Source organism: Polyangium sp. 15x6 (genome assembly GCF_029960785.1).
Taxonomy (GTDB): domain Bacteria; phylum Myxococcota_A; class Polyangia; order Polyangiales; family Polyangiaceae; genus Polyangium.
In genome coordinates this window covers 1-57,671 of sequence record NZ_JASBQE010000028.1, presented here as the reverse complement: position 1 = coordinate 57,671, position 57,671 = coordinate 1, and the positions used below count along the sequence as shown (strand labels likewise).

The following is a 57,671-nucleotide window of genomic DNA, read 5'->3' as shown; positions in this document are numbered from 1 at the left end:
TCGAACGAGGTCGGCGCCTGCGTGCGCCCTTCGAGGGCGTGGAGCATCCGGCCGAGCGCGGCGAGCGTGTGCGTGGCGATCGGATCCCGCACGTCCGGCAAGATCCCCGTCGCTTTGCTCCACGCCTCGCGCACGGAGGTGAGCGGATCGGCCGACCAGTATCGCAGGGCGACGCCGAGGTGGAGCGAATACGAGACGTACGGGACGTCGCCCACTTCGAGGCTATGGACGAGCCCGCGGTCGACGAACGGGAGCGCGCCTCGGACAGGCAAAAACGGCGTGGCGCATGCGCCGATGGTCCAGGACGTCCTGCCGCGGAGCCCCGGGTTTTCGATGCGATCTTCGAGCAGCACCGCGAGGTCGAAGAATGCCCGCGAGGCCTTCGCGTCGCCGAGGATCATCGCCAGCATGAGGGCATAACTCGCGTACGCATACGCTGCGACGTCGGCGTGGCCGTGCTCGACGCACGCGGCGACGAGTCGCACGACGACCACGAGATAAAGGGCCTGATCGGCGATGTACGTGGGCGGGACGAGCGCCGTGAGCAGATCGAGCTGCGCGACGGCGTGCGGATCTTCGATACGCGGGGCGCGGGCGAGGTCCTCCGGCGAACGCCCGCCGACGAGGCGCGCGATATCGGCGAGCGCCGCCGGGAGGGACGCAGCCTCGGCCCCGCGCTCGGGCAAAACGACGGAGAGCTCGGACAAACCTTCGCGTCCAGCGGCGATCGCGTCCATGTATCGGCCGCGCGAGACCCGGAGGGAGAGGCGTTGCCCGTGCACGCGCGCTCGTTCGAGGGGCGTCTGCGCGTGCGAGAGCGCCTCGGAGAAGAGCACCTCCGCGCGCTCGGCATGGCCTTCGATGTACGCGCATTCGGCCCGCGAGGAGAAAAGCGCGACGGCGAACGCGGGATCGGACGCGAGCGCGGGCGCCGAGAGGAGGGCGGCCGAGGCGTCGTAGAAATCGACGGCGACGCGAAATGCAGCCTGCGATTGCGCCTTGCGGGCCGCCTCGAAGAGCAGGCGCGCGACGGAGCGGCGCTCGTTCTCGTCGTCGAGCAGCGAGGCGCCCTCGCGGAAATGGTGGGCGAGTTCGAAGAGCCGATCGTCTGCGGCGCCGGGCTCGGCGCGCATGGCGCGACCGATGGCGAGATGCACGCGCGCCCGCTCGTCTTCTTCGAGGAGCGATCGAGCCGCCTCGCGCACTTTTTCGTGAACGAAATGGTAGGTGCCGGTCCCCGGGACGATCATCCCGAGATCGATCGCCTCGGCGAGCGCCGCGGAGAGGCCCGCCTCGGGCGCGCCGAGCACGGCGTCGAGTTTGTCCTCCTCGAATCCGTGGCCCAGCACGGCCGCGGCGCCGAGGACGCGGCGCGCCTCGGGGGAGAGCTTGCTCAGCCGGTCGGCCACGAAACGGGCGGCGTCGTCCGGAATGGGCACTTCGAGGATGCGCCGTTCGTCCCAGCGAACGGCGTTCGTCGCAGGATCCCGATCGACGAGGCCCTCGGAGAAGAGGGCGTCGAGCACGTGCAGGACGAGGAATGGATTGCCGCGCGATTTGCGGTGCAAGAGGCGCGCGAGCGCCGCGACCTCGGGCTCGGGCACGGAGAGGACGTCCGCGACGATGCGCCCGACGTCCTCGGGCTCGAGCGGGCCGAGGAGGACCTTTTGAAGGGCGACGCCGCGCGGGACGATGGATTCGAGGAACGCGCCGAGCGGCCGCGCGGGCGCGGTATCTTCCTCGTGCGCCGCGCCGAGGACGAGCAGATGCGAGAGGCCTTCCTCGGCGAGGACGTCGCCGAGAATGGAGAGCGTGTCGGAATCGGCGCGATCGAGGTCGTCGAAAAAGACGGCGACGAGCGGCCAATGCGCGCAGAAGACGCGGAGGAAGGCGGAAACGGCGCGTCCCAGGCGCCTTCGTGATTCTGCGGCGCCGAGATCCGGGAGCGGGGGTGATTTTCCGAGGACGAGGGAGACGTCCGGCGCGAGGTCTTCGAGCACGGCGCCATGGCCGTCGAGGGCCTCGAGGAGGCGGGCGCGAATCGCATCGAGGCGCTCTTGCGGCTCGGTGAGGGCGCGGCGCGCGAGGGCCGTCATGACCTCGGCGAGGGGCGCGCGGGGCGCCGCGCCTTCGCTCGGTTTGGTCGCGACGAACAGGCCGCCCTGGTGGATGATTCGCTCGCGCGCCTCGGCGACGAGCGTGGATTTACCGGAGCCGGCCGGGCCCACGACGAGCACGAGTTCGGGCGCGCCGGACATGGCCCGCCGCGCGGATTCGGCAATCGCGCGGGCCTCGGCCTCGCGACCGAAGGTTTTGTCCCAGATACGCCGATCGTCGGGGCCGTCGCCGGCGCCGAGCGGAAAGGGCGTGGCCTCGGGGCCTTCACGCAAGAATCGTTCGAGGTCGAGCGCGAGCGCGCGGCCCGTTTGATAACGATCCGCGGGCGCCTTCGCGAGGAGCTTCTGCGCGACGTCGGAGAGCACGCGCGGGACGGATGCCATGCGCTCGTGCACGGGCACGGGCGCGCGCGCGAGGTGCGCGTGGGCGAGCGCGAGGGGGTCGGCGGAGACGAACGGCGGCGCGCCCGCGAGCATTTCATAGAGGACGGCGCCGAGCGAATAGAGATCCGCGCGCCCGTCGAATCCGCGGCTCGCGCGCCTCGTACGCTCCGGGGCCGCATACGCGAGCGAGGCTTCGCGGCAAGGCCCGCGGCCATCGGCCCCGCTGCGGGGGCCGGAATCCGTGAAGAATGCGTCCTCCGACGCGGGCTCGACGAGGATCGTCGCGGGAGACAGATCGCCGTGGACGCGGCCCGCGCGGTGCAGCTCGTCGAGCGCGAGCGCGAGCGCGAGCGAAAGGCGCGCAGCCGCCTCCGGGGTTTGCATGGAAGACGCGAGGAGGGCGGCGAGGGTCGTTTGCCCGCGCTCGTCTCCTTTGCCCAGGCGGCTCATGCCGAATCGTGCCTCCGATGCCGTTCGAGTCGCAGCACGAGATCCCCGACGAGGCCCGTCCAGCCGGTCTGGTGCGAGGCCCCGAGCCCCTCGCCGGTGTCCCCATGGAAGTATTCGTAAAAGAGAAGGTTGTCCCGGAAATGGGGGTCGAGCTGGAAGAGGTCGGTGTCGCCGTAGACGGGCCTTTTCCCGTCGGGGCCACGCTCGAAGAGGGCGACGATGCGGGCCGCGATCTCGTCGGCGGCCTGGCCGAGCGTGCGCGGCCCGTGCGTGCGCGTGGCGGGGACGCGCAGGATGTCGCCGAAGCCGTGCTCGAGGCGGAGCAGCGAGCGATAGATCATGTACGCCGTCGGCATCCAGACGGGCCCGCGCCAGTTCGAGTTTCCGCCTTTCATGCGGCTCTTCGATTCCCCCGGCTCGTAACCGACCTCGAGCCGTCGTTCGCCCTGCCAAACGACGACGGGCCGCTTCTTGTGCTCCTTCGAGAGGGAGCGCGGGCCGAAGGGCGAGAGGAACTCGTCCTCGTTGAAGAGGTGGCCGAGCACGCGTTCGAGCTTGCCGGGCGGGACGGCCGTGAGGACGTAGCGGCCGTCGGGGCGCTTGACGAGGGCCTCGGCGAGGTGAGGGTTTTTCCCGAGGAACCACTCCATGCGGCGGCGGAAGTTGTCGAGCTTGCGATAGACCTCGGGGCCGATGACGTGCACGGCGAAGAGCGGAATGAGGCCGACCATGGAGCGCACGGGCAGGTGGTGGGGCTGTCCGTGGATCGTGAGGATGTCGAAGTAAAACCCCTCGGCGTCGTCCCAGAGCGGGATCTCGGGCGGCTCGGCGTGGTGGAAGGTGTAGGCGATGCGGAGGAAATGCTCGAAGAACTTGCTCGCGGCGTCCTCGTACGCGGAGTTCTCCATCGCGAGCTCGAGCGCGATGCGCATGAGGTCGATGCAATACATCGCCATCCAGGCGGTGGCGTCGGCCTGTTCGAGCTTCATGCCGGGCGGGGGCGGCTCGCTGCGATCGAAGACGGAGATGTTGTCGAGGCCGAGGAAGCCGCCCTCGAAGACGTTGTTCCCCTCGGCGTCGCGCTTGTTCACCCACCAGGCGAAGTTGATGAGCAGCTTGTGGAACATGCGCTCGAGGAAGAGGCGGTCGCCCTTGCCGCGCTGCTTGCGCTCGATCTTGTAGAGCTGGTAGGCGGCCCAGGCGAGGATCGGCGGATTGAGGTCGCCGAACTCCCATTCATAGGCGGGGATCTGGCCGTTCGGGTGCTGGTACCACTCCTTGACCATCAGCTTGAGCTGGTTTTTCGCGCGGTCCATGTCGATCGGCGCGAGCGCGAGCGCATGGAACGCGAGGTCCCAGGCCGCGAACCAGGGGTATTCCCACTTGTCGGGCATGGAGATGACGTCCGCGACCGAGAGGTGGCGGAAATCCTTGTTCCGGCCGCGGAGCCGCGCGGCCGGCGGCGCGATCGCGTCGCCGCGGAGCCAGACGTCGACGTCGTAATGGTAAAACTGCATCGACCAGAGCAAGCCCGCGGAGGCCTGGCGCTGGATCGATCGGCGCTCGTCCGACATGTGCGGGCCTTGAATGGCCAGGTAAAACTCGTCGGCCTCGGCCTTGCGTTTCGCGAGGAGCTCGTCCGAGCCCTCGAACGGGGCCCGCTCGGGCCCGGGGCAGAGCCGCGCGCGGAGGACGACGCGGCCGCCGGCGGGGACGTTGAAGACGCGCCACGCCGCTGCCTTCGAGCCGCGGCCCTCGGGGTTTGTCCTGGATTCGTCGCCGTGGACGACCCGCGCGTGGAAGGCGTCCTTGACGTAGGGCGTGCGCGACGGCGAGCCGTAGAGGCGCTCGGTATTGGTCTCGTTGTTCGTGAAAAGGAGGGTCGTGTCGTCACCCTCGATGTAGAGGTAATGGGAGCCGAGATCGTGGTGGCTGGAGCGAAGAGAGAAAAACCCTTCGCCGCGCTCGCCTTCGTGGATCTCGGGGGGCGCGACGACGACCTCGTCCCACGACCAGGTGTTGCGGAACCAGAGGTGCGGCAGGAGATGAAGGGGGGCGTCCTCGGGGCCGCGGTTCTCGACGGTGACGACCATCAAGATGTCATTCGGCGTGCGTTTCGCGTATTCGACACGGACGTCGAAGTAGCGGCCCTCGTCGTAGAGGCCGAGGTCCCAGGTTTCGAGCTCGGGCTCGTCGCCGCCGCGCATGCGGTTTCCCGCGACGAGCTCCTCGTAGGGATAGCGGCGATGGGGGTATTTGTAGAGGAAACGGAGGTAACTCGACGTCGGGGTCGCGTCTTCGTAATGGTAGACTTCCTTGACGTCCTCGCCGTGATTGCCCTCGGCGTTGGTGACGCCGAAGAGGCGCTCTTTCAGAATGGCATCCCGGCCGTTCCACAGGGCGAGCGCGAGGCAGAGGATCTGCGTGCGATCGCAGATCCCCGCGAGGCCGTCCTCGTTCCAGCGATAGGCGCGGCTACGCGCGTGGTCGTGCGGGAAATACCCCCAGGCATCGCCGCTCGCGCTGTAGTCCTCGCGCACCGTGCCCCAGGCGCGCTCCGCGACGTAGGGGCCCCAGTCCTTCCAGCGAAGGACGCGCTCGCGCTCCTGGGCCAGTCGATGGTGCTCCTCCGTCCTCCACGCCTGCATGCCTCGAACATAACAGGATTCGAGGCCCCGAGCGCCCGAGGGGAACGATCACTCGGTGCGCTGGATGATGTGAAAGCCGTAAGCGGTCTCGACAACTTCGCTGATCTCGTTGATCTGGAGCCCGAAGGCCGCGTCCGAGAAGGACTTGACCATGGCGCCGCGCTCGAACTGGCCGAGATCCCCGCCGCGCTCGGCCGCCCCCGGCTCGTCGGAGCACTCGGTGACGAGCGACTCCCATGCGGCGCCCGAGCGCAGTGCGCGCAAGCACTCCTGCGCCTTTTGCTTCGCTTCTTCGCGGGTGCGCGTCACGTCCTCGGGGCGCTGTTGCGAGCGCTGGTGCATGACGAGGATGTGGCGCGCGCCGATGCGTGTCGGCTGGCGCGCGAGCCGCTGTCGCTCACGCTCCTCGACAGCCTCGCGCTCGGCCGCCCGCGCAGGCCCGATCGTTTCGAGCCCGCCCCCCGTCCAATCCGGCCCCGTGGCGAGCGTGGTGCACGCGGGACAGACGAACGCGAGCGCGAGGAGAACGGAAACTCGGCCAGCGAGGGCTGCCATGGGGCGGGAACGTGGACCAGGGGCCGCGGGCGCGCAAGGGGGTTTGGAGGGCGCGTCTGACTCGTCTGATACGATGGCAGGCGTGCCGCTGCTCGACGTGGTCCTCGGCTACGACTGCAACCTCGCGTGTACCTACTGCACGATCACCGAGGCGATGCGGCGTCGCGCGCTGACGACGGAGCAGGTGGCGCGGGAGATCGATCGGGCCGCCACACGAGGTTTTCGGGACGTCGCGTTCACCGGCGGCGAGCCGACGATCCGGAGCGATCTGCCAGCGCTCGTGCGGTACGCGAAAAAGCGCGGGTTCGAGCACGTGAAAGTCGCGTCGAACGGCCTCCGGTACGCGCACGCGCCGTACCTGGATCTGCTCGTCGACGCAGGGGTCGATCAGTTCCACGTGTCGATGCACGCGCCGAGCGACGCGGCATACGAGGAGACGGTGCAACGCGAAGGCACGGCCGAGCTGCGGCGGAAGGCGATCGAGAACCTGGTCGCGCGCAAGCTCGATCCGATCGCGGATCTGATCCTGAAGGAGGATACGTACCGGGACGTGCGCGGCTGGGTCGATGGGCTTTTCGCGCAGGGGATCCGGCAGTTTCGGCTCTGGCTCGTGTCGCTGACGGACAACAATCGCGCGAACGTGCATCAGCTCCCGCGGCTCACGGACGTGGCCGCGAAGGCGCGCGAGGCGTTCGAGGCGGCGCGAGAAGGAGGCTACGAGGTGCACGCGCTGCACATCCCGCGCTGCTTTTTGCCGGGGTACGAGGAGAACGTGCGGCACCCGGGCGCGGACCTCGTGCGGGTCGTGACGCCGGACGAGGTGTTCGATCTGAAAAACTCGCGCCTCACGGGAGGCGTGAAGCCCGCGGGTTGCGAGGGCTGCCGGTTCTTCGATGCGTGCCCGGGGCTGCGTCCCGACTACGTGGAGCGGTTCGGCGGGGACGAGGTCACCAGCGTGCCGGCGTGAGACGGAGACTCGGCCTTCGGGGCCGCGCCCTCGCCCTCGCCGTGGTGCGTGCCGCCGCCGGGCAGGTCGAGCTCGTCGAGGCCCGCGAGGACGGAGAGCGAGACGGGGTGGTACGGGGGCCGCGGCGTGATGGGCTTGTCGACGTCGCCGCCGTGCTCGTGCACGAGGCGCGCGCAGAGCGCGAGGCACCACTTGCCCTGGCACCAGCCAGTCCCGAAGCCGGTGTAACGCTTGACCGACTCGATGTCGCGGTAGCCGCGCTCGAGGGCCGCTTCGAGCTCGTGGAGCGTCACGTCCTCACAGCGGCAAACCAGGGTTTTCATGCACGAACCTCTCGCGGGATGGTAGCGCCCCCCCGGGGGGATCGGCTATATGGGGCGCATGCCTCAGAAACCGCAGGTTCGTGCCAAAGAGAAGGTCCGCCAGACGCGCAGGCTCGCCCGCTGGCGTGCGAAGAAGGCTGCCGAAGCCCAGGCGCAGGCGCAGCAGAGCCCCGCGCCGAAGTCGGCGTCCTGAAGCCGACGTCCGTGCCGTGCGTCCCCGCGCGCACGGCACCGGACGGACGTTCTCGACGCACGACGAAGCCGAGCGCGCGTGAGCACGCCGCGCGTGGTAGCTTCATTCCATCTCGCCGCTGTCCGCCTCGGCCTCGGTCGTTTCGGACGCGTCCGACGGCGCTTTGCCCTTCTTCCGCTCGGCGCGGATCGAGGCCATCTCCGCGCGTGACGGGTTGATCACGAGGAAGCCGTGATCCGCGTCGAGCAGCGCCACGTCGCCGGGGGACGCCCACTGGAAGAGGCCCTCGACCTGGGTGATCGACGGGACGCCGAGGAGCCGCAAGAGCACGGGCGTGCGCGGATCCGAGGCGCGCTCGCTGAGCACGACGCCCACGGGACGCGTGCGCGCCGAGACGACGAGGTCGAAGACGGTGAGCCGATCGCCGATGAGCACGGCCTTCGTCGGGAGCTCGGCGCGCGCATCCGGCGTCGCGAGCATGACGAGCGCGTCGCAGAGGTCTTCCATGTCGCGCGCGCGCTCTTGCAGGAAGGGATCGCCGACGATGCCGTTCGCCGCGCGCACGCCCTCGCGCGCGACGAGGCCGAGCGCCTGCGCGACGCCGTGGCCCTCGGCGACGAGCTCGAACGCGCGTTGACGCAGCCGCAGGTCGCCGATCATGAGCTCGTACGTGGAGAGGAACGCCGACTCGCGCGAGAGCCCGAGCTTCTGCGCGCGGGCGACGAGCGACGAGAGAGCCTTCTCGGCCGCGCTCCAGGCACCTCGCAAGAGCTTCGCGTCCTCGGCCGTGGCCTTGCGCTGCGGTGAAGTGGCCGGGCGGCGCAGGGCCGCGACGGCGCCGAGCGAGCGTCCAGGGACCGAAGGGACGCCGGGGAGCGTGACCTTGCGCGTGCCGCCGCCCGTGCGGCGAAGCTTCTTGTCGCGCAGCTCCCGAAGCACCTCGGCATGCCGGATCGCCGAGGCGATCGGCGCGGTGAGCGCGACGAGCAGGCGAACGTCGCTCGGGCGGTACGCCTTGTCGCCCGAGCGCTGGACGACGATCGCGCCGAGCGCGCGGCCGAAGCCGAGGATCGGGACGGCGAGGAAGACGGGGTAGTGGTCCTCGTCGATGCCGGGGAACGCGCGCCAGCGCTGATCCCCGGGCGCCTTCACGACGGCGACGGGCCGCATGGTCGCGACGGCCGTGCCCGTGAGGCCCTCGCCGACGGACATGCGCACGGTGCCGCGCGCGCCCACGGGAAAACCGACGTTGCCACGAAGGACGAGCGCGTCGCCGTCGCCCTCGAGCAGGTAGAGCGAGACGATCTCGGCCTGGACGATGGCGGCGATGCGCTTCGGAGCCTCGTCGAGGAAGACCGAGAGCGGCATCGGTTTGGCCACAAACGAAACGAAGTCGAGCACGCGGTCGAGGCGAGCCTCGCGTCGCGCGGGGTTCAGCGACTCGGGCGGCGGGGGCAAGGTCGAGACGACCGGCGTCACGGCGGGGTCGCTCTCGAAGACTTCGTCGGGGGGATGCGACGGCATTCGGGCCGTACCATACCAGGAGGGTCGGTCTTGGAAAGCGGTCGCAGACGGTCCCGATCAAGCGCGGGATGGGCGCAAGTCCACGGGGCCATCGAGGGGCGGGCGCTGCATCCCACCGAGCGGTGAGCGGCGCGCAAACGGTGCGCGTTCGAGGATGGCGCGCGCAAGGGCACCGTCATCACAAAGGCCCACGGACGTGACGTACGGAGCCCACGGGGCGAGGAGGTTTGGCGCATCGGTGGGCGCGAGCGCGACGACGTGCACGACGCGCGCAGCCGGAGGCAAGACGAGCGCTCGTGGGGAAGGATCGAAGCCGACGGCATGCGAGGGGCGTGAGAGGAAGAGGCCGACGGCGTCCATGGATGCGCCATACAGCGCGATTTCCGCGGCGAGCGCAGGGTCGAGGGAGCCGCGGGGGACACGCTCGGCGGCGCGCGAGAGGGCCGCGTCGAGCGCTTGGACAAACCGCTCCGCGTGGTGTTCGCCGCCCTCGACGAGGACGAAGCGCGGGGACAAACAGCCGCGTTGATCGAAGGGGACGACGTCCCACGCGAGGGCCTCGGCTGCGTCCTCGAGCGCGGCGTCCCTACCGATGACCGCGAGCCCGATGCCGGTGCCATGTCCCCGCACGAATACGCCTGCCGGAAGGCCTCGTGTGACGGCTTCGATCGAGGCGTCCGAGCCGTAGACGTGCAGCTCGTCGCCGGGCGCGGGCGCGATGGAGGCGGCGCGCGTGAGGGAGGCGCGGTGCGTCTGGACGAACGCTTCGTCGGCGGAGAGCGCGCGGACGAGGAGGTCGGTCACGACGGGATCACGGCGCGAGGGACGGACGACGATCACGGGCGAGGTCGCGGCGGCGAGCGCGAGCGCACGGAGCGGCGCGGTGCAGACGTTGGCCGCGAGGATGACGTGACAGCGGGGCGCGCGGCCCGTGCGCGCGAGCAGCGCGTCGATCTCGGCGTCCGTTGGATGCGTCTCCAGGTGCGCGGAGAGCGCGAGCTCGACGCCCCTCGGATCGAGCCCGGTGACCTCGGGCAAACGCGCCCGCGCCTCGGCGCCGAGCGGATCGTTCGGATCCTGGATCCGCCGGCCCGCGGCGATCACGCGCAGAACGCGCGCCTCGGCCTCGGCCTCGGCGCTCATGACGAACCGCGCGAGAGGACCTCGTCGATCGCGAGCGAGCATCCTCGCGGCGTGGCGCCGGGCGCGCGGCCGAAGAGCTCGACGCCCTCGTCGGTGACACGCCCGAGGTCCGACGTCTGGATCGCCACGGACGAGTCGACGTTCGCGAGATCGACGAACCGCAGGATGCCCGTCTCGCCCGGCGAGAGCGGCGCGAGCGTCGTGGGATCGCAGGCCGTCACGCGCATCCACGGCGGCGCGACGTAGACGCCGTGTCGCGTCGGGGTCCGAGCGCCGAGCGCGGCCGCGAGCGTGCCTTCGTAGAGCTGGCTCGAGAGCTCGGTCATGCCGTACTCGCCCACGACGTGGGCCTCAGGGACGCCGAACACGGAGGCGATCGCGCGCCGCAGTTCGGTCGGCTCGACCTCGCGCGAGCGACCTTTGAAGCCGCCGGTCTGCATGACGCGGCTGCCCGGCGGGAGGGCGAGATCCTTCGAACCGGCGCCGTCGAGCAGGTGCACGAACGCGAAGGACGCGCCGAGGACGAGCACGGGTTTCCCCGAGGTGCGCGCTTCGGCCGCGGCGCGCGCCACGCCCTCGATGTCGAGCACGCCTTCACGCACGTGGAAGCTCGCGGGGCCGCGGAGCTTGCGGGCGAAGAGGTCGAGCATGAAGCCGAGCGACGAGTCGGCGACCTCATCGACCGACGGCGCGAGTACGAGGACGCCAAGGTTTTGACGATCCGGCCAGAGCATCCGCTCGCCCCAGCGTAGAGCGACGAGCTCGTACGTGGCGGTGGTGCGGAACGGGTGCTCCCCGCGCGCTTCCTTGCCCTGCGAGGTGCCGCTCGTCCGGAACACGCGCATGTCCTCGTCGGGCGCGTGCGCGGCGATACGCGCGAGGCGGAAGACGTCGCAAGGCAGCGCGGGGATCACGGAGGTGTCACGCGCGCTCGCGAGGTCGATGCCGCGCGCGCGGACGAGGCGCCCGAGGGCGGGCACGTGCGCGGCCTGGAAACGCGCGAGCGCGAGCGCGAGGTCGTCGAAGGGCTCGGGCGGCGCGCCACGCAAGATTCCCTCGACGAACGCCCGCACACGCTCATGCAGCGCTTCGCTCGTGGGCCGTACCGTCACGCGGCGATTCCTAGCAGGAGCGAGGCAAGGCCGCCAAGCGAGCGGCCCTCACCCATCCCGTCAGCCGAGCGACGCTTTCATCGCGTTCGCCGCCGCCGTGAGTTGCTCCTCGGCGATCGTGAGCGGCGGCGTCCAGGTGATCACCTCGCCCTTCTGTCCGCCCGTGATCACCACGTAACCGGCCTCGAGCATACGCCGCATCGTCTGCAAGGCGAGCGCGCCGCTCTCGAACGCGACGCCGAGCATCAAGCCCTCGCCGCGCACCTCGACGACGCCCGGCGCGCCCGCGAGCACCGCCGCGAGGTACTCCTTCGTTCGCGCGCCCATCTCACGCGTCTTGGTGACGAGCTGCCGGAAGCGCAGCGAGTCGAGCGTGGCGATCGCCGTCGCGCACGCGAGCGGCGCGCCCGCGTGCGTGGACGTGTGCACGACCTCGCCCTCGCGCGCCCACGCCTGCATGACCTCGTCGGCCGCGATGCACGCCGCGATCGGCAAGCCTCCGCCGAGGCCCTTGCCGAGCACGAGAATGTCGACCGGCGCGCCCACGGCCGTCGATCGAACCAGCGAGCCCGAACGACCGAGCCCGGTCCAGATCTCGTCGGCGACCACGAGCGCGCCATGCCGATGCGCAAGCTCGCAGAGGTCCCGCAAGAACCGCTCGGGCGGCACGATGATGCCGCCGCGGCCGAGGATCGGCTCGACCAGCACCGCGCCCACGTTGCCCACCGCGAGCGCCTTCTCCACGGCGCCGAGCGAGCGATCGAGGTCGGCCTCCGCCGCGGGATACGGCGCGAACGAGACGTGCGGGTTGAGCTGGAGGTTGAACGGCTCGCGGTAACTCTCGCGTAGCCCGAGCGCCGCGAGCGGCCCGTACCCGAGGCCGTGATACGCGCCTTCGAACGCGACGACGCCGGGTTTGCCCGTGGCGAGCGTCACCGTCTTCAACGCGGCCGTGATGGCGTCGCTGCCGCTCTGGCAGAGCAGCACGCGCGGCGAGGTGCCCGGATGGAGCGACGCGAGCCGTTCGAGCAGCGCGACCTTGATGTCGGCGGCGTACACGTCGCCGAGCGCCTGGATGAGCCGATCGGTCTGCGCCTCGATCGCGCGCGTGACGCTCGTCGCGCCGTGACCGAGCAGGAGCGATCCGAAGCCGGCCACGAGGTCGACGTAGCGGTTGCCGTCGACGTCGAACAGGTTCGCGCCCTTGCCCGAGGCGAGGACGATCGGCGTCATCTCGGCGCCGCTCGACTCCTCGCGTGTTTTCCTCCGCGTGCCGAACGCCGGGCACTCGACGCGTTCGAGCCTGCCGAGGAGGCTGCGCGACGCGGGGCCCGGAGGCGGGACACGGATCTCGGGGAGCTGATCACCCGTCTGTTCCTCTGCGGGGGCGGGAAACTCGCTGAGGGGCATGTCGTTTCAACTAGCACGCACGAGCGTGGCGGGCAGGCGTGGACACAAGCGTCCCCCGGAAGGACGGAACCGAGGGACCCCGGAGGCTACGAGCACAGCCTGTTTCGGCCGGTCCTCTTCGCCATGTAGAGCTTCTCGTCGGCGCGCTTGATGAGGTCCTGCGCCGAGCGATCGCTCTCCTGCAGGATCGCGGCTCCGAGGCTGATCGTCACCTTGATGCTGTCGGCTTGAAAAACGAACGCGTTGTCCGCGACCTTCTGCCGGAGCGTCTCGCCGAGCGCGATCGCGCCCTGGAGCGAGGTCTCGGGCAGGACGATCGAGAACTCCTCGCCGCCGTAGCGCGCGAAGACCTCGTCGCGGCGGATGCGCGACTGCACGACGCGCGCGACCTCCTTCAGCACGTAGTCGCCGGCGAGGTGGCCGTGCACGTCGTTGATGCGCTTGAAGTGGTCGATGTCGAACATCAGGATCGACAGATCCCGATCGTGTCGGCGGCCGCGGATGATCTCGCGCTCGAGGGCCTCGTAGAGGTAGCGCTTGTTGTAGATCTGCGTGAGACCATCGATGATGGTCATCCGGTAGATCTCTTCGTGGTACTGCGCCTCGACGTCGGCGCCGGAGAGGAACTTGAAGATCGTCGGGCCAATCTTCACGCGGTCGCCGTTCTTCAGGACGACCTCGCGCGAGATCTGCTCATCGTTGCAGTACGTGCCGTTCGTGCTGCCGTCGTCGACGACGACCCAGTAGCCGCCCTGCTGGCGGAACTGCGCGTGGCGGCGCGACACCGAGTCGCCGTCGAGGACCACCTGGTTGTCCGCGCCGCGGCCGACCCGCGTCGGGTTGTGCTCGAGCACGAAGCGCTTGCCGAGCAGCGTCGGCTCCTTCGTGTAAATGACGACGAGGCAGTCGGTCCCGAGCCGAGGCGCCTCACCCCCACCCGGCGGGGGCTGCACCACCGTGGTAACGCGAGTCTTTTCGTCGAAGTCGTTCACGCGGTTTCAGCCCGGTCTGCCTGCTATTTCGGTCTCGTCGACAAGCAATCGAAGCAGGGCCCCTCGAAAGACGCCCTTTCCAAGCTCAATCACCCGGATCCAGCCAGTCTTCCAGCTTCAGCGTATCCATCCCCCTGCGCAGGCGTCAAGGTGAATTCGATTACTGGGTTTCGTCCTCGTCGTGTCTCGTCGTGGATGCCCGGTTGCCCAGATGCTGCCACGGCGAGATTTGCGACATTGTTGTGCGACGATTGTACGAATGCAAGGTGCCCGCTCGGGACAGCAGCGACGGACTCGTGCGCCCGGGACGTCGCGAAGTACCTCAAGCGGTGAGGCCTCGCGCCGCAGTCACGCGTGACTCCCGGGACACCCGCGCAGGCCGTCGATCCGGAGCGCCCGACGGCAACGTCGCGAGCAGCCGGCCATGATCGAAGACCCACATCTCGCCGGGTTTGCCCTGCGTCCACGTCTCGTTCTTCGTGAGCGGCGCCGTCGCCACGACGGCCACGCGATCGCGCGGCGTGGTCACGGCCGAGAAGTCGACCGCGACGTCGTCGTCCGCGAGGTGCGCGAGGCCAAACGGGGCCTGACGGATGATGTAGCAGAGCCGCGTGCCGCACCGGGCAAACAGGTGCCGGCCATCGCCGAGCAGGAAGTTGAACGTGCCGTCTTTCGCGATGCGCGCGCCGGCGTTCGCCACGACCTGCCAGAGCTCGCTCGGCCTGCGCGGATAATCGTCGAAGGTGCGTCGGAGCTCTTCGAGCAGGACGCAGAAAGCGTACTCGCTGTCGGTCGTGCCGATCGGGGTGAAGCGGCCGAGCTTGCGCTGCCGCACGCGCGGGAGCGTGCCGTTGTGCGCGAAGACCCAGTGCCGGCCCCAGAGCTCACGCGCGAACGGGTGCGTGTTCGCGAGGCTCGTGGGCCCGCGCGTGCGCTTGCGGACGTGGCCGATCGCAAGCATCGTCTTGATGGGGTTTTGCGCGAGGAACCGCGCGAGCGGGCTCTCGGCCGCCGGCGTCGGTTCGAGGAAGACGCGCGCGGCGTACCCCTCGTAAAACGATAGGCCCCAGCCGTCCGCATGCGGCCCCGTCTTCCCACCTCGCTGGCACAAGCCAGAGAACGAGAAGACGATGTCCGTGGGGACGTTGCACTCCATCCCGAGTAGCTCGCACATCTCCGCGCGCCGGGGAGTATAGGCGAAAGTCAGCGGGCCGCGACGGCCTCCGCGGCCTCGTTCGCCTGCCGCACGCAGTCGGGGATGCCGACGCCGTCGAACGCGGCGCCCGCAAAGTGCAGGCCGGGGAGCCTGCGCGCGATGTCGCGAATCCGCCGCACCCGCGCCGCGTGCCCCACGACCGGCTGCGCGTTCGCCTGTTCGTACCGAAACACACGCGCGAGCATGGGCGCGGCGCGGACGCCGATGAGCGAGCCGAGCTCCTCGCGCGCGAGCGAGACGAGGGATTCGTCGCTCGCCGCGAGCGCGCCGGGATCCCGATGCCCACCCACGAAGACACGCACGAGCGCCGCATCCTGCGGGGCGCGACCCCCCCACTTGCTGGAGATGAACGTCGCCGCGAGGATGCGGCGCCGCTCTTCCTTGGGGATCACGACGCCCACCGCGTCGAGCGGGTGCGGGACGTCGGGCCGTGCGTACGCGAGGACGACGGTGCCCGTCGAGAGGTATGGAATGCCGCGGAGAAGCGCGCCGAGCTCCGCGTCGATGGGCCCGAGCGCGCTCGCGGCCGCGTGCGCGGGCGCCGCCATCACCACGTCGTCGGCCTCGATCGACTCGGTCTGCCCGTCCCGCGCGCCGTACCGCACCATCCAGCGCGCCGGAGCATTCGAGTCCGCGCCGCTCGATCGCTCGACCGAGGCGACGGGCGCGCCCACGCGGATGTCGCCGCCCGCCTTCTCGATGCGCCGGGCGAGCGCTTCGATGAGCTCGCCCATGCCCCCGAGGAGCGAATGGAACGGGCTCGGCGGTGGTCCCTTCGGCGCGGGCTTTTTCCGGCGCTCGGCGAGCGCGCCGCGGATCAGGCTGCCGTGGCGATCTTCGAGCTCGGCGAGCTGCGGGAAGGTGCTGCGGATGCTGAGCAGATCGACGTCGCCCGCGTAGATGCCGCCGAGCAGCGGCTCGGCGAGGACGTCGAGCGCCTCCGCGCCGAGGCGCCTGCGGAAAAAGCTCCCGATCGACTCGTCGCCCTTCTCCTTCGGGCGCTGCGGCAAAACGAGGTCGAGCGCCATGCGGGCCTTGCCCGGCAGGCTGAAGAGCGGCGTCCGCGCGAACGGCAAAAAACGCGTGGGCACCGCGAGCACGAGGCCCTCGGGCATCGTGTGCAGCGCGCCGCGGCGCGGGATGTAGACGCGACGATTCTTCGGGGTCGTACCGATCAGCCGCTCGCCGAGCCCGAGCTCCTTGCAGAGGTCCGTGGCGAAGGGCTTGGCGACGACGAACGAGTCGGGCCCGCCGTCGATCACGAACCCGCCTTCGCGCTCGGTCTGGATGTTGCCGCCGAGCCGCGCCCGCGATTCGAGCAGCGTGACCTCGAACCGCGAGCCTTTTTGCGCGGAGAGCAAGCGGTAGGCGACGACGAGGCCGGTGATGCCGCCGCCGACCACGACGACGCGGCGAACGCTCACGCCGCGCCCTCGTGCCGATATGCGTGGATCACGTCCACGAGCGCCTTCACGTTGTCGACGGGCGTCTGCGGCACGATCCCGTGCCCGAGGTTGAAGATGTGCCCCGGCCTGCCGGCGGCCTCCGCGAGCACGGCGCGCGCGCGCGCCGCGGCCACGTCACGCGGGGCGCAGAGCAGGAGCGGATCGAGGTTGCCCTGGATCGCGTGATCGTAGCCGATGCGCTTCCACGCCTCGCCGAGCGGCAAACGCCAGTCGACGCCGATCACCGTGCCGCCACAATCGCGCTGCGCTTCGAGCAGCGTCGACGTGTTCGTGCCGAAGTGGATCACCGGCACGCCCGTCTTTTCGATGCTCTGGAGGATGTTCTTCACGTGCGGCGCCACGTGCGTCCTGTAATCCTCGGGCGAGAGCGCGCCGATCCACGAGTCGAAGAGCTGCACCGCCTGCGCGCCAGCCTCGACCTGCGCGTGCAAGTAGCGCCGGACGACCTCGGAGATCTTGCTCATGAGCAGCGAGAACGACTCCGGATCGCCCCACATGAGCTGCTTCGTGCGGAAATAATCCGACGATTTGCCGCCCTCGACGAGGTAACTCGCCATCGTGAACGGCGCGCCCGCGAAGCCGATGAGCGGCGTCTTGCCGTCGAGCTCGCGCCGGATCAGGCGGATCGCCTCGAGCACGTAGCCGAGCCCTTCTTCCGGCTCGAAGACGCGCATCCGATCGATCGCCGCGCGGTCGCGCACCGGCTCGTGGATCACGGGCCCTTCGCCCTTCTCGAACGAGAACGGCGCGCCCATCGGTTCGAGCGGCAGGAGGATGTCCGCGAACAGGATGGCGGCGTCGACGCCGAGCCGCAGCGGCTGCAGCGTGACCTCGAGCGCGAGCTCCGGCGTCTTGCAGATCTCGAGCAGCGTGTGTTTTTCCCGAAGCGCGCGGTACTCCGCCATGTAGCGGCCGGCCTGTCGCATGAACCAGACGGGCGTGACGTCCGTCGCCTCGCGGCGGCAGGCGCGCAAAAACCGATCGAACATGGCCGGAACAGTGACCTCGGGCCTCGCCCGTGGCAACGACGAAGCGCCCTTCCGCGAAGCTCAGCGCGGCTGCTGCAGCGCGGCGGCCTCGTGCCGTTCGAGCATGACGACGAGCCGCGCCGCGCCGAGCACGCCGGCCGGCAGCACGATGAGCAGCGCGCACGGCAAGAACGAGAGCAACGCGAGCCCGAGGCCGAAGCCCATCACGGCGCCGATGTTGCGGCGCACGAAATCGATGCGCGCGCCCACGGGCACGCCGCGGATCGAGAGCGGGCAGTCGCAGAGGTCCCACGCCCCCGCGAGCGCAGCGATCGCGAGCTGGAGTGGGAACGCGATGACGCTCACCGGCGCGAAGAAGAAGCTCAGGACGCCGAGCACGATGAGGATCGGCGCGGTGAACGCGAGCGCCACGAGCGACGACTGGAGCGCGCGCCACATGTCCACGAAAAAGGGGACCTCGGGCCACGGCGGCGCGCCGAGATCGGCCGAGGCGCGCCGCACCATCCGCTCGAGCGCGGGCCCGGCGAGCGGCTTCGCGAGCGCGAACGAGGTGGCGAGCGCGGCCACGAGCATCACCACGATCGAGAGGACCTTCAGCAGCACGCCGAGCACGGTCCAGAGCGCGCCCGTCCCGGGCTCCTTCACGATCAACGCGACGAGCGCGGGCGCGAGTTTTACGCCCGCGAAGCCGAGCACGACGGTGAGCACGAGCGCGATGCCCGTGGGGACGATCGCGAGCGGCCAGATGTCCGGCGTGCGGAAGAGGTAGCCGTAGCCGCCGAGCACGGCCTTGAGTCCCGCGACGAAGCCGGGTCGTTCGAGCGGCGCGAGGGCCGCGGACGGGCTCGGACCAGGAGCGACGGGGACGCCGGGGGACGCATCGGGGGTGATCATTCGGCTACGAACGTGTTCACGCGCGGGCATCGGGTCAACGTCTTCTGCGCGACCGCGCGCTAGGATCCATCCCCTCGCCCATGGCCCCTGCCCCGACGCCTTCGCCTTCGATCGTGGTCCCTTTTCCCGAGGGCGGGCGCATCGCGGTCGTCTCCGACCTGCAACGCACGTCCCTCATCGAGCGGCTCTTCCGGCTCGCCGAGCAGAACGACGCCGAGCGGACGGGCATCATGGCGGCGCTCGCGGCGACGCGCCCCGACGCCCTGCTCCTGCTCGGCGATCACGTCTTCCTCGGCGCCTCGTCCCGGGCCTGGGCCTTTTTCGATCGGCTGGTCGAGCCGCTCCGGGCCGCGGGCATCGAGCTCTTGCCGATCCTCGGCAACCACGATTGCTGGTCGATCGGGCCGCGGGGCCTCCGGCATTACTTCTCGCGGTTCCCCCGGCTCGAAGGACGCCGATTCTACACGACGTGCCTCGGGCCCCTCGGCGTCGTCGCGCTCGATTCGAACCGGTTTTTCCTCCCGTCATCCCAATGGGACGAACAATTCCGCTGGTACGACAAAACCCTCGCCGATCTCGACGCCGATCCGGACGTGCGGGGCATTCTCGTGCTCATCCACCACCCGCCGTTCACGAATGGCACCGTCACCGGCCCTTCAGCCCTCGTCGAGCGCTCGTTCGTCCCTTCGTTCCTGCGCTCCCGAAAGACCGTCTTGATGCTCTCGGGGCACGTGCACGCTTATGAGCATTTCGTCCGGCAGGGCCGCCATTTCGTCGTCTGCGGCGGCGGAGGAGGGCCGCGGCATCGGCTTCTCCCGAAGGAGCGGCAGACGTTCCGCGATCTCTTCGACGGCCCCTCGATTCGCGATTTTCACTTCCTGACCCTCGCCCCCGACGAGACCGGCCTCGACGTCCGCGCCCTCGGCCTGGCCAAGGGCGCGGCGCGCGTCTCGCCGATGGATCGATTTCGCCTCGATTGGCCCGGCTGAATCAGGGCTTCTGCACGTAGATCCGCGGCGCGCCGCCGAGCGTGAGCGTGATCTTTCCGCCCTCGGGGTCGAGCGTCTCCACGGCGCCGGACTCGCTGAAATCGAGCGAGTACGACTCGTACGCGCCCTCCGCGGCGAGCGAATACGATGCGCTCGCGGACTCGCTGCCGCCCGACGTGCGGGCCCAGAGCACAAGCACGCGGCGCATGTCGGGCAAACGGAAGGCGGCGCCGCCGATCGCATCGGACAAACCGAGCGCCGTCGTGCCGGCCTGGTCGAACAGCGCGCCTTCGAGGAGCTTGCCGAGCGTCCGGTACGCGCGGCCGGCCTCGGTGCGCACGGCCTCGCTCGTTTGTCCGAGCTTCGACACGTCCACGTAAAGGCCCATGTAATCGAACGCGTTCGTGCTCTGCCCGACCGCCTTTCCATCGGACAGGCAGAACCAATCGATCCGCTCGATCCCCACGGTCTGCGCGGCCGTCATCACCTTGGCCAGATAATTCGGCGCGTATTCGGGCCCGCCCGGGGCGCCGCCCACGGCCACGTGCGGCGCCCCGGTCTCGGTCACGATCCAGCCCTTGCCCGTCACGCCCGCGTCCGTGAGCTTCTTTGCGAGATCCGACTTCAGCTTCAAGAACCCCGCGACGCCCTCCTCCGAGCCGCCGGGCCCGAAGACCGGATAATAATGGAAGCTCACGACGTCGAAATACGAGCTGCCCGTCTTCGGGAAGTCGTCCGTCACGGCGCCGCCCGAGGGGTTGTCCGTGTACCGCAGCACGGCCGAGAGGAAGCTCGGATATCCGATCCCGCCGAGCGCGATCCGGGCCTCGGGATCGGCCTTCTTCGCCGCCTCGAAGCTCACGCGCAGCATGCGCACGTAATCGTAGATCGACCCCCCGAAGCGCACGAGATGCTCCTTCGTCGGCGGCTCCGTCTCCCACGTCTGCGTGACCTGCCAATCGGAGACCCAGTCCGGCTCGTTCCACACCTCCCACACCCGCACCCAGGGCTTGTACGTCGTCACGGTCTGGTACACGTACGCGCCCCAGTAATTGTTCGGGTTGATCGACCCGTCCCCATTGAAGACCGGCTCGTAGAGGTTCTTCGGGATGTAATGCTCGAGCTCCCAGCTCGGAATGCCCCCCGGCGCCGTCGAGTGCTCGGCCGTGGGCACGCCGAGGAACGCCACGTGCTCGCCCATTCCGAGCGACCCGTACCCTTGCATGTCCCCGACCTCGATGTCGTAGCCCCACGTCGCGAGGTGCCCCTCGGAGAGCTTCAGCCGCGCGCTGTTCGCGCCCGCCTCGTGCGACAGGAAGGCGAGGTCCTGATCGTTCCAGCCAGGGTTCGGAAATCCATAATTGATGCCATACCGGAACGGCCCGCCGAGCGCACCTCCGCCCCCGGATCCACCCGGTCCACCGCCGCCCGAGGCCGAGCCCGAGCCGCCCGACGCGCCCGCGCCGCCGGAGCCCCCGGAGGCGCCCGAGGCGCCGGAGCCGTCATCGCCGCTCCCGCCGCCCGAGCATGCGGCGAGGCTGCAAAAAATAAATGCGGTCGCGAATGCAGGACGAATGAATCGAAGCATGGAAAGTCCCTCCTTGGACGCGGGAAGGACCATTGTATACGGATTCGCCAGGCTGGGCTCGATTTACGAACGTCGCGTGCCGCGATGGCCGGGCGTCGCGTCACGCCGCCAGTGCCGGCAGACCGGCTTGACCCCGCATCCTTCGCACGCCTCCGGGTCCCGCTTCGACGGGCACGTCTGGAGCATGCCGAGGTGGCACAAGGAAAAATCGTATTTCACCGGATCGTCGGGGTCGAGCCGCGCGAGCGCGGCCGTGATCTCCTCGGCCGCCCGGAAATCGGCCGACTTGCGTTCCGTGAGCCCGAGGTTCCGCGAGAGCTTGTGGATGTGCGTATCCACGGGGATGATGAGCCGCGACGTCGGGACGTCCCATAACCCGAGATCCACCCCGTCCGCCGGCCGCGCCATCCATCGCACGAGGAGCAGGATCCGCTTCACGGCGCTGCCTTTGCTCGGATCCGGCAAGATATGCTCCGCGCCCCGCCGCCCCCCTGCGCCGGCGCCGAGCCCGCCCCGCTCCCGGATTTCGCGGACCCAGGCCCCGAGCGCCTCCCGCAGATGGCCCGTCGCCGCGAGTTTGTCCGTGAGCGCTTTGCCGAGCGAGCCATGGACGCGCTGCACCGCGCGAGCGCCAATCACGAGCCCCGCGAGATCTTCGTCCCGATACACGCGATGCCGGAACCCCGCGAGCCGCGCGCGCACCGCCGCCGGATCGTCGGCGATCTCCGCGACACGCGGGCCGAGCCGCGCGAGCGCGTCCTCGATCTTCGCGCAAAGCGCCTTCACGTTGCCGAACGCCAGCGCCGACGCGATCATCGCCACGATCTCCTGGTCGTCGCGACGGGCATAACGATGCACGAAATGCACCGGATCGGCCGCCTTGCGCGCCTCGACGTCGCAACGCGCGCGCACGTCGTCGAGCGCGCGCCGCAGCGCCTCGTCCGCCCCTCGCAAAGACGATCCGCTGCGGCTCATTCGCCTACGCCTCGCACGCACGTGCCGCCCCGATTGCGCCCGCGATGCCGCCTGGCCCAGACGAACGCGGCCGTATTGACGGTGCCCATGTAGGACCCATACGACAACGCACCCCGGGCGCTCGGACGCGGCCGTTCCGGAGGTGTTTCGAGAGGGGGACCATGGAGCCGCTGGAGAACGCGAACGGCGATGCGACGGCCCGCGCGATCACGGACGTGGCCGTCATCGGCGGAGGCGCCGGCAGCATCGGCGTCATCGAGGCCTGCCTGCTCGCTGGCCTGTCCGCCACGATGATTCGAACCACGCACGGCAGCGCCTCCGAGGTTCGCCGCCGATTGGCCTCCTCGTTCGAAGACAAACGCCAAGACGGCCGGCTCGACCGGGACGCCGTCGAGCGCGCCCTCGACCGGTTCCGTGCGTCCGGGGACATCGGGGCCGCGGCGAGCGCCGACCTCGTCCTCGAATCCACCGATTCGGCCTGGAAAGCGCGACAAACCCTGCTCACGCAGGCCGAGCGCGCCACGCATGGTCGCGCCATTCTGGCCACGACGGCCCCGACCGCGCTGCTCCGGGCGCTCGCGACGCGCCTCGACGTACGTGAAAACTTCGTGGGACTGCATTTCTTCGCCCCCGCGGTGCTGGCCGGGTTCTGCGAGGTGTCCGTGACGAACCGGACGCAGCCTACCGTGGTCGAGACGGCCGTGCAATTCGTGAAGGCGCTCGGCAAGCACGCGGTGATCGTCCGCGACACGCCCGCTTGCCTCCTTCTTCAGTCGCAAGGCGCCCGGCTCGGGGCGACCCGGGGCGCGCCTGCCCGCTCGCCGACCAAGCGTCGCAGCACAGCCCCGAGCTTTTGCGGTACCTTTGACCGGATCGGGGTTTGACCGGATCAACCGGAGAGCACGCGCCGGACGAGCGCCTCGATGGCTTCGATCGGCGCGGCGGGCGCGAGCGCGGCCGAGAACGCCGCGTGCGCCGCCGGATCCTCGGCGTGAAGCCAGCGGAAGCTCTCCTTGGGCCCGAGGAAATGGCGACCCCGGAGCACGAAATGGAGCTCCAGCAGATCGAAGAGCAGCCACACGCGCCGATAATGCGCCTCCACGTCCGCGGGCCCGCCGCGCCGGATGCGCCCGAGCATCTTCCAGCACCAGGCCCGCCGCGCCTCCATCTCCGCCTCGGGCAAACCCTTCGGCGGCAGAGCGAGCGCGGCCGTAACATCCTCGACGAGGCGCGCGCCGAGCCCCCGCGGATCGAGCACGGCCACGCCCCCGCGCACGTGCAGGAAATTCGCCCCCGCGTCGACGACGTCCTTTTCGGGCACGATGAATGCGTCGAGAAAAACCCCGTCCACGAGCCTCGCGTCCCGCGTCGCCTCGCCCTCCGCGCGGATCCCGAGCATGTCCCAGTCGCTCTCCGGCGCCGCCGCCCCGAGCGCGCGCGAGCCATAAAGAACGACCGTGTGGCAGCCATGGCGCGTGACCAATTCATTCACGAGCCGGGCGAGGATGGGATCGTTCGCGAGCGCCTCGAAGGAGGTTTCCATGGCCCGGTGAGGCTACGGACACGCGCGCGGGCCGTCAACACGGCGGGCTTGACCTCCGCGGGCCTTCGTGATGCCTAACGCTCACGAACCCATGGCTCAGACCCCGCCTCCGTCCCCTGCCCTCGTCAGCGTCCCCGCCAAAGAAGTGCCCGCGCTTCGCCTCTTCGCCTTTCCGCACGCGGGGAGCGGCGCATTCCCCTACCGCGCGCTCGCCGCGGGTTTGCCTCCCTGGGTCGAGCTCCACGCCGTGCAACTCCCCGGCCGCGAGTCGCTCTTCTCGGTGACGCCCTACCGGTCGATGCCCCCGCTCGTGGAGGCGCTCGTCCCCGTGCTCGCGCCGAAGCTCGACCTCCCGTTCGTGTTTTTCGGGCACAGCTTCGGCGGCCACGTCGCATTCGCGATGGCGCGGTCACTCCGCGCGCGAGGCGCCGCGACGCCCCGGGCCCTCGTCGTCTCCAGCAGCCGCGCGCCGCACCTGCCGCTCGGACGCATGCCCCTGCACGACCTGCCGAGGCCGCGCCTCATCGAGGAGCTCCGTCGTTATGGCGGCACGCCCGAAGCCGTCCTGTCGAACGCCGAGCTCATGGATCTCTTCCTGCCGCCGCTCTGCGCCGACCTCCGGATTTACGAGACGAACACCTTCGAGCCCGAAGCGCCGCTCGCGCTCCCGATCACGGCGTTCGGCGGGCGACAGGATCTTTCGACGCGCGCCGAGCAAATCGAGCCGTGGCGCGAGCACACGAGCGCGGCCTTCACCTCGCGGATGTTCGAGGGCGGCCATTTTTATCTGTTCGAGCAATCGAAGCCGGTGTTCCTGGAGGCGCTGCGCCAGGTGTTCGTGGATTGCCGAGGGGCTCAGGGGACGTCGTAATAGAAATGGACCTCATCGGTCGTGCCCTGGTGCTCGACCTTCACGTGGACGTCCCAGCGTCCCGGCATGGAGAGCGCGAGGCCTCGCACGGCATAGGCGCCGGCGCCCGCCTCCTCGATCGCGGGCGCGTCCGTCGCCTCGTGCCCCATCGCCGGCATGATCGCCGTCACTTCGATCGAAGCCCCCTCGATCACCGCGCCGGTCGCGGCGTCGTGCAGGGTCAATCGCAGATCGTTCTCGCCCTGCACGATCGGCGCCTCGGGGACGAGCGTGAATTCGAGCGCGCCGCGCAGGCCGATCGACTCCTGGTCCGGGCTCCCCGAGGTCCCCTCCGCGCCGCCGCACGCGGCGAGCGACGAGAAGGCGATCGCGCAAAGGAGCATCCTCGAAAAACGGGCGCGGGAGATGCGGTTCGTCTCATTCATAACGCGGAAATGATCTCCGTAGGCCGATGGCGAACGCCACGGCGGATGGTTCGTTCTTGCCGAGCGAGGGGACCGGCAGGTCCACCTCGAGCGAAGCGAGCGCCGTGAAGCGCTCGGTGATGTCGTAGCCGGCAAACAAAAGCGCAGCCGTGCGTCGCCGATCCGCGTCGGGCGTGGTCACGCCGCCGATGGAAGGCGCCGATTCGCGCTCGTGCACGAGCCCCGCCGAGAGCGACCACCCCGAGGAGAACACCGGCCCCGCCGCCGCGACGAACCGCGCCCGCGGGCCGAGCCCGATCCGCTCGCCACGCGCGCCCGTCATCGGCGTACGAAAGCCGATCGACGCGCTGAAGACGGCCGTGGCCTCGCCCGCCCAGTTTTTCTCGACGAACACGCCCGGACGAACCTCGGCCGCGCCGAGGCCCGTGGCGTCCGTGGCGAGCGGGTCCTTCGCGTCCGTCGCGGATCGGCCCGTCGGGAGGCCGACGCCGGCCGTGAGAGCGATCGCGGGCCAGGCGCTCGTCGTGGTGAGCGGGACGAGGTCGAAGCGCGCCGAGAACGCGAGGTCGCCGAAGCCGCCGCCGACGAACGTATCATCGCGCGAGCTTCGGACGTTGAGGAGGACCGGCGCCACGAGGCCGAGCTGCAGGCGCGGCACCGGCGCGAACAAAACGCCGAGCTCGGCGCGGCCCTCGGCGTCGAGGGTGCCGGGCGGCGCGAGCGTGAAGCCGCCCGCGTGTCCGTGCGAGCCGAACCGATCGGAGAAACGAAACGAGAGCCCGACCGCCGCGCGCTCGAGCGGGCCGAGCCGCTGGCCGAGGCCGTGTCCGCTGCCGCAACAAGCGGACGCCGAGGCATCACGGGAGGCCAGAAGAAGCACACAGCCAAGCAGGGCCGAGGCGAAGGTCTTGCAGGCGCCGAGCACGGGTGCATCCATGGAGCCGCGCGGCCCGAAGATCCATGAGACACGTTGTCGCATGACGTCCGAACGGTCCGGTGCGACGATCGGACGCACCCCGGCGCGCCTCGCGGTTGCTACGCTCGCGCCCATGTCCGGCGCACCCCTGGGCCTGCCCGCGGCCCACGAGGAAGACGACGCGATCGGGATCGTCGAGCGAGGCCTGTCCGGGCTGCGCATCGCGATCTCCGTCCTCTTGCTCGCGACGCTGCCCTTCAGCGAGCACATCCTCGGCTTTCACGTCCGCTACGAGATCGCCGTGCCCGCGACGCTGCTCGTCGCCGCGGCGAACGCGCTCGTGGCTTCGCGCGCGGGAAGGGGCCGTCCGCCGCCGTCGCCGCGCGCGCTCGCGGCCGGGCTCGCGCTCGACCTCGCCGGCATCTTCGTGGTCCTCGCGTGCTCGGGCGGCGCGGCGAACCCGTGGAGCGCGCTCTTTTTGATCCACGTCGCGCTCGCGGCCGCGGTCTTGCCGCTCGGCACGACGCTCGCGCTCTCGGGCTTCGCCGCGTGCCTCTTCCTCGCGCTCTTCAGCGTGCCGTCCGGGGCCTGCTGTCCGAGCCACCCGGAGAACGGGGCCTTCTCGACGCACCTCTACGGGATGTGGTTCGCCTTCGCGATCTCCGCGGGGATCATCGCCACGTTCGTCACGCACGTGCGCGGCGCGCTCGCCGCGCGCGGCCGCGAGATCGCGCGCTTGCGCCGCGAGGCCGAGGCGAACGCGCGGTTCCGCGCGCTCGCGACGCTCGCGGCAGGCACCGCGCACGAGCTCAACACGCCGCTCGGGACGATCGCCGTGCTCGCGTACGAGATCGGCGACGGCTGCGAGCCCGACGCGGCGAAGCGGCACGGCGCGGCGATCGGCGCGCAGGTCGAGCGATGCCGGCAGGTGATCACGCGCCTGTCCGCGGGCAGCACGCGCAGCGCCGAGGGCGAACACGCGAGCATCACGGACGCCGCGACGCGCGCGGTCGCGGCTTGGCGGGCGGCGCACCCGGACGCGAAGGTCACGATTTCGATGTCGTGTGATCCAGGCGCGCGCGTGGGTTTGTCCGCGGCCGAAGTGGAGGGCGCGCTCGGGGCCTTGCTCGACAATGCGCTCTTCGCGTGCCGAGCCGGGTCGGTGACGGCGCCGATCGGCGTGCACGTGCGGCGCGAGGGCGAGCGGATCCTCGTGGCGGTGGAGGACGAAGGCACGGGCGTGCCCGCGGATCTCTGCGAGCGTCTCGGCGAGCCGTTCTTGACGACGAAGGAGCCCGGCGAGGGAATGGGCCTCGGGCTCTGGCTCGTGCGGCGCGTCGTGGAGATCGCCGGAGGGACGCTCGATATCGGGCCGCGCGAGCCGCGGGGGACGCGCGTGACGATCCGGCTCGCGGAGGCGCGGGCGTGACGGCGGCCGAGGGAAAACCCACGCTGCTCGTGGTGGACGACGACGCCGCGTTCCGGGCCGCGCTCGGGGAAGCCCTCGAACGCCGGGGTTTTTCGGTGTCGCTCGCCGAGGGGCCCGCGGCGGCGCTCGCGCTCGCCGAGCGGCAGGTCTTCGAATATGCGCTCGTCGACGTGCGAATGCCGGGCGGCAGCGGGATCGACCTCGTGCGATCGCTAAGGGCCCTCGACGAGGGGACACGAATCGTGGTGCTCACCGGATACGGCACGATCGCGAATGCGGTGGAGGCGATGCGCGCGGGGGCATTCGATTACCTGACGAAGCCCGTGAACGCGGCCGCGTGCGAGCGGGCCCTCGCCGGTCGTCCGTCCGCGGAGGGCGCGCCGGACGACGTGCCCTCGCTCGATCGTGTGGAGTGGGAGTATCTGCACCGGGTGCTCGGCGATTGCGGCGGCAATATCTCGGAGGCCGCGCGACGACTGCGGATGCACCGGCGTTCGCTCCAGCGCAAGATTGCGAAAATGCCGCCGGCGCGCTGAGCGAGGCAATCACGCGTCGAGGGATGCCCGGGGCGGCGCGCGCTTCCGGGTTTGCAAGGCCCTCGCGCTGCAAGTAGACTGATTCGTTAAGGATGAGGGAAGGTACGGTTTTCGCCGAGCGGTACGAGATCCTGCATCTTGCAGGGACCGGCGGCATGGCCGAAGTGCATCAGGCGCGGGATCGGCAGAGCATGACGCCGGTCGCGCTGAAGCTCGTCTCCGAGGCGAGCCCCGTGGACGACGCGCGTTTCGACCGCGAGATCGAGGCGCTCGGATCGCTCGATCACCCGGGCATCGTCCGCTACCTCGGGCACGGCACGCTCGTGAACGGGACGCGCTACCTCGTGATGGAATGGCTCGACGGCGAGGAGCTCGCGCGCACGCTCGCGCGCGGGCGGCTGTCGGTGGAGGACACCGTCGCCCTCGCGCGCAAGGTCGCCGAGGCGCTCGCCGCGGCCCACGAAAAACTCATCGTCCATCGCGATCTCAAGCCCGAGAATGTCTTTCTCGTGAACGGCCGGCCCGACCAGCCGAAGCTGCTCGACTTCGGCATCGCCAAGCTCGGGCGACGCACGCGCATCACGGGGACCGACAGCATCGTCGGCACGCCGGGCTTCATGGCGCCCGAGCAGGTGCGCGGCGAGGCCGAGGTGGACGCGCGCGCCGACGTGTTCGCCCTCGGCTGTCTTCTTTTCGAATGCCTCGCGGGCGCGCCCGCGTTCCCGGGCGATCACCTGCACGCGATCCTCGCGAAGGTGCTCTTCGCCGAGCCGCCGTCCCTCGCGGAGCTCCGGCCGGAAATTCCGTATGAACTCGAAACGCTCGTGATGCGCATGCTCGCGAAGGACCCGGCGGACAGGCCTCGCGACGGACGCGCCGTGGTGGAGGAGCTCCAGCTTCTGGAGAGCGGCGCGGCCACGGTGCGCGCCGTCACGCCGCTCTCGCTCCGCCCGCCCTCGCTCACGAGCACCGAGCGCCGGCCCGTCGCGGCGCTGCTCATCGGGCGCTCGAAAAACTCGCTGCCTCCGCCGGCGTTCGGCCGATCGTTCGAGAGCCGCGAGCGTCGCGCCTCGGAGCTCGATCGATCGCTGCAAGCCGAGGCCGAGGCGCGCGGGGTGCCGTGCGAGATCCTCCGCGATGGCTCGCTCGCGCTCTGGACCGCGGGCGCGGGCGCGAAGGACCTCGCGGCGCGGGCGGCGCGCATCGCGATGGAGCTCCGGTCGATCGGCGGCGGGCGGCCGTTCGCTCTCGCGGTCGGATGGGGCTCGCTCGCGGGGCCGAGCCCGCTCGGGGACGCGATCGACAGGGCGGCGCACGCGCTCGCGGAGCATCGCGGCGCAAGCTACGAGGAGTGCCCGATCGCGCTCGACGAGCTCACGGCGGGCCTGCTCGACGCGCGCTTCGAGGTGCGAAAGGATGGCACGGGCTTCTCGCTACACGGCGAGCGTCCGGCGCTGCTCGGCACGCGCACGCTGCTCGGCAACCCCACGCCTTGCGTGGGCCGGGAACGCGAGCTGCGCACGCTCGCGGGCCTGTTCGAGGACTGCATCGAGGAGCCGGCCGCGCAGGCCGCGCTCGTGACGGCGGCCGCGGGCCTCGGCAAATCCAGGCTCGCGCAGGAGTTCGTGCAGATCGCGCTGCGCGAGGCGCCGCTCGCGAACGCGTGGGTCTCGGGCGGCGACGCGCGCCGGGCGGGATCTGCATTCCGGCTCGTGTCGCCGGCGCTCTGCACCGCGCTCGGCATCGCGGCCGGCGATGGGCCGAACGTGCGCCGTGACAAACTTCTCGAGCGGGTGTCGGCGCGCTTCTCGGGGGCGGAGGCGAAACGCGTGGCGCGGTTCCTCGGCGAGATCGTGGACGCGCCGTTCCCGGACGAGGACGACCTGCCGCTCCGCGCCGCGCGCGCGGACGTGCAGCTCATGATCGACCAGATCCGCGCGGCGTTCCTCGATTTCCTCGGGGCCGAGTGCGACGCGGCGCCCGTGCTCCTGGTGCTCGAGGATCTGCAATGGGGCGACCTGCCGAGCGTGCGGCTCGTGGACGCGGCGCTGCGCACGCTCTCCGACAAACCCTTTTTCGTCCTCGCCACGGCGCGGCCCGACGTGCGGGAGCGATTCCCGCGGCTCTGGGAGGGGCGCCGATTGCAGGAGATCAGCCTCACGGAGCTCGGCAAGCGGGCGAGCGAGAAGCTCGTGCGGGGGGCGCTCGGCGAGAGCGCGCCGCAAGAGGTCGTCGAGCGGATCGTCCAGCGCGCGCAGGGAAATGCGTTTTACCTGGAAGAGCTGATCCGCGCCGCGGCGGAGGGGCGGGACGCGGAGCTGCCGGAGACGGTGGTGGCGATGGTGCAATCGCGCCTGGCCTCGCTCGACGACGAGGATCGGCGGCTGCTCCGCGCGGCCAGTGTATTCGGGGACGTGTTCTGGGCCGGCGGCGCGCGGGCGCTGCTCGGCGAAGCCGTCGGCAAGAATGCCGTCCGCGAGCGGCTCGTGGCGCTCGAAGAGCGGGAGCTCGTGTCGTTCCGCGGGCAAAGTCGGCTCCCCGGCGAGGAAGAGATCGCGTTCCTGCACGCGCTCGTGCGCGAGGGCGCCTATACGATGCTGACCGAGGAGGACCGCGAGCTCGGGCACAGGCTCGCGGGGGCGTGGCTCGAATCCCACGGCGAGACGGACCCGCTCGTCCTCGCGACCCATTTCGAGCGAGGCCAGAAGCCGAGCCGCGCCGTGCGCCACCTTCTGCGCGCGGCCGAGCAGGCGCATCGCGCCGGCGACGACGAGGACGCCGTCCGCCGCGCCGAGCGCGCCCTCGCCCTCGGCCCCGACCCCGAGACGGAAATCGGGCTGCTCGGCATCGTGTCCGAGGCGCGCATGTGGCAAAACCACCTCGAAGAGGCGGCGACGCACGGCGCGCGGCTCACGCGCAGGGCCCCGCCCGGCAGCGCGCCCTGGGTGCGCGGCGCGCTGGCGCAATTCACGTACGCCCTCCGCATGAAGCACGTCGACGAGTCGATCGCGCTGCTCGACGCGATCGCCACGATCGAGCCCGCGCCCGAGGTCCTCGGCACCGTCGCGCTCGCGCTCGCGATGGCCACGGTCCTGCTCCTGACGGAGGGGCGCATCGATATCGTCGAGCCCATTCAACGCAGGCTCGACGCGCTCGTCGCGCCCGCCGCCGATCGCGACCCGATGGCCCGGGCCTTCTGGCACCTCTCGTATCCGCGCTGGGAGGCGTGGATCAAGGAGGACCCCTGGCAGAGTTTGTCGCGGTCGCTCGCGGCGCTCCAGGCGTTCAACGAGGCCGGCTCGAGGCGGGGCGTGGTGCTCGCGCGGGTGTTCGTCGGGATGAACGAGTGGATGCTCGGGGCCAATGCGCGCGCGGCCGAGACGCTCCGGCCGGAGGCGCGGACCGACGAGGATTTCGCGATCGTGGCCTCGCTTCGCGCGCTCTTCCGGGTGCTCGCGCTCTCGGACGGAGGCCGGCTCGGCGAGGCGCGCGACGAGGCGATGCGGCTCTTCGCGGCGGCGAAGATGACGGGCAACGAGGCGGACGAGGCGCGCGGGCGCTGGGGGCTCGCCGAGGTGGCGCGGCGCGCGGGCAATCACGAGGAGGCGGCGCGGCACACGCGGGCGGCGATGGAACTCGGCGGGGTGCTTCCGCTCGATCGCGCCGCGGCGGGCGCGGTGCTCGCGCGGGCGTTGCTCTCGGAAGGGCGCGTGGACGAGGCGCTCGCGGCGGCGCGGGAGTCGCATGCGCGGTACGAGGCCGTGCGCGGATTCGGTTATCGTGGTGTGTTTTTACAGCTCGTGCTCGCCGAATGCCTCGACGCGGCGGGCGCGCGAGACGAGGCGCGTGCGACGCTCGCGGCGGCGCGCGATCGGCTCCTTCGGATGGCGGATCGGACGCCGGACCCGGCATATCGGCGGAGCTTCCTCGAAGACGTGCCCGAGAATGCGCGAACGCTGGAGCTCGCCCGGGTCTGGCTCGGCCCGGGCGCGTAGATCGGCTCAGGTTTTACCGCTGCGGGTCCAGAACGAAATCCCTCACCGCATTCCGTTACCGGATGCAGAGCAACGCGACGCCGCCGACGGCGACGAGCGCGCCGAGGATGGCGCGCAGGCTCACGTATTCCTTGTGGACCAGAATGACGGCCGGAATGAGGAGGACGGGGGTCGTCGCCATGATCGTGGCCGCGACGCCCGTCTCCGTGTGCTGAATCGAGAGGAGCGATAGCGATACGCCCACGAACGGGCCCGCAATCGCGCCGAGCGCCGCGAATCCGAGCGCCGTGCGGTCGCGGACCGCCACGGCCGTCCGGCCCCACCATTGGATGAACGTGAACAGGAAGGAAAAACCCACGATGCCCGCGATGATGCGAATTTGCGTCGCGGCGAACGGGTCGTAGGTCTTCATGCCGATCTTGCTCAGCACGAGGCCCACGGCCTGCCCGGCAGCGCCGCCCAATGCGAGCAGGACGCCTTTCCCCGATTCCCCTTTCGGCCCGGCGCCCGCGGTATTCGTAGGATCCGTTCGTTCGAGCACGACGACCGCGACGCCCACGAGCGTCACGATCATTCCGACGATACCGAGGTCCCCGATCCGTTCGCCGAGGACGAGCCACCCGAGGACGGCCGCGATCGGCGGGGCGAGCGACATGACGAGCATCGCGACGCGCGGGCCAATGAGCAAAAAAGCCCGAAAGAGGCACATGTCGCCGAAGACGAATCCGACGAGGCCACTCACGAAGAGCCAGCCCCACGCCTCCGCAGAGGCGTCGACGGGCAATGCAAGGCCACGACGACCGAAATTGTACACGCCGAGAAAAACGAACGCGAGGACGAGGCGGACGAGGTTGAGCGACAAGGAGCCCATGCGGCGTCCAGCGGCCGCGAACGCGAGGGAACTCGCGGTCCAGCAAAGGGCCGTGCCGAGGGCCGCGAGCTCTCCGAGAGGGATGGACATGGGAAAAGGGGCGCGCAAGATAGCCGGTCGCGACAGACTGGAAAAGAAGCTGCGCAGCCGAACTGCCTTCTCGAAGCCCACGCGTGACGTGCGATGATGCTGGAGATGCGGGTAGGAGTGTCGGTTGGCGAGCGCTTCGAGCTCGCGCGTCTCGCAGGCCAAGGCGGCATGGGCGCCGTCTTCGAGGCCCGCGACCGCGAGACCGGCGACAAGGTCGCGATCAAGATCATGAACGGCGCGAGCGTCGAGGAGCGCGCGCGGTTCGATCGCGAGGCGCGCGTGCTCGCCACGCTCTCGCATCCGGCCATCGTGCGATACCTCGGCTACGGCGAGCTCGACTCGGGCGAGCCGTACCTCGCGATGGAGTGGCTCTCGGGCGAGGGGCTCGACGCGCGCATCGCGCGAGAGCGGCTGAGCGTCGAGGAGACGATGGCGCTCGCCGAGCGCATGGCCGGCGCGCTCGCGCTCGCGCACCGGCACGGGATCGTCCACCGCGACATCAAGCCGAGCAACATCTTCCTGCGTGACGGCGACGTACGGCGCGCGATGCTGCTCGACTTCGGGATCGCGCGGCGCGCCTCGGACCCGAACGTCGTCACGAGGACGGGCGTGTTCATGGGGACGCCGGGCTACGTGGCGCCCGAGCAAGCGCGCGGGGATCGCGCGGTGAACGCACGGGCCGACGTGTTCGCCCTCGGATGCGTGCTGTTCGAGTGCCTCGCGGGCAAGCCCGCGTTCACCGGGCAGCACGTGGTGGCCGTGCTGGCGAAGGTGCTCTTCGAGGAGGTGCCGAAGGTCTCGGCGCTCCGGCCCGGCGTGCCGCCCGCGCTCGACATGCTCATCGCGCGGATGGTCGCGAAGCAGCCGGAAGAGCGGCTCGCCGACGGCGACGCGGTGGTGGGCGCACTCGCGCGCGTGGCGAACGACGAGATCACGAGCGAGCCGCCGCATACGCTGCGATCGAAGGGCGCCCTCGGCAGTGGGGAGCAGCGTCTCGTGAGCGTGATCCTGGTGTCCGCGCCGAAGGAGGTCCTGCCGCCCATCGATCCGCTGGGCATGACGATGGATTCGGCCGGCATCGCGCCTCTCGCGGCGCTGCGCGCGGTGGCGCGATCGTACGGGGCGCGCGTGGAGGCGCTGGCGGACGGGTCGGCGGCGCTCGTGCTGTCGGGCGCGGGGATGGCGACGGATCAGGCGGCGCAAGCCGCGCGGTGCGCGCTCGCGTTGCGGGCGATGGTGCCGGATGCGCCGTTGGTGCTCGTGACGGGGCGAGGGGTGCTGTCGCATGCGCTGCCCGTCGGGGAAGGCATCGATCGCGCGGCAAAGCTCTTGCGCGAGGAGGAGCGGCGCACGGCGAAGAGCGAGGATGCGGAGAGCGGCGCGCGTCGGCCGGTGCGCCTCGACGAACTGACGGCGGAGTTGCTCGAAGCGCGCTTCGTGATCGAGGGGAGCGAGGAGGTGCGGTCGCTCCTCGGCGAGGCGCAGGCGCAGGATGGATCGCGGCTCTTGCTCGGGCGTTTGACGCCGTGCGTGGGCCGCGAGCGTGAGCTCTCGACGTTGCTCGCGCTCTACGAGGAGTGCGCGAGCGAGCCCCAGGCGCGCGCGGTGCTCGTGACGGGCGTGGCCGGCATCGGCAAGTCGCGGATCCGGCACGAGCTCTTGCAGAAGCTCGCCGCGTCCGAGCCGCGCCCCGAGATCTGGCTCGCGCAGGGAGATCCGACGCGCACGGGCGCGCCCTTCGGGATGGCCGCCGAGCTCTTGCGGCGGGCTTCGTCGCTGCACGAGGAGGATCCGATCGAGGTGCGGCGGGAGAAGATCCGCGGCGCGGTGACGCGGCACCTCGGCGCGGACGCGGGGCGCGTGATGGAGCTCTACGGCGAGCTCGTGGGCGCGCCGTGGGCTGCCGAGGAGGCGAGCACGTTTCTGCGCGCGGCGCGGAAAGATCCCGTGCTCATGGGTGACCAGCTCCGCCGCGGCTTCGAGGACTTCGTGAGCGCGGCGAGCGCGGCGCGGCCCGTGGTGCTGGTGCTCGAGGATCTGCACTGGGCCGACACGCCGAGCGTGCAGCTCCTCGATGCAGCGCTCCGGCTCGCGCGCGAGCGCTCGCTGTTCGTCCTCGCGCTCGCGCGGCCCGACGTACACGAGCGGTTCCCGGGGCTCTGGGCGGATCGCGGCATGCAGGAGATCCGGCTCGGCGAGCTCTCGCGGCGCGCGAGCGAGCGGCTCGCGCGGCACGTGCTCGGCGACGACGCGCCGCCGTCGTTGCTCGCGCGTGTCGTGGCGCAGGCCGCGGGCAATCCGTTTTACCTGGAGGAGCTCTTGCGCGCGGTGGCCGAGGGCCAGGAGACCGCGCTGCCGAAGACGGTGCTCGCGATGCTGCAAGCGCGCCTCGAAGCGCTGCCGAGCGAGGCGCGCTGGCTGCTCCGCGCGGGCAGCGTCTTCGGCGAGACGTTCTGGACCGGCGGCGTGCGCGCGCTGCTCGGCGGCGAGAGCAGCGTCGTCGACGTGGGTCGCTGGATCGAGACGCTCGTCCACCGCGAGCTCCTCATGCGTCGCCGCGAGAGCCGTTTTCCCGGCGAGGAGGAGCTCGCGTTCCGGCACGACCTCCTGCGCGACGTCGCCTATGCGGCGCTGACGGAGGTCGATCGCGCGCTTGGCCACAGGCTCGCCGCGGAGTGGCTGGAAGTCGCGGGCGAGCGTGACGCGATGGTCCTCGCCGAGCACTGCGAGCGCGGCGAGGAGCGCGAGAAGGCCGCGGTGTGGTTCGTGCGCGCCTCGACGCAGGCCCTCAGCGCGAACGACTTCGAGGCGGTGCTCGAACGGACCGAGCGCGCCGAGGCGTGCGGCGCGGACGGCGGCCTGCTCGGCGAGGTACGACAAGCGCAGGCCGAGGCGCATTTCTACCGCGGTGAGCTCGCGGAGGCGGCGCGGCGCGCGCGCGAGGCGATGCAGCTCCTCTCGCCGGACAGCCCGCTCTGGTTCGGCGCGGCGAGCGCGGCGGCGTGGGCCGAGAGCTCGCGCGGCGAACGAAGGCAGCTCCTCGGGATCGCGGAGTCGATGCTCGAGCGCGCCGATCGCGAGGCCTCGCCGTTCACGCGCAGGCTCGCGGCGATGGGCTGGATCGCGCGGATGCTGCTGCGCTCCGGGCAGCGCAGCGCGGCCGAGACGCTCACCGAGCGGTTCCATCAAGCGCCCGAGTCCACGCGGGGCGAGCCGATCGTGCGGGCCGAGTGGGCGGCCGTCTCGGCGACGCGCGCGCTCGTCGAGGGAGACCTCGAACCGTCGTACGAGTTTTTCCTCGAAGCCGCGCGGTGCTTCGAGGCGGCCGAGGTCGACAGGTTCGGCATCTCGATGCGCATCTATGCGGCGCTCGTGCTCTGCGACCTCGGCGATCATGCGCGCGCCGAGGAGGAGCTCGCCACGCTCGTCGCGCGCGCCGAAGCGCAGTGCTTGCCGATGCTCGCGGCGAGCGCGCGCCACGGGCTCGCCGAGGCGCTCGCGGCGCGCGGGGCGCTCGCCGAGGCGCGCGCGCTGCTCGAAGACATCCTGGAGACGCTCACGAACGCCGGCCTCGTGCTCTCGGCGCACGACGTGCGGCAGTTCCTCGCGCTCGTGCTCGTGCGGCAGGGCGACAGCGAGGCCGCCGAGCGCGCCGCGATCGAGGCCGTGGCGCTCGTCGACGCGCCGCCGAACCGTCGCTGCTCGTACCTCGCGACGCTGGCGCGCGTGCTGCTCGCGTGCGGCCGCCCTGCGGAGGCGCTCTCGGCGGCGGAGGAGGCGATGCAGCTCCTCGAGCAGGTCGGCGCGCTCCTCTCGGACGAGCCGCTCGTGCGGCTCGTGTATGCCGAGGCGCTCGACGCGAACGGCCAGCACGAACGCGCGAAGGAAGCGCTCTCGGCCGCGCGCGCGCATCTCCTCGGCCGGGCCGAGAAGATCGGCGACCCGGCGCGCCGGACGCGCTTCCTGCGCGCCGTTCCGGACAATGCGCGCACGCTCGTGCTCGCGGAGGCATGGCTCGGTGCGTCACCGGGCGCGGCTTGACGTCCCCATCCAGTTGGGCATCCTCACGGAGGGACTTTTCTTCCTCAACGTTCGGGGTGGGTCATGGAACGACGTGATTTCCTGAAGGTGGGCGTGATCGGCGGCGCGGGGACGGCGGCCGCGGGGACCCTGGGTTGCGCGGGTGCGACAGGCGCGGCCGCGTCGCCGATCGCGGTGATGAGCCCGGAGGAAATGGACAGGTTCCTCGCGCGCCTCGATGGAGGCCTCGACGCGCTGAAGACCGGCGGAGGCCCCCTCACGTCGATGTATCCGAAGCTCGATGCTACGGATCCGAAGTATCAGAAGCAGGAGAAGCTCGTCCGCAAGACGCTCCGCTCGCTGCTCCTCGTGGGCTCGTTCAACGACCTGCCCGAGGAGGCGCGCGTGCATCCCGGCATGCAGGCGCGGATGTGGAACGGGATGGGCGAGATGGACGAAGCGATGCTCGGCATGACGAGCGAGCTCGAAGCTTTGACCCCCACCGAACGCGCGGACATCGGCCTCCGGATGCGCAAGGATCCGGGTCTCGGGATGCGGATCGTCGAGGCGATCGACGAGGACGCGGCCAAGACCGGAATTTCCATGGAGCGGCGGCTGCATTTGCGCTCGATTGCGACCGAGGCGTGCGCGCGCATGAAACAATCGACGCCGCTGCTCATCGATGAATACGTGACGAAGGTGAACAAGGTCGCGGCGCGGCCGGCGACGGCCGCGGAGTTCGAGCGCCGCCTCGTCGCGCAAATGGGCGAGGAGGCGTTTTTCCAGCTCCGGGAGCGCACGGAGATGCACGCGCGGCGCTGGAACGTGGCGAGCACCGATCCGACGAACGACGCGAATGGGCCTTATGCCCCCAAGTCGGACCCGCATCAACGCAGTAGCACGGTGCTCTCGGTGGGCGGCATTCTGCTCGGCGTCGGCGCGCTCGCGCTCCTGATCGGCGGCATCTGCGTCTCGGCCGGCATGGGCGGCGGCGTGTTCGCGATGACGGCCGGCGCGATCCTCGGCATCGCGGGGCTCATCACGCTCATCGTGGGCGCGATCATGCGGGCGGCCGAGGACTGATCTCGCCTCGCGGCATGCTCTCGCCAATGCAGAGCCTCCCGGTTGCGATCACGGGAATGGGCGCCGTCTCGGCGCTCGGCGCGACCGCGCCTGCGTTGTGGGCCGCCATCGAGGAGGGCCGCGACGGGATTCGTCCGATCGAGCGGTTCTCGACCGAGGGTTTTTCCGTCTCGCTCGGCGGGATGGTGCCGGGGGCGGTCTCCGGTGATCCATGCGTCACATTCGCGACGACCGCCGCGCGCGAGGCCCTCGCGAATGCCGGCTTGCAGATCGGGCCGGGCGGCATGGCGGCGCGCCGCGTGGCCCTCGTCCTCGGCACGAGCCTCGGCATTCACGTGGACGGCCTGCACCTCGTCGCCGCGGAGGTCGCGCGTGCCCTCGGGATCGAGGGGCCGACGCTCACCGTTTCGACGGCGTGCTCCTCCTCGACGAACGCGATCGGGCTCGGCCGCGATCTGCTCGAAGCGGGGCTTTGCGATCTGGCCATTGCCGGCGGCACGGACGAGCTCACGCCGGAGATTTTCGCCGGCTTTCACGCGCTCGGGCTGCTTTGCACCTCGAAATGCGCGCCGTTCAGCGAGCCCGTGGGGACCACGCTGGGCGAGGGCGCGGGGTTTCTGGTCCTCGAACGCGGTGACGAGGCCCGGGCCCGGGGCGCGCGGGTGCTCGCGACGATGCTCGGGTATGGCCTCTCGGCCGACGCCTATCATCCGACCACGCCCGACCCCACGGGCGCCGGCGTCGCGCGCGCGCTGCGAGGCGCGCTCATCGATGCGGGGATGGAGGCCGAGGGTATCGATTACGTGAATGCCCACGGCACGGGCACCGCGGCCAACGACGCCGCCGAATACCGCGCCATCGAGCAGGTGTTCGGCGAACGTGTGGCGCGTTTGCCCGTGAGCTCGACGAAGAGTTTTCTCGGCCACGCGCAGGGCGCCGCGGGCGTGCTGGAGCTCATCGCGACCCTGTGTGGCATGGCAGAGGACAAGATCCCTCCCACCTTGCATTACGAAAAGCCGCGTCCGCGCTCTCCGGCCGATCCGGTGGCCGGCGACCGGCCCCGCGTGGCCCGCGTCGAGCGCGCGCTCTGCAACAACTCCGCGTTCGGGGGCGCCAATGCGGCCGTGATCGTGGGCAGGGCGGAACACGTTGCGCCGAGACAAACCGCGGCCGAAGTGCTGGTCCTCGGCGCCTCCGCCGTGGGCCCACACGGGATGGATCTCGACGCGCTCGGGGCCGCGCTCGCCGCGAATGTCCCGCTCCGCCGCCGCGCGCCTGCATTTCGCATCGAGAGCCTGATTCCCACGGCGGATGGCCGCGGGATGGATCCTGCCTCGCGATACCTCTCGGCCGCCGCGGCGCTCGCGCTCGCCGACGCGGGAATCACGCTGCGCGGCGCGAAACGCGAGCGGGCGGGGCTCTTCGTCGGCATGACGCGCGCCTCGACCGAGAGCGAGCGCGAATTCAGGGACAGCATTCGCGAGCGTGGGCTCGCGCGCCTCTCGGCCACGGCGTTCACGCGTATGGTCCTCAATGCGTCCGCGGGGACGTGCACGAAGCTCTGCGCGCTCAAAGGCCCGACGACGACGCTCACCACGGGCGAAGGCAGCGGCCTCGTCGCGCTCCTTTACGCGGCCATGCACCTCTCGGCGCGGCCCGACGTCGATCTGCTCCTCGCGGCGGGCGTCGACGAGCGCGTCTCCGCCGAATCCGAGGCGCACGAGGGAGAAGGCGCGGCGTGCCTCGTCCTCGGCAAAACACCCGCGCAAGACGCCTCGAAGGCCGTACGCGTCGCGGGATTCGGGCTCGCCGGCCCGGGCGACGTGGAAGGAGCCACGCGCCTCGCGATTCGAATGGCCGGGATCGACGCAAAAGACATTTTCGTGGCGCCGGACGTCACGCCCGTGCTCGGCCCCGCGCCGGCGGCCGCGGCCATGTTCGCCTGCGCATTCGCCGTCGCTTCGATCTTGCGGGGGACCTGGGAGCACGTGCTGGTCCCCGACCCGGGCGGCACCGTCGCGGCCGCCGTCGTCTTCAGCCGAAAAGGAGCCGCATGAACCCCGAGCTTGCCCGGTACATCCAGCGTCGCGAGCGTATCCTCGACAAGGTACGCACGATCCTCGTCGAGCGCCTGCACGTGAGCCGCGCGCCCGACGAAATCGACCCCGACGCGCCGCTCTTCGGCACGGGGCTCGGCCTGGATTCGGTGGACGCGGTCGAGCTCCTGGTCAGCATGGAATCCGAGCTCGGCGTGAAGCTGCCCCACGAAGGTTTGTCGCGGCCGGCCATGCGCACGGTGAATACGCTGGTCGACCTGGCCCTCGCCCACGGGAGGACGGACGATGTCGATGGATGACGAGATCCGTGCCTTGCGCACGAGCGTGGCGCTCGCCGCGGGAGATCACGTCACGTGCCTGCGCATCGAGGGCGAAGGCGCATACGAGGCGCTCGATCACGTGGTCGCCTGTGATCTCTTCCTGCAGGACGGCCAGATGCGCCCGAGCCTCCTGCTCGACGAGGAGGCCCGCCCGTTCGCGGACATTCATGTGGCCCGCGACGACGAATCGTTCTTTTTGCTCGCCGAAGGGCCGTCCCCCGAGGAGCTCGTCGCGTTCCTGGAAAAACGTTTTCCGGTGGGTGTCGATGCGACTGTCGAGCGATGCGACGGGACGCTGCTCTCGTTACACGGGCCGTATGCCTGGGAGCTCTGTACGGCCGTGCTCGGCCCCGACGTCGGGAGCCTTCCGTACCTCGCGTTTTACCGCGCCGACGACGCGGTGTTTTTCCGGTCGGGGAAGACCGGCGAGTACGGGTATGATTTGCTGATCCCCACGGGCGAAATCGAGACCGTGCGCGAATCGTTCCTCAGGGAGGGCGCGGCGTTCGACCTCGCGCTCGCGAGCCTGCCCGCGCTGGAGCAATGCGCGCTCGAAAATGGCTTCTTCAACATCCGGCGCGAGGGCCGGGCCGGCCTCTCGCCGCTGGAGCTCGGCCTGCAATGGCGCGTCTCGTACCGCAAGGAATACGTGGGCTCCGCTGCGCTGCGAGCGCGACGCGAGGCGGGCGCAAAGGCGCGGGTCGTGTGGGCCGTCGCCGGCGCGCCCGTGGCCGAAGGGGACGAGGTTTTTCTGGACGAGCGACGGATCGGCCATGTCCTCGTATCGGGGTTTTCGGTCATCCGCGGCGAATGGGTGGCGCTGTTGCTGCTCGATCGGCCACATGCACATGCGGGCATCGATCGTTATGAAGTCCAAAGCGCGGGGGAGCGCCGGCCGATCCGCACCGTCTCGGCGCCGCTCATCAACAACCGCAGCCTGTACGTGAGCCCGCAGCGGCATAGCTACCGGCACCGGGACGAGGCGAGAATGCCGCCGTTCGTGTTGTCTCTATGAATGCGCGATTCGAAGACAGCACGGTGATCGTGACCGGCGCCTCGCGGGGGCTCGGCCGGAGCATCGCGACGGCGTTCGGCGCCGAGGGGGCGTTCGTCTTCGTCGGATACCGGTCGCGCGAGGACGAGGCGAAAGAGACGCGGTGTGCGATCGAAGAAGCCGGCGGCCGCAGCGCGTTGCTCGCGATGGACGTCACGAGCGCGGCGTCGATGAACGCGGCCGTGGAGCACGCGCTCGCCGCGCGGGGCGCGATCGACGTGCTCGTGAACAATGCCGGCGTCGCGGCGGACGAGCTCTTTCCGCTCATGGCCGAGGAGAGCTGGGACGAGGTGATGCGCGTCAATGCGGGCGGCGCCTTTCACGGCTGCCGCGCCGTCGTGCGGCCGATGATGGCGAAGCGGCGGGGCGCGATCGTCAACGTCGCCTCGGTCGCGGGCCAGCACGCGAGCCCGGGGCAATCGAATTACGCGGCCTCGAAGGGCGCGATCCTCGCGTTCACGCGCACGCTCGCGGCCGAGCTCGCGCCGCGCGGGATCCGGGTCAATGCCGTGGTACCAGGGCTGCTCGGCACGGGAATGGCAAAGCGCCTGGACAAACGGATCGCGGACAAGGCGCGCGCCCAGATTCCGCTCGGGCGCTTCGGGACGGGCGACGAGGTCGCGCGGGCGGTCCTGTTTCTGGCCTCGGAGGAGGCCTCGTACGTGATCGGGCAGGCGCTCGTGGTGGATGGGGGCCTCACGTTGTGACGGTGGCGTTTCTGTTCCCGGGGCAGGGCGCGAAGGATCTCTTCGCCGCCACGCAATTCGCGGCGAGCGAGCTGCGCGGGAGGGAGATGCTCGATCGCGCGGCAGAGGCGGCTTGCATTGCGACGGCCGATCTCCTGGCGAGAGGCGGACGCGCTCTCGAACACACCGAGATCCAGCAACCGGTGGTCACGGCGATCGGCCTTTTCGTGCACGCAGAGCTCGTCGCCGCGGGGGTCGAGCCCGACGTCGTGGCAGGTCATTCGCTCGGTGAGCTTGCGGCCTGGGCCGCGACGGGCGCGATCACGCCCGAGGATGCGATCACGATTGCAGCGCTCCGCGGGCGGCTGATGGCGAAGGAGGCGGCGCGGCACCCGGGTGCGATGTTCGCGTTCTCCGGACTCTCGACGAGCGAGAGAGGGATCCTCCAGCGCGCGCTCGCGCGTTGCGGGCTCGAGGTCGCCGCGTCGAATACACCCGATGAACTGGTCGTGAGCGGCGATGAGAAAACCATTCACGTCTTGCTGAAGACCCTGGAGGATACCCTCGATGCGTTCAAGGTCGACCATCCTGACACACGGTTCCGCGCGCGACGTTTGCCCGTCGCCGGTCCCTGGCACAGCGACTCGATGAAGGACGCGGTCCCCGAGCTCGAAGCGGCGCTCACGCGTGCGAGGCGCGGGGCCATGCAGGTGCCCATGGTGCTCAATGCGACGGGAAAACTCGCCGAGGAGGAGGGGCTCGTGCCGGGCCTGCTCGCCGGCCAGCTCGTCCATACCGTTCATTGGACCGACGTCATGGCGACCCTCAAAAACCGCGGTGTTACCGATTTCGTGACCATGGCGCCGGGGGCAGTGCTGCGATCGCTCGTCCGGACGAACCTCGGCGCCGAGGTGCGGGTCCACGCGACCGAACATGCGACCGACATCCGACGCACCGTGGACGCGCTGCGGTGGAGCCTCTCATGAAAACGAGCGCCCGTCTGTCCCTCGGCGCGGACGTCATCAACCTGCTCATCCCCCACCGTCGCCCGTTCTCGATGGTCGACGTGATCGAATCGTACGAGCGAACGCCGCGGCCGACGTTGCGCGCCGCGCGCTGCGTCTCGGCGAACGAGCCCGTCTTCGAGGGCCATTTCCCCGGCCTGCATCTCTGGCCCGGCGTGTACACGATCGAGGGGCTCGGTCAGAGCAGTAACCTCCTCGGCATCATCGCCGCGTATCAGGATGCGTGGGAAGCGAAGGGCCACGATCCGAACGAGGTGATCGAGGCCCTGCAAAATCTGGCGCTCGGATATCGGCTGCAACCGGGGTACAAGCCCGAGGTCTCGGCGGCGCTCGTCGAGTCGCTGAAGGCGCATTCGAATCTGCACGTGGGAATGAGCGCGTCGGTGGACGTGAAGTTGCTCCAGCCGGTCTTCGCCGGGCAGCGGCTCGAGTACATCGTCTCGCAATCGCATCTCATGGCAGAGCTCGCGCGGTACGAGGTCGAGGCCCGCGTGGAGGGGCGCACGGTGGCGAAGGGCGTGATGACGAGCACGCGAAGCATCCCGCCACTGCCCGCGCCGATCTTCGGATGAAGCTCGTCGCCCTCTCGCTCGCCCTGCTCTTTTTGGCGGGCTGCGGGCCGTCCGTGGTTTGGCTGGGCCATAGCCCGGATCGGAGGCATCACATCGAGGTGCTGGAGAGCGCCGGCAAGCAGCGGGTGCGCGTCGACGGCGTGGACGGCGCGGAATATCTGGGCATCGGCATCGAATCGATCGTCTGGAGCGCGGACGGCCGCCGTCTCGCCTACCCCGCGCGCCGGGAAAAGGGCTGGTCGCTCGTGGTCGATGGGCGGGCGGGCCCGACGTTCGGCGGATTGGGCGAGGTCGTGCTGAGCCCGGACGGCACGCACGTAGCGTATGCGGCGCAGCGTAAGGGAGCGTGGTTCGTGGTGCTCGACGGAACGGCCGGGCCCGCATTCGATGCCATTCTGGAGGGCACGCTGCTCTTTGGACGCGGCGGCCGCTTCGCTTATGTGGCGCGGCAAGGCGCCTTCGTCCGCGCAATCGTCGACGGCACCCCCGGGCCGCGCTACGACGGCATCGGCGCATTGCGGTTCAGCGACGACGGCGCCGCGGTGGCGCACGCGGGGCGGCGCGGCGAGGAGGCGTTTTTCTGGATGAACGGGCGTGAATCGGCGCCCGCGGAGGCGATCGCGCACCTCGCGCTCGCGCCGCACGGGGGTCGATTTGCGTATGTGGCGAAGCGCAACGGGCAATGGCGCGTGACCGTCGACGGCGTCGAATCCGCGCCGTATGCCCGCGTCTCGGAGGTGCTGTTCAGCGACGACGGCGCGCACGTGGCGTATGCCGGAAAGCGCGCGGACGGCGAGGTCATCGTCCTCGATGGCGTGGAGGGCCCGCCCTACGAGGAAATCGCGCCCGGGAGCCTGGTCTTCGGCGGCGAAGGTGGGCGCCTGGCCTATGCGGCGCGGCGCGGGCGCGATTGGCACATCCTGGTGAATGGGGAGGAGGGCCCGGCCTATGACGCGGTGGATCAGCCGGTCTTCGCGCGGCGCGGGGCGAAATTCGGATACGCGGCCGCGAGCCGCGGGGCGCGATTCATGGTGATCGACGGGCGCGAGCAGAGGCCCTTCGCATGGGCGGGCGATCTGACGTTCAGCGCCGACGGCCGCTACCACGCATACCTGGCCGACGACGGTGAGCGAATGCGGGTGATGCACGACGGAGCGGCGACCTCCTTCGACAGCGTGATCGCCGGGACGCTCGTCCACGCGGAGGAAGGGCCCGGCTGGGCTTGCCTCGTGGTCGACAAGGCGGCGCGGAAGCTGTTCATCGTGATCGACGGCGCGAAAAAGAGGCCCCTCGACGCGGAGGAGCTGGCCGCGGCGATGACCCAGCCGAGGCTCGAAGCGCGGATCGCGCGAGCAAAGGACGCGGAGATCTTGCGGCGGTGGGTGGCGGCGGAGCTTGCCCTGGCGAGGCCGTCGCCGTCGCGTTGAGGCTGTCCGTCGCTTGCGTCCCTACCGCCCCGTCTTTCCCGCTTCTCTCGCGCGCGGCGCCTCCGGGCGCCCGCCCGCTGACACACGCGCCGTGTCGGTGCTAATCGTACGTTCGCCATGACGTCCCCCACCACGAACCCGACCTCGCCGAGCACGCCTGCGGACGGCGCTCCGGCTGCGCAGGAGCCAGCTCGTTACGTTCACGCCGAGGCCGAGCCTCGCTGGCAGCGCTTCTGGGAGGAGACCGGCGTCTTCCGCGCCGTTCGCCACGAAGGTCGGCCGAAGCGCTACGTGCTCGACATGTTCCCTTATCCCTCGGGCGCGGGCCTCCACGTCGGGCACCCCGAGGGCTACACGGCCACCGACATCTTCTGCCGGTACAGCCGCATGAAGGGGTACGACGTCCTGCATCCGATGGGCTGGGACGCCTTCGGCTTGCCCGCCGAGCAGTACGCCATCCAGACCGGCACCCACCCCGCCGAGACCACGCGCAAGAACATCGACACCTTCCGGCGCCAGCTGAAGATGCTCGGCTTCAGCTACGACTGGGAGCGCGAGTTCGGCACCATCGACGAAAACTACGTCCGCTGGACCCAGTGGATCTTCGTCAAGCTCTTCGAGCGCGGCCTCGCCTATCAGGACAAGGTCCTCGTCAACTGGTGCCCCGCCCTCGGCACCGTCCTCGCCAACGAGGAGGTCATCGATGGCAAGAGCGAGCGCGGCGGTCACCCGGTCGTCCGCACCCCGCTGCGCCAGTGGATGCTGCGCATCACCGCGTACGCCGACCGCCTCGCCGAGGACCTCTCGCTCGTCGACTGGCCCGAGGGCACCGTCAGCATGCAGAGGAACTGGGTCGGGCGATCCGAGGGCGCGCTCATTTCGTTCGACGTCCAAGGATTCGAGGGCGCGAAGATCGACGTCTTCACCACGCGCCCCGATACGCTGCTCGGGTGTACCTACGTCGTGCTCGCGCCCGAGCACGCGCTCGTCGAGAAGATCACCTCGGCCGACAAGCTCCCCGCCGTCCGGGCCTACGTGCAGGCCGCCGCGAGCAAGAGCGACCTCGACCGCACCTCGGAGAAGACGAAGACCGGCGTGCCTACGGGCGCGATGGCGATCCACCCCCTCACGGGCCAGGCCGTGCCGATCTGGGTTGGGGACTACGTCATCGGTAGCTACGGCACGGGCGCGGTCATGGCCGTCCCGGGCCACGACGAGCGCGACTTCGCGTTCGCCAAGGCGTTCGAGCTGCCCGTCATCGAGGTCATCAGCCCCGACGGCAAGCTCCACGATTCGCTCGACGCGGCCTACGTCGACGAGGGCATCCTCGTGCGGAGCGGCAAGTTCGACGGGATCAAGTCGACCGACGGGAAACGCGCCATCGTGGAAGAGCTCGTCCGCCTGGGGAGAGGCGCGCCGAAGATCACGTACAAGCTGCGCGACTGGGTGTTTTCCCGGCAGCGGTACTGGGGCGAGCCGATCCCGGTCTACTTCCCCGTGGAGATGAAGGATCCGGCCGGCGACCCGCGCAAGGGCGACGAGCATGTGATCCGCTACGACAAACCCATCGCGGTGCCCGAGAACGAGCTGCCGCTGCGCCTGCCCAATCTCGTCGACTTCCGCCCTGGCGAAGACCCGCAGGGCCCGCTCGCCCGCGCCGTCGATTGGAGGTTCTTCCAGAAAGACGGGCAGTGGTACGCGCGCGAGACGAACACGATGCCGCAATGGGCTGGCTCGTGCTGGTACTACCTGCGTTTCGCCGATCCGAAGAACGACGCCGAGCCGTGGAGCCAGAAGGCCTACGACGATTGGATGCCGGTCGACCTCTACATCGGCGGCGCCGAGCACGGCGTGCTGCACCTGCTTTACGCGCGCTTCTGGCACAAGGTGCTCTTCGACATCGGCAAGGTGTCGCACCCCGAGCCGTTCATGAAGCTCGTCCACCAGGGCATCATCCTCGGCGAGGACGGCGAGAAGATGTCGAAGGCCCGCGGAAACGTGGTGAACCCGGACGACATCGTGAAGGCCTACGGCGCCGATTGCCTGCGCCTCTACGAGATGTTCATGGGCCCGCTCGAGGCGGTCAAACCCTGGCAATCGGCGCAGATCCAGGGCGTCGTCCGCTTCCGCGACCGCATCTACTCGATCCTCACGGGCAGGCCGCTCGTCGACGCCATCGACGACGCCACGAAGCGCCTCGTGCACAAGACCATCAAGAAGGTCACCGAGGACATCGAGTCGCTCTCGTTCAACACGGCGATCTCGGCGATGATGGTCCTCCTGAACCACCTCGGCTCGCTGAAGGAGCTGCCGCGCGAGGCTGCGAAGGGCCTTTTGCTCTGCGTCTCGCCGTTCGCCCCGCACGTGGCCGAGGAGGTATGGCGCTCGTGGGGCAACGAGCGTTCGATCGCGCTCGAAGCCTGGCCGACGTTCGATCCGACGCTCTGCGTCGACGACGTCATCGAGATGGCCGTGCAGGTGAATGGCAAGGTCCGCGGCCGCGTGACGCTGCCGGTCAAGGCCAGCGAAGACGAGGCCCGTAACGCCGCGCTCACAGCCGAGGGTATCTCTGCGTTCACGACCGGCAAGACCCTCAAGAAGTTCATCTACGTTCCCGGCAAGATCGTGAATCTCGTCGTCGCCTGAGCGTCACATCACCACCCATGAAAAACCGAAGCTTCCTTCGCCTCGTCCCCGCCGTCGCTTTCCTGCTCGCGCCGCTCGCCGTCGGTTGCGCGAGCGACCCCGTGTTCGTCCGCGGCTCGGAGGTCGAGGGCCTCGACGACCCGCCGATGAGCACCGGCATCGACAAGCGCGACATGGAGCAGCTCCTCCACGAGAACATGAAGCATCTCGTGGCCTCGCCCCTCGCCAAGGCCTGGGCCGACACGGGCGACAAGCCCACGCTGGCGATCTTCCCGATGATCAACGAGACGAGCCAGCACGTCGACAGCCAGCTCCAGGCGGTGCTCTCCGACGCCGAGACGTTCATGGTGAACTCGCAGCTCGTCACGGTCGTGAGCCGCGAGCGGCAGAACCAGATGATCGCCGAGGTCGAGCGGCAGAACGGCGGCCAGTTCGATCCGAACCACGCGGCCCAGTACGGCCGTCAGCTCGGCGCGAAGTACTACATGACCGGCAAGGTCTACACCTCGGACGAGCGCACGGCCGGCGGTCGGCGCGTGCAATACTTCATGTTCATGCAGGTCATCGAGACCGAGACGAGCGCGGTCCGTTGGCAAAACAAGGCGGCCTTCACGAAGGCCCTCATCAACCAGGATTGACGTGCGCCCGCTCCTCGGCCTCCGGCGCGCCGCCTGCGTGATCACGTTCGCCCTCGGCGCGCTCGGAAACGCGGGCTGCGCCGGGCACGAGGTGCGCGTCCGCGACTCGCTCGCGGCGCTCGATCGTGGCTCGATGGAACAAGCCGTCGCCGTGCTCGATCGAGAGCTCGGCGTGAAGTCGCCGGGCGAGATCCCGCCCGTCAAACAGGACGAGGCGCTGCTCCTGCTCGACCGCGGCAGCATCCACCTCGCGATGGGAAAGTACGAGCAGGCCTCGCGCGACCTCGGCGCCGCGGATCAGGCCATCGAGGTGCTCGACCTCTCGACGAGCAAAGCGGCGGACCTCGGCCGCTACGTGTTCTCGGACGACGCGGGGCCGTACAAGGCGCCGGCGTACGAGAAGCTCCTCTTGAACACGCTCAACATGCTGAGCTACCTCGCGCGGCACGACCTCAACGGGGCGCGCGTGGAGGCGCGGCGGCTCGCGGTCATGCAGAAGTACATCGAGAGCGTGGGCGACGAGGGCGCGCTGCTCGGGCTCGGGAGTTACCTCGCGGGCTTCACGTACGAGAAGTCGAAGCAGCGCGACGAGGCGCTCTTGCATTACGACGAGGCGCTCGAGTTCGCGCGGTACAAGTCGCTACGCGATCCGCTGCGCACGCTGACGCGCGGGCAGAAGACGACGATCCACGAGGCCATCGACGCGCTCGTGGAGGGCGCGGAGCCGCTCGCGCCGGTGGAGGAGACGGGCGAGGCGGAGTTGCTCGTCGTCGTAGGGTTCGGGCGGGTGCCGCCGAAGACGCCGGTGCGGATCCCGATCGGGATGGCGATGCAGATCGTGGGGCACGAGCTGTCGCCGATGGAGCGCCGGGAGGTCGATTCGCTCGTGCTTCAGGGCGCAGTGGCGTGGATCAACTATCCCACGCTGGGTCAGGGCCGCGGAGGCTACGAGACGCCGAAGGCCTCGATCGGCGAGGAGATCTTGCCGCTGGAGCAAGCGCTCGACGTGGAAGGCGAGGTGCGCTCGGCGTGGCACAAGCGCGAAGGGACGCTCGTGCTCGCCGCGATCACGCGGCTCCTCGCGCGCACGGCGGCGAGCGTGGCCGTGGCCGGCGCGACGGCGGCCGGGATCAACGCAGCACAGGACGAGCGGCAGCGGCGCGACGGGAGCGCGGAGGCCGTGGGCTTGCTGCTCGGCTTCGCCACGAGCCTGACGATGTCGGCGCTCGACACGCCCGACACGCGGTCATGGACGACGCTGCCGGCGCGGATCGCGATCGCGAGGACGCGTGTCCCCGCGGGGAAACACGCGGTCACGATCGAAGCGCGGGGGCAGCGCAGAACGTTCGACGTCAAAGTAGACGCGGGCGGCTGGGCGCTCGTGCCGTTCTTCGTGCTGCGCTGACTACTCGAACCTTCGCCCGCTCGCGCAGCCGATGTTGACCGTGAGCTCGAAGGAGCCCTCCGACCAGTACTTCGTGATCGCGTCGCTCACGTAGCGGAAGCCGGCCTCGACGCCGCCCGGGTCGGCTTCGAGCAGCGCGCGCATGTCGGGGAAGACGATCATCTGCGCGATCGGATCCTCCAGGAACTCCTTGCCGCTGTTGAAGGCGACGCCGATGAGCTGCACGTCGACGTCGACCTCGCCGAGGCCGACCTTCTCGAGCTCCTCCGAGAGCGACTCGATCGTCGGACGGCTCGCCGCCGCGACCTCCACGGCCTTGCCGAAATCCGCGAGGTCCTGCCGCAACGCGTACTCGCGCAGCATGTCGTAGATCTCGGGGAACGAGCCGCGCACGGGCAGCGCGACGAGGCCCTGCCCGCCCACGACGAGGATGCGACGAAGCTCGGCGAGCAGCGCATACCGCGCCTGCGCGCTCACGACCGGATGCACGAGCAGGCCGTGCGTGAAGGTCGCATCCGGTAGCGGCAACGGCATGCCCGTCGCGAGCTCGAGGCTCACGTTCACGTCCGAGAGCTCCGACGCCTTCGCGCGCGCGAGCGTGAGCGCCTCGGGCGAAGGATCGACGCCGACGATGTTCGCGCCCGGCAGCTTCTCCGCGAGCATGGGCTCGACGTACCCCGTGCGGCAGCCGATGTCGGCCACGGACGCCTGCGAATACGGGATGACCATCTCCACCGCGGACGTGCCGAAATACGCGAGGTAACGCGGAATGACGGACGTGTCGAAAACCTCGGCCTCCGCCCCCGTGAGCGGGGTCCCGAGGCTCACGAAGCTCTCCCGTTCCCGCCGCTCTCTTCGTCGTCCTCACTCACGGCCTCGAGCATCTCGAGCGCCTCCTCGGCGAGCTCGCCGATCGTGACCTCGGTCGTCGCATCCGAGCCGTCCTCTTCGAGCTCGACAGAGCGCGTGTCGTCGACGAGCGGCTCGATGAGCCGCGCCGATGCCGGGTCGCCGATCTGCACGAGCGCCTCGATCGCCGCCGCGACCGCGTCGGCGTCGCCGTGCTTCAGGAACTGGCCGATCACCTTGGTGACGCCGGGCTCGGGGACCTCGGCGAGGATGTACGGGAGCTCGGGCAGCGCCGGCGAGCCAACGGGCAAGCGCTTGAGCGCGCGCTCGACGCCCAGCGCGACCTCCTTGAAGCGCTCGAAGCTGAGCTCCTCGAGCTGCTCGCCCGCGGCGCGACGCGCCTCCGGGTGCTCGGACGAGAGGACGTCGATCATCGCGTCGACGACCCGCGGCCCCTGGAGCTCGCCGAGCAGCGCCGCGATCCGCACGAGCCGCAGCGCCGACTCGTCCTCGTCGCTCTCCTTGAGAGCAGCCGCGATCGCGTCGGTGAGCACGTCGAGGAGCGTACCTTCGGGTTTGTCGGCGAGCTCGTCGTGCAGGCGGCGAACCGTGCGCTCGGCGTCGAAGAGCGCGTTCAGAGACTTTTCGATCGAAGAGCGGTCTTGCACGAAGACAGGAGCTATCAACAGCGTCGCGCTTTCGCAAGCCGAGCCGCCTACGGACGCGCCGCAGGGGCCCCCTGAACGTTCGTAGGGCGCCGTCCCCAGCGGAGCCGCCGTCCTCGGCTCGAACGGCGCCGCGGGCTGGGCTATAGCGAAGGGTGATGCAGCCGCTCGTCCGGGCCGCCGCCTTCGCCGCCCTGCTCGCGGCCCTCGGTGCGCTCGGGAAAACCCCGAGGCCCAAGGCGCCCGAGCCCGCGAAAACGCCCTCCACGGTCGCCCCGGCCGTGGCCGCGTCGTGTGGCCCGCGCACGTTGCCCGAAGGTGACGTGTGCATCCCCCTGCCCCCGCCAGGCCGAGCGCCGCAGCCGGACGGGCGCGAGGCGCTGCCCGAGGGCCCGGAGACCGCGACCGAGCGGAGCACGCTCGTCCCGCGGAGGCCCGAGCGGCCCGCCGAGGTGGCGGCGTACCGCTTCCCGCTGGCGGCCGAGGCAGCGCCGTCGGTGCTCGCGGGGCTCGATCGGCCTTTCGACCTGTCGGTCGAACGAGGCGACGTCGCGCCCGGACCCGGCGCCGTGCTGCTCGATGCGTCGAGTGGCGATGCGGTCGTGGCGCTCTCGCTCGAAGGGCAAGAGGGGCCGGCGGAGGTCGCGTTCGTCGGGGAGATGCTCGGCGAGACGGTCGTCACGGCGCACCTCGTGCGCGATGGAGGCCGGCTGCGGCAGGTGCTCTTCGTGCACGGAAACCTCGATCGTCCGAGCGAACGCGCGGTCGTGGGCGCGCCGCTCGAAGCGGGCGACGAGATCGGCATCATCGGCGACAGCGCCTTCCGCGGTCGCCCCGGCCTCTACCTCGAAGCGCGTCAGCTCCGCGAAGGCACGAGCCTCGGCGGCCTCGACGCCTCCCGGATTCGCGAAGACATCATCAGCGTCCCCGTCGACGTGCGCAACGCACTCCCCCTGCGCTGACCTGTCAGAAAGCACCGCGGGGGGTGTGGGGGGCAGAGCAAGGACCGCAGGTCCGACCGGAGCCCCCCACCTCAAGGCGCAAGCTTGTAGCCGTGCCCGTACACCGTCAGGATGTGCTGCGGTTTGTCCGGGGACTTCTCGACCTTCTTGCGCAGCTTCACGATGAAGTTGTCGACGGTGCGGTTCGTGGGTGAACCCTCGACGCCCCAGACCTTCTGGAGGATCTCCTCGCGCGAGACGGGCTGGCCGACGCGCTCGTAGAGCAGGCGCAGGAGCTCGACCTCGTAGAACGAGAGCGGGCTCGACTTCGAGCCGCGCGCGACCGTGTGGGTCGTCATGTTGATCTTGGCCTGCCCGATCGAGAAGATCTCGGGCGTCGGATCGCCGGGGCCACGCGTGGTGCGCCGGAAGATCGCGCGCATGCGAGCGATGAGCTCGCCCACGCTGAAGGGCTTCGTGACGTAGTCGTCGGCGCCTGCGTCGAGGCCGCGGATCTTGTCGAGCTCCTGGCCACGCGCCGTGAGGATGATGATCGGGATGAACGCATCCCAGCGGCGCAGCTCCTCGCAGACCTTGAACCCGTTCGTGTCGGGGAGCATGAGGTCGAGCAGGATCGCCTGAGGCTTCTCCTGCCGCGCGAGCTGCACGCCGGCGTTGCCCGTGCCCGCCGAGACGACGGAGAACCCCTCGAACTCGAGCGCGTCGGTCAAGCCGAGGACGATGTGGGGCTCGTCCTCGATGATCAGGATCTTCTTTTTCGACGTCACCTCGGGGCGCCGTCTTATCACAAAACGCGACGAGGCCCGATGCCGGGCCTCGTCGCGTTATTGCGTCAGGTCGTCAGGTACGGCCAGGCTCAGCCGCCGCCGGTGTCACCCGAGCAGGTGATGAACAGCGTCGAGCCGGGCTGCGCCTCGCCCGCGCCGACGAAGCGGATGATGCGCTTCTCGTTCGCCGGGCAGTCCTGGACGATCTCGACGTTGCCCGTCGGGGGCGTGGTCGTCCCGTCGACGTAGCACCAGCCGTTGACCGGCTGGCCGTCGAGCTGCGGCTGCTCGACCGCGTCGTCCTGGCAGGCCGTACGCTCTTTACGCGTTTCGGTGTCCTGCGTCTGCGTGATCTCGCAGAAGCAGTCCCACTTGGCCTTGTCGTACGCCGGATCCTCCTTCGCGAGCTCGACGGCCTTCGCCTTCGGGCCCTCGCTCGGGATGTCGGCGCGCGCCGCGTTCGGGTCGCAGACGCAAGCAGCGCCCTGCATGTTGCGCGCCTCGAGGATGAGGCAAGGCACGTTGCCCTCGGCGTCGGGCGTGAGCGTGCGGGGCAGGCACTGGCCCTTGAGGGCGCTCTTCAGGCGGTCGATGATCGAGCCGATGGCCGGGCGATACCCGAAGTCCGGCTTGTCGATGTCGAGGACCGGGTCGATCTTCGAGGGGCACACGGAGGCGACGATGCCCTGATCGCCGAGGTCACGCATGACCTCGAGCGGGCGGACGCCGGGGTACGCCTTCGCGCGGACCTGGAGCGTCGGCGCGTTGTTGTTGTTCGGGTCCTGCTGGCAGAGGGGGTTGTCGTTGGTCGTCTCGAAGCAGTCGCAGGCCGTGAGGTTCGTGTTCGTGCAGTCGCGCTGATCATTGGTGGGCAGCGGGAAGATGCACGCGAACTGGAGGTCGTCGTGCGCGCTGATCGTCCACTCGTGGCCGTTCAGCGGGTTCGCGTTCGGCGTGGAGGCGTCGACGAGCACGTCGCCCGTGATCGGGTTCGTGCCCGTGCGCTTGTCCATCGACTCGATCATGAGCGGATCGAGCGGCTTGCCGCCCGTCTTCTCGCTGCCGAGGATGACGTCCCAGGTCGACTCGCCGCCCGCGCCGATCGGCGCGTTCATCTCGTTCGCGTTCTTGAAGCCCTTCGACAGGTCGGTCTTGTCGCGGGCGATGTCCTGCCAGGGCACGCCGACGATGCCGGCGAAGAACACGAGGCCGGCGTCGCGGATGTTCGTGATGTCGTCCTGCGGGTTCAGGTCCGAGAAGATCGGGTTCGGGACGAGGTCACCCGCGCGGTTCGCGATCTCGGCGGCCGAGAACGCCTGGACGTAGCGGTCCGTCGGGTAGAGGAAGTCGATGCCGAAGCGGCGCTTCTGATCCCAGCAGCGCATGTTGATGTCGTCCTCTTCGACGCCGAGCAGCGCCGGGCCGCCCTGCGGGTTCGTGCAGGTCGGATCGTCGGGGCAGCTCCCCTTGTCCTGACCGCACGACTTGCAGCACGGATCGTTCGGATCCGCCGCGCACTCCTGGCGCGCGCGCGGCATGCGGACGTTCGTCGCGCCGATGCGGAGCTGGCCGACGTAGTAGAACTGGCCGTACTCCTTGATGGAGCAGTCGTTCTCGTCGGTGAGCATGACGATCGCGAGCAGCGAGTCGGGCCGCATGAACTCGGCGCGCTGCTGCAGGAGGACGGTGTCCGTACCGTCGGGCGTGGCGCGGTTGTTGACGACGGAGATCGTCTCGTAGGGCTCGGGGTCCGCGAGGAAGCGGTAGATGCTCTCGAGCTGGGACTCGTACCCGCAGCCGATCTGGCCGGTGCCGATGACCATGTCGCGCAGGTTCTGCTGCAGGTTCGGGATGTCGACCTCGCCGGGCGGCGAGAGCTTCGCCTTCGGATCCCAGGCGAGGAAGCCCTTGTCCGTGCTGCCCGTGCCGTACGGATAGGTGTCGACCGACGCGCCGCCGCACTGGCTGAGGCGCGAGAGCAGGTGACCCTTGTCGTTGTTCGTCGTGTTCGGGCTCGGCGAGCACTCCTTGCTGTTCGCGTCGGAGTTCGGACACGAGTCCGCGCCGTGGCCGCCGATCGAGGAGCTGATGACGCCGATGTGGATGTCGAGGATCGGCTCGAACTCGCGCTTGGTACCCGCCTCGCAGTCTTCGGTCGGGAAGCCCGGCTGCACCATCGCGGGCACGCCGTTGTCGTCGACGCAGCGCGGGTTCACGAGGCCCTTCACGAGGTCGGGCACCGCGAGCGCGAGGATGTTCTGCTTGTCGGCCATCGAGCGCGAGTTGTCGATGGCGAGAAGGATGTCGATCTTGTCGACCGAGCTCTGGGTGAGCCGCTCGACGATCGTCGCCGTGATGCGGGGCTCGACGGTCTCGACGGGCCGATCGAGGCAGCCTGCGGCGCCAGCCGCCGTGGTGGCTACGACCATCGAGAGGGCCGCTCGGGCCGCGCGCTTCCCCAGGAAGCTTTTCTGACGCTGTAAGCCTTTCATGCTGAGCTCCTTAGCCGACCTTACGCTGGGCTCGTCCCAGAAACGGAGTTGCCGCGACGAACGGGACCCATGCTGCCGGGCCCGTCCGTGATCGATGGCCTCGATGCTAGGGATGTCCCGGGAAGGCTGTCAATTCGAGATCCGGCCTAGGAACGGCCCATTTGCACGAAAGCCCGCGATCAGAAGACGATGGTGAGCAAACAACGTGCCCCGTTGGAGGCCTGACTTCCGTGGAGATCCTGCTCTGCCATTTGCCAACTCAGTTGGCACCATGGACAACGAGCGAGCCGGTCCGGGACCGGGAGCAGGAGGCCGGAAGGGCCCTGCCCGCGGGCTTCGTTGCGCCCCCGCGATCCTGCTTGCGGGCGAGCGGCTCCTCTGGCTGATTGGCGCCCGATGATGCGAGTCGCCGTCGCGATGCTGCCCGAGGTGCGAGAGCTCCTCGCCGAAGATCCCGCGCAGATCGGCGCCTTGCTCGAGGAGATCCACGACGAGGACCTCGCCGACCTGCTCGGCATGCTCGAGGAGCACGAAGCGGCCCTCATCCTCAAGACGCTGAAGCCCGAGGAGGCCGCGCCGATCTTCGAGCGCCTCGACGAGGATCAGCAGGAGGCGCTCGTCGAGGAGCTCGGCGTCGAGAACGCCGCGCCGATCGTCTCGGAGATGGCCGCCGACGAGCGGACCGACCTCATCGAGGCGCTGCCCGAGGAGGTCGGCGACAACCTGCTCGAGTCGCTCGAGAAGGTCGATCCCGAGGCCGCCGCCGAGGTCGAGGAGCTCGCGAAATGGCCCGAGGACAGCGCCGGCGGCCTGATGACCACCGACTACGTCTCGGTGCCGCCCACGATCACCGTCGCCGAGGCGATCGAGCGCATCCGCAAGTCCTCCCAGGACGCCGAGACGATTTATTACGTCTACGTACTAACGGACGACGAGCGCCTGCTCGGCATCTTGTCGCTCCGTGATCTCCTGCTCGCCGCGCCCACGGACCGGATCACGGACGTGATGACGGAGAACATCTTCGCGCTGAGCCCCGAGACCGATCAGGAGGAGGTCGCGCGGAAGATGGCGAAGTACGACTTCGCCGCGATGCCCGTGGTCGGCCCCGATCGAAAGCTGCTCGGCGTGATCACGGTCGACGACGTGATGGACGTGCTCACGCAGGAGCAGACCGAAGACCTGCAGCGCCTCGCGGCCGTCGAGCCGATCGAGGAGGGCTATTTCCAGACGACCTTCTGGACGTTCATCCAGAAGCGCGCGCCGTGGCTCGCCGCGCTGCTCGTGAGCGAGTTCATCACGGGCACGGTCCTCAGGCACTACGACGAGATCATCGAGGCAGTCTCGAAGCTCGCCTACTACGTGCCGATGCTCATCTCGACGGGCGGCAACACCGGCTCGCAGTCGTCGTCGCTCATCATCCGGGGCTTGGCCGTGGGCGACGTGAAGCCGACGGACTGGAAGCGCGTCATCGTGCGCGAGATCGGTCAGGGCGTGGTGCTCGGGCTCATGCTCGCGATCATCGGCATGACGCGCATCTACCTCTGGGGCGACGGCTACGCGCTGATGTTCACGGTCGGCATCACGCTGATGGGCATCGTCATCATGGGCTGCACGGTGGGCTCGATGCTGCCTTTGCTCCTGCGCAAGCTCGGCCTCGACCCGGCGACGAGCTCGACGCCGTTCATCGCGACCTTGATCGACGTGCTCGGGATCTTGATTTATCTGAACGTGGCGAAGCTCCTGCTCGCCGAGGTGATCGCGCAGGCCGCCAAGGGCGCGCACTAGCAGGCGACCGAGCCCGACGTAAAACCCTCGCCCTTGACGCGTCGTCATGAACGGGGGACATCCAGACGAGAGGACGAGAGGAAGGACAAGTCGATGGCGGAAGGCTTCAATCGCGTCATGTTGCTCGGAAATCTGGGCGCGGATCCCGAGCTTCGGTTCACCCAGGGTGGCCAGGCCGTGCTCAACCTCCGCCTCGCCACGACCGAGAGTTACCTCGACAAAGACAAGGTCCGCCGCGAGCGCACCGACTGGCACAACGTCGTCGTGTGGGGCAAGCGCGGCGAGGCGCTGGCGAAGATCCTCGGCAAGGGTTCGTCGCTCTTCGTCGAGGGCTCGTTGCGCACGTCGAGCTACGACGATCGCGACGGCAACAAGCGCTACAAGACCGAGGTCATCGCGAACAACGTGATCCTCGCCGGCCGCGGTCGCGGCGCGCCCGCCGGTGACGACATGGGCCCGCCCGCCGACTTCTCCGGTCCGCCCGCGCGCGGCGGCGGCGGCGGCGATTACGGCGACTTCAGCGGCGGTGGTGGTGGCGGCGGCGGTCGCGGCGGCGGCGGCGGCGGCTACGGTGGCGGTCGCAGCGGCGGTGGTGGTGGCGGCGGCG

46 protein-coding genes (1 of these 46 running past the window's edge) are annotated in these 57,671 nt (G+C 70.0%); 23 read left to right on the top strand and 23 right to left on the bottom strand.

Going from position 1 to position 57,671, the window contains the following annotated elements:
* The 3 genes in view from QHF83_RS21705 to QHF83_RS21695 are tightly spaced (at most 48 nt apart) and all read right to left on the bottom strand, a layout consistent with a single transcriptional unit that may run on beyond the window.
* A protein-coding gene (locus tag QHF83_RS21705) for an AAA family ATPase (protein WP_282419802.1) crosses the window boundary here: on the bottom strand, nucleotides 1–2,951 show its 5' portion. Its footprint begins 1,696 nt before the window's first position; the window shows 2,951 of its 4,647 coding nt (coding positions 1–2,951); its start codon is at nucleotides 2,949–2,951; its stop codon lies off the left edge, out of view.
* Complete coding sequence (locus QHF83_RS21700) at nucleotides 2,948–5,599, bottom strand: glucosidase (protein WP_282419801.1); 2,652 nt, start codon at nucleotides 5,597–5,599, stop codon at nucleotides 2,948–2,950. Before QHF83_RS21700 ends, QHF83_RS21705 begins: the two co-directional genes overlap by 4 nt.
* Before the next feature lie 48 nt (nucleotides 5,600–5,647).
* Entirely contained in the window at nucleotides 5,648–6,154 is a 507-nt protein-coding gene (locus QHF83_RS21695; protein WP_282419800.1) for a peptidylprolyl isomerase, read from the bottom strand.
* Between the two features lie 82 nt (nucleotides 6,155–6,236).
* On the opposite strand from QHF83_RS21695, the gene QHF83_RS21690 reads away from it, so the two are divergent.
* Nucleotides 6,237–7,121, top strand: a complete 885-nt coding sequence (locus QHF83_RS21690) for a radical SAM protein (protein ID WP_282419799.1) — start codon at nucleotides 6,237–6,239, stop codon at nucleotides 7,119–7,121.
* Here the strand turns inward: QHF83_RS21690 and QHF83_RS21685 are convergent.
* A complete protein-coding gene (locus tag QHF83_RS21685) occupies nucleotides 7,073–7,444 on the bottom strand; it encodes a (2Fe-2S)-binding protein (protein WP_282419798.1) in 372 nt (123 codons plus the stop codon). The two genes, QHF83_RS21690 and QHF83_RS21685, sit on opposite strands and share 49 nt — an antisense overlap.
* Nucleotides 7,445–7,502: 58 nt before the next feature.
* Between QHF83_RS21685 and QHF83_RS21680 the strand changes: the two genes are divergently transcribed.
* The gene (locus QHF83_RS21680) at nucleotides 7,503–7,637 is read left to right on the top strand and encodes a hypothetical protein (RefSeq protein WP_282419797.1); all 135 of its coding nucleotides are present in this window, start codon (nucleotides 7,503–7,505) and stop codon (nucleotides 7,635–7,637) included.
* A 102-nt stretch (nucleotides 7,638–7,739) separates the two neighbouring features.
* On the opposite strand, the gene QHF83_RS21675 is transcribed toward QHF83_RS21680, so the two are convergent.
* From QHF83_RS21675 to QHF83_RS21635, 9 genes are all read right to left on the bottom strand, one after another.
* Complete coding sequence (locus QHF83_RS21675) at nucleotides 7,740–9,161, bottom strand: GAF domain-containing protein (RefSeq protein WP_282419796.1); 1,422 nt, start codon at nucleotides 9,159–9,161, stop codon at nucleotides 7,740–7,742.
* A gap of 57 nt (nucleotides 9,162–9,218) precedes the next feature.
* Nucleotides 9,219–10,304 (bottom strand): acyl-CoA reductase, encoded by a 1,086-nt coding sequence (locus QHF83_RS21670; protein ID WP_282419795.1) that lies wholly within the window; start codon nucleotides 10,302–10,304, stop codon nucleotides 9,219–9,221.
* A complete protein-coding gene (locus tag QHF83_RS21665) occupies nucleotides 10,301–11,416 on the bottom strand; it encodes an acyl-protein synthetase (RefSeq protein WP_282419794.1) in 1,116 nt (371 codons plus the stop codon). Before QHF83_RS21665 ends, QHF83_RS21670 begins: the two co-directional genes overlap by 4 nt.
* A gap of 60 nt (nucleotides 11,417–11,476) precedes the next feature.
* Nucleotides 11,477–12,826, bottom strand: a complete 1,350-nt coding sequence (locus QHF83_RS21660) for an aspartate aminotransferase family protein (RefSeq protein ID WP_282419793.1) — start codon at nucleotides 12,824–12,826, stop codon at nucleotides 11,477–11,479.
* Between the two features lie 86 nt (nucleotides 12,827–12,912).
* The gene (locus QHF83_RS21655; protein ID WP_282419792.1) at nucleotides 12,913–13,818 is read right to left on the bottom strand and encodes a GGDEF domain-containing protein; all 906 of its coding nucleotides are present in this window, start codon (nucleotides 13,816–13,818) and stop codon (nucleotides 12,913–12,915) included.
* Between the two features lie 322 nt (nucleotides 13,819–14,140).
* Complete coding sequence (locus QHF83_RS21650; protein WP_282419791.1) at nucleotides 14,141–14,992, bottom strand: class II glutamine amidotransferase; 852 nt, start codon at nucleotides 14,990–14,992, stop codon at nucleotides 14,141–14,143.
* A gap of 29 nt (nucleotides 14,993–15,021) precedes the next feature.
* On the bottom strand, nucleotides 15,022–16,458 hold the full coding sequence (gene hemG / locus QHF83_RS21645; RefSeq protein ID WP_282419790.1) for a protoporphyrinogen oxidase: 1,437 nt from the start codon (nucleotides 16,456–16,458) through the stop codon (nucleotides 15,022–15,024).
* Complete coding sequence (gene hemE / locus QHF83_RS21640) at nucleotides 16,455–17,489, bottom strand: uroporphyrinogen decarboxylase (protein ID WP_282419789.1); 1,035 nt, start codon at nucleotides 17,487–17,489, stop codon at nucleotides 16,455–16,457. Before hemE ends, hemG begins: the two co-directional genes overlap by 4 nt.
* A 60-nt stretch (nucleotides 17,490–17,549) precedes the next feature.
* Nucleotides 17,550–18,383 carry an EI24 domain-containing protein gene (locus tag QHF83_RS21635; RefSeq protein ID WP_282419788.1) on the bottom strand — a complete coding sequence of 278 codons (834 nt, stop codon included), beginning with the start codon at nucleotides 18,381–18,383 and terminating at the stop codon, nucleotides 17,550–17,552.
* 80 nt (nucleotides 18,384–18,463) lie between these two features.
* Here QHF83_RS21635 and QHF83_RS21630 point away from each other — a divergent pair, with 80 nt between their 5' ends.
* Nucleotides 18,464–19,372 carry a metallophosphoesterase gene (locus QHF83_RS21630; protein ID WP_282419787.1) on the top strand — a complete coding sequence of 303 codons (909 nt, stop codon included), beginning with the start codon at nucleotides 18,464–18,466 and terminating at the stop codon, nucleotides 19,370–19,372.
* Nucleotide 19,373: 1 nt separating this feature from the next.
* On the opposite strand, the gene QHF83_RS21625 is transcribed toward QHF83_RS21630, so the two are convergent.
* Nucleotides 19,374–20,960 (bottom strand): hypothetical protein, encoded by a 1,587-nt coding sequence (locus tag QHF83_RS21625; RefSeq protein WP_282419786.1) that lies wholly within the window; start codon nucleotides 20,958–20,960, stop codon nucleotides 19,374–19,376.
* 63 nt (nucleotides 20,961–21,023) lie between these two features.
* Entirely contained in the window at nucleotides 21,024–21,935 is a 912-nt protein-coding gene (locus QHF83_RS21620) for a TIGR02757 family protein (protein WP_282419785.1), read from the bottom strand.
* A 161-nt stretch (nucleotides 21,936–22,096) separates the two neighbouring features.
* Between QHF83_RS21620 and QHF83_RS21615 the strand changes: the two genes are divergently transcribed.
* Entirely contained in the window at nucleotides 22,097–22,819 is a 723-nt protein-coding gene (locus tag QHF83_RS21615; protein WP_282419784.1) for a 3-hydroxyacyl-CoA dehydrogenase NAD-binding domain-containing protein, read from the top strand.
* A gap of 5 nt (nucleotides 22,820–22,824) precedes the next feature.
* On the opposite strand, the gene QHF83_RS21610 is transcribed toward QHF83_RS21615, so the two are convergent.
* A complete protein-coding gene (locus tag QHF83_RS21610) occupies nucleotides 22,825–23,478 on the bottom strand; it encodes a nucleotidyltransferase domain-containing protein (protein ID WP_282419783.1) in 654 nt (217 codons plus the stop codon).
* A gap of 91 nt (nucleotides 23,479–23,569) precedes the next feature.
* Here QHF83_RS21610 and QHF83_RS21605 point away from each other — a divergent pair, with 91 nt between their 5' ends.
* A complete protein-coding gene (locus QHF83_RS21605) occupies nucleotides 23,570–24,349 on the top strand; it encodes an alpha/beta fold hydrolase (protein WP_282419782.1) in 780 nt (259 codons plus the stop codon).
* On the opposite strand, the gene QHF83_RS21600 is transcribed toward QHF83_RS21605, so the two are convergent.
* Together QHF83_RS21600 and QHF83_RS21595 are read right to left on the bottom strand one after the other, a co-directional pair.
* Entirely contained in the window at nucleotides 24,334–24,774 is a 441-nt protein-coding gene (locus QHF83_RS21600) for a FixH family protein (protein ID WP_282419781.1), read from the bottom strand. The two genes, QHF83_RS21605 and QHF83_RS21600, sit on opposite strands and share 16 nt — an antisense overlap.
* A complete protein-coding gene (locus tag QHF83_RS21595; protein WP_282419780.1) occupies nucleotides 24,767–25,753 on the bottom strand; it encodes a hypothetical protein in 987 nt (328 codons plus the stop codon). Before QHF83_RS21595 ends, QHF83_RS21600 begins: the two co-directional genes overlap by 8 nt.
* A gap of 70 nt (nucleotides 25,754–25,823) precedes the next feature.
* Between QHF83_RS21595 and QHF83_RS21590 the strand changes: the two genes are divergently transcribed.
* The 3 genes from QHF83_RS21590 to QHF83_RS21580 all read left to right on the top strand — a co-directional run bounded on the left by QHF83_RS21590 (nucleotide 25,824) and on the right by QHF83_RS21580 (nucleotide 31,650).
* Nucleotides 25,824–27,119, top strand: a complete 1,296-nt coding sequence (locus QHF83_RS21590; RefSeq protein ID WP_282419779.1) for a HAMP domain-containing sensor histidine kinase — start codon at nucleotides 25,824–25,826, stop codon at nucleotides 27,117–27,119.
* The gene (locus QHF83_RS21585; RefSeq protein ID WP_282419778.1) at nucleotides 27,116–27,655 is read left to right on the top strand and encodes a response regulator; all 540 of its coding nucleotides are present in this window, start codon (nucleotides 27,116–27,118) and stop codon (nucleotides 27,653–27,655) included. The genes QHF83_RS21590 and QHF83_RS21585 overlap by 4 nt, the downstream gene beginning before the upstream one ends.
* A 92-nt stretch (nucleotides 27,656–27,747) precedes the next feature.
* Nucleotides 27,748–31,650, top strand: coding sequence for a serine/threonine-protein kinase (locus QHF83_RS21580; protein WP_282419777.1), 3,903 nt, complete (start codon nucleotides 27,748–27,750; stop codon nucleotides 31,648–31,650).
* Nucleotides 31,651–31,705: 55 nt separating this feature from the next.
* Here the strand turns inward: QHF83_RS21580 and QHF83_RS21575 are convergent, their stop codons facing one another.
* On the bottom strand, nucleotides 31,706–32,611 hold the full coding sequence (locus QHF83_RS21575; protein ID WP_282419776.1) for a DMT family transporter: 906 nt from the start codon (nucleotides 32,609–32,611) through the stop codon (nucleotides 31,706–31,708).
* 105 nt (nucleotides 32,612–32,716) lie between these two features.
* Between QHF83_RS21575 and QHF83_RS21570 the strand changes: the two genes are divergently transcribed.
* The 12 genes from QHF83_RS21570 to QHF83_RS21515 all read left to right on the top strand — a co-directional run bounded on the left by QHF83_RS21570 (nucleotide 32,717) and on the right by QHF83_RS21515 (nucleotide 49,544).
* The gene (locus tag QHF83_RS21570; protein WP_282419775.1) at nucleotides 32,717–36,652 is read left to right on the top strand and encodes a serine/threonine-protein kinase; all 3,936 of its coding nucleotides are present in this window, start codon (nucleotides 32,717–32,719) and stop codon (nucleotides 36,650–36,652) included.
* 63 nt (nucleotides 36,653–36,715) lie between these two features.
* Nucleotides 36,716–37,714, top strand: a complete 999-nt coding sequence (locus QHF83_RS21565; RefSeq protein ID WP_282419774.1) for a hypothetical protein — start codon at nucleotides 36,716–36,718, stop codon at nucleotides 37,712–37,714.
* 26 nt (nucleotides 37,715–37,740) lie between these two features.
* Nucleotides 37,741–39,771: a beta-ketoacyl-[acyl-carrier-protein] synthase family protein gene (locus tag QHF83_RS21560; RefSeq protein WP_282419773.1), complete on the top strand. Its 2,031-nt coding sequence runs from the start codon at nucleotides 37,741–37,743 to the stop codon at nucleotides 39,769–39,771.
* Nucleotides 39,768–40,070, top strand: a complete 303-nt coding sequence (locus QHF83_RS21555; protein WP_272419575.1) for an acyl carrier protein — start codon at nucleotides 39,768–39,770, stop codon at nucleotides 40,068–40,070. The genes QHF83_RS21560 and QHF83_RS21555 overlap by 4 nt, the downstream gene beginning before the upstream one ends.
* The gene (locus QHF83_RS21550) at nucleotides 40,057–41,106 is read left to right on the top strand and encodes a glycine cleavage T C-terminal barrel domain-containing protein (RefSeq protein ID WP_282419772.1); all 1,050 of its coding nucleotides are present in this window, start codon (nucleotides 40,057–40,059) and stop codon (nucleotides 41,104–41,106) included. Before QHF83_RS21555 ends, QHF83_RS21550 begins: the two co-directional genes overlap by 14 nt.
* Complete coding sequence (locus QHF83_RS21545; RefSeq protein WP_282419771.1) at nucleotides 41,103–41,852, top strand: glucose 1-dehydrogenase; 750 nt, start codon at nucleotides 41,103–41,105, stop codon at nucleotides 41,850–41,852. Before QHF83_RS21550 ends, QHF83_RS21545 begins: the two co-directional genes overlap by 4 nt.
* Nucleotides 41,853–41,854: 2 nt before the next feature.
* Nucleotides 41,855–42,817, top strand: coding sequence for an ACP S-malonyltransferase (locus tag QHF83_RS21540; RefSeq protein WP_282419770.1), 963 nt, complete (start codon nucleotides 41,855–41,857; stop codon nucleotides 42,815–42,817).
* Nucleotides 42,814–43,428 (top strand): hypothetical protein, encoded by a 615-nt coding sequence (locus QHF83_RS21535; protein WP_282419769.1) that lies wholly within the window; start codon nucleotides 42,814–42,816, stop codon nucleotides 43,426–43,428. Before QHF83_RS21540 ends, QHF83_RS21535 begins: the two co-directional genes overlap by 4 nt.
* Complete coding sequence (locus QHF83_RS21530) at nucleotides 43,425–44,855, top strand: hypothetical protein (protein WP_282419768.1); 1,431 nt, start codon at nucleotides 43,425–43,427, stop codon at nucleotides 44,853–44,855. Before QHF83_RS21535 ends, QHF83_RS21530 begins: the two co-directional genes overlap by 4 nt.
* Before the next feature lie 117 nt (nucleotides 44,856–44,972).
* Nucleotides 44,973–47,501 (top strand): leucine--tRNA ligase, encoded by a 2,529-nt coding sequence (gene leuS / locus QHF83_RS21525; protein WP_282419767.1) that lies wholly within the window; start codon nucleotides 44,973–44,975, stop codon nucleotides 47,499–47,501.
* A gap of 17 nt (nucleotides 47,502–47,518) precedes the next feature.
* Nucleotides 47,519–48,139 (top strand): penicillin-binding protein activator LpoB, encoded by a 621-nt coding sequence (locus QHF83_RS21520; protein WP_282419766.1) that lies wholly within the window; start codon nucleotides 47,519–47,521, stop codon nucleotides 48,137–48,139.
* Between the two features lies 1 nt (nucleotide 48,140).
* Nucleotides 48,141–49,544: a hypothetical protein gene (locus tag QHF83_RS21515; protein WP_282419765.1), complete on the top strand. Its 1,404-nt coding sequence runs from the start codon at nucleotides 48,141–48,143 to the stop codon at nucleotides 49,542–49,544.
* Here the strand turns inward: QHF83_RS21515 and QHF83_RS21510 are convergent, their stop codons facing one another.
* Both QHF83_RS21510 and QHF83_RS21505 read right to left on the bottom strand, forming a co-directional pair.
* Nucleotides 49,545–50,372 carry a class I SAM-dependent methyltransferase gene (locus QHF83_RS21510; RefSeq protein WP_282419764.1) on the bottom strand — a complete coding sequence of 276 codons (828 nt, stop codon included), beginning with the start codon at nucleotides 50,370–50,372 and terminating at the stop codon, nucleotides 49,545–49,547.
* A complete protein-coding gene (locus tag QHF83_RS21505) occupies nucleotides 50,369–51,061 on the bottom strand; it encodes a hypothetical protein (RefSeq protein WP_282419763.1) in 693 nt (230 codons plus the stop codon). Before QHF83_RS21505 ends, QHF83_RS21510 begins: the two co-directional genes overlap by 4 nt.
* 155 nt (nucleotides 51,062–51,216) lie before the next feature.
* Between QHF83_RS21505 and QHF83_RS21500 the strand changes: the two genes are divergently transcribed.
* Nucleotides 51,217–52,020, top strand: a complete 804-nt coding sequence (locus tag QHF83_RS21500; RefSeq protein WP_282419762.1) for a hypothetical protein — start codon at nucleotides 51,217–51,219, stop codon at nucleotides 52,018–52,020.
* 71 nt (nucleotides 52,021–52,091) lie between these two features.
* Here QHF83_RS21500 and QHF83_RS21495 read toward each other — a convergent pair whose 3' ends face one another.
* A complete protein-coding gene (locus QHF83_RS21495; RefSeq protein ID WP_282419761.1) occupies nucleotides 52,092–52,787 on the bottom strand; it encodes a response regulator transcription factor in 696 nt (231 codons plus the stop codon).
* An 89-nt stretch (nucleotides 52,788–52,876) separates the two neighbouring features.
* Nucleotides 52,877–55,279 (bottom strand): hypothetical protein, encoded by a 2,403-nt coding sequence (locus QHF83_RS21490; RefSeq protein WP_282419760.1) that lies wholly within the window; start codon nucleotides 55,277–55,279, stop codon nucleotides 52,877–52,879.
* Between the two features lie 396 nt (nucleotides 55,280–55,675).
* Between QHF83_RS21490 and mgtE the strand changes: the two genes are divergently transcribed.
* Entirely contained in the window at nucleotides 55,676–57,064 is a 1,389-nt protein-coding gene (gene mgtE, locus QHF83_RS21485) for a magnesium transporter (RefSeq protein WP_282419759.1), read from the top strand.
* Between the two features lie 93 nt (nucleotides 57,065–57,157).
* The coding region (gene ssb / locus QHF83_RS21480; RefSeq protein WP_282419758.1) for a single-stranded DNA-binding protein at nucleotides 57,158–57,671 on the top strand (514 nt) is incomplete at its 3' end.

Coding starts and splice junctions, on each gene's coding strand:
- QHF83_RS21700 (WP_282419801.1), bottom strand. CDS start 5,599: ATGCAGGCGTGGAGGACGGAGGAGCACCATCGACTGGCCCAGGAGCGC.
- QHF83_RS21695 (WP_282419800.1), bottom strand. CDS start 6,154: ATGGCAGCCCTCGCTGGCCGAGTTTCCGTTCTCCTCGCGCTCGCGTTC.
- QHF83_RS21685 (WP_282419798.1), bottom strand. CDS start 7,444: ATGAAAACCCTGGTTTGCCGCTGTGAGGACGTGACGCTCCACGAGCTC.
- QHF83_RS21680 (WP_282419797.1), top strand. CDS start 7,503: ATGCCTCAGAAACCGCAGGTTCGTGCCAAAGAGAAGGTCCGCCAGACG.
- QHF83_RS21675 (WP_282419796.1), bottom strand. CDS start 9,161: ATGCCGTCGCATCCCCCCGACGAAGTCTTCGAGAGCGACCCCGCCGTG.
- QHF83_RS21670 (WP_282419795.1), bottom strand. CDS start 10,304: ATGAGCGCCGAGGCCGAGGCCGAGGCGCGCGTTCTGCGCGTGATCGCC.
- QHF83_RS21660 (WP_282419793.1), bottom strand. CDS start 12,826: ATGCCCCTCAGCGAGTTTCCCGCCCCCGCAGAGGAACAGACGGGTGAT.
- QHF83_RS21650 (WP_282419791.1), bottom strand. CDS start 14,992: ATGTGCGAGCTACTCGGGATGGAGTGCAACGTCCCCACGGACATCGTC.
- hemE (WP_282419789.1), bottom strand. CDS start 17,489: ATGTTCGATCGGTTTTTGCGCGCCTGCCGCCGCGAGGCGACGGACGTC.
- QHF83_RS21635 (WP_282419788.1), bottom strand. CDS start 18,383: ATGATCACCCCCGATGCGTCCCCCGGCGTCCCCGTCGCTCCTGGTCCG.
- QHF83_RS21630 (WP_282419787.1), top strand. CDS start 18,464: ATGGCCCCTGCCCCGACGCCTTCGCCTTCGATCGTGGTCCCTTTTCCC.
- QHF83_RS21625 (WP_282419786.1), bottom strand. CDS start 20,960: ATGCTTCGATTCATTCGTCCTGCATTCGCGACCGCATTTATTTTTTGC.
- QHF83_RS21620 (WP_282419785.1), bottom strand. CDS start 21,935: ATGAGCCGCAGCGGATCGTCTTTGCGAGGGGCGGACGAGGCGCTGCGG.
- QHF83_RS21615 (WP_282419784.1), top strand. CDS start 22,097: ATGGAGCCGCTGGAGAACGCGAACGGCGATGCGACGGCCCGCGCGATC.
- QHF83_RS21610 (WP_282419783.1), bottom strand. CDS start 23,478: ATGGAAACCTCCTTCGAGGCGCTCGCGAACGATCCCATCCTCGCCCGG.
- QHF83_RS21605 (WP_282419782.1), top strand. CDS start 23,570: ATGGCTCAGACCCCGCCTCCGTCCCCTGCCCTCGTCAGCGTCCCCGCC.
- QHF83_RS21600 (WP_282419781.1), bottom strand. CDS start 24,774: ATGAATGAGACGAACCGCATCTCCCGCGCCCGTTTTTCGAGGATGCTC.
- QHF83_RS21595 (WP_282419780.1), bottom strand. CDS start 25,753: ATGCGACAACGTGTCTCATGGATCTTCGGGCCGCGCGGCTCCATGGAT.
- QHF83_RS21590 (WP_282419779.1), top strand. CDS start 25,824: ATGTCCGGCGCACCCCTGGGCCTGCCCGCGGCCCACGAGGAAGACGAC.
- QHF83_RS21580 (WP_282419777.1), top strand. CDS start 27,748: ATGAGGGAAGGTACGGTTTTCGCCGAGCGGTACGAGATCCTGCATCTT.
- QHF83_RS21575 (WP_282419776.1), bottom strand. CDS start 32,611: ATGTCCATCCCTCTCGGAGAGCTCGCGGCCCTCGGCACGGCCCTTTGC.
- QHF83_RS21570 (WP_282419775.1), top strand. CDS start 32,717: ATGCGGGTAGGAGTGTCGGTTGGCGAGCGCTTCGAGCTCGCGCGTCTC.
- QHF83_RS21565 (WP_282419774.1), top strand. CDS start 36,716: ATGGAACGACGTGATTTCCTGAAGGTGGGCGTGATCGGCGGCGCGGGG.
- QHF83_RS21560 (WP_282419773.1), top strand. CDS start 37,741: ATGCAGAGCCTCCCGGTTGCGATCACGGGAATGGGCGCCGTCTCGGCG.
- QHF83_RS21555 (WP_272419575.1), top strand. CDS start 39,768: ATGAACCCCGAGCTTGCCCGGTACATCCAGCGTCGCGAGCGTATCCTC.
- QHF83_RS21550 (WP_282419772.1), top strand. CDS start 40,057: ATGTCGATGGATGACGAGATCCGTGCCTTGCGCACGAGCGTGGCGCTC.
- QHF83_RS21545 (WP_282419771.1), top strand. CDS start 41,103: ATGAATGCGCGATTCGAAGACAGCACGGTGATCGTGACCGGCGCCTCG.
- QHF83_RS21535 (WP_282419769.1), top strand. CDS start 42,814: ATGAAAACGAGCGCCCGTCTGTCCCTCGGCGCGGACGTCATCAACCTG.
- QHF83_RS21530 (WP_282419768.1), top strand. CDS start 43,425: ATGAAGCTCGTCGCCCTCTCGCTCGCCCTGCTCTTTTTGGCGGGCTGC.
- leuS (WP_282419767.1), top strand. CDS start 44,973: ATGACGTCCCCCACCACGAACCCGACCTCGCCGAGCACGCCTGCGGAC.
- QHF83_RS21520 (WP_282419766.1), top strand. CDS start 47,519: ATGAAAAACCGAAGCTTCCTTCGCCTCGTCCCCGCCGTCGCTTTCCTG.
- QHF83_RS21500 (WP_282419762.1), top strand. CDS start 51,217: ATGCAGCCGCTCGTCCGGGCCGCCGCCTTCGCCGCCCTGCTCGCGGCC.
- QHF83_RS21490 (WP_282419760.1), bottom strand. CDS start 55,279: ATGAAAGGCTTACAGCGTCAGAAAAGCTTCCTGGGGAAGCGCGCGGCC.
- mgtE (WP_282419759.1), top strand. CDS start 55,676: ATGATGCGAGTCGCCGTCGCGATGCTGCCCGAGGTGCGAGAGCTCCTC.